Below are 57,671 nucleotides of genomic sequence, written 5' to 3' on the forward strand. Positions count from 1 at the left end.
ATTACCGACAAGGCCTGGGCTGGAACCGTATGAAATTAAATTCGTGGGGATCCCTCAGACTCTGACCCCAATTTTTACGCTGTTTTCTTCGATAAAAGTAGGTAGACGATGCTAGCGATGATTAACCCTACAAACCAAGCATAGGCGTAAATAGTGTCAAATATAGCTGGCACACTATCTACAAGGCCAGCTGCGTGCAGAAAGCCCGGTATATTGGGCAGAATACCCACAATGAGCGCTGTCATACCTGCCATGTTCCACCCGTTGCTAGCTGCATATTCTCCTGAGTGTTGAAATAGAGCATCTACATTCAATGTCGACTTTCTTAAAAGAAAATAGTCGGCTATTAAGATACCAGCAATAGGTCCAAGCAAAGCAGAGTAGCCTGTTAACCACGTAAACAAATATCCACCAGCAGTTTCTAGTAACTTCCAAGGAAAAATAGCCACGCCAATTCCGGCTGTAATATAACCGCCTAGCCTGAAACTAATTCTCGATGGCGCAAGATTCGAGAACCCGTATGCTGGAGCCACCATGTTCGCGGCCAAATTAGTGGTAAGCGTTGCCAATGCTAAGGCTGCAAGTGCGAACACAACACCCACACCTCCCATTCTGCCAGCCAGCGCCACTGGGTCCCATATGGCCTCGCCATAAATGGTTACCGTTGCCGACGTAACGGCCACGCCGATGAAGGCAAACAAAGCCATGGGTAACGGCAAACCAATTGCTTGCCCTATCATCTGATCTTTTTGAGACTTGGCGAAACGTGTGAAGTCGGGGATATTTAACGCCATGGTTGCCCAAAACCCCACCATAGAAGTAAGGCCTGCGAAAAAGGCTGACCAAAACTGGCCTTCTTTTGCGCCGCCTTCAACGAATTGCGATGGCGTGGAGAGCATTTCACCAAAGCCTCCAGCATTTACATACGCCCACACCAAAAGTGCAAGCCCCATAGCAATTAAAAAGGGAGCGGCAAAGGTTTCCAGCCAACGAATCGATTCGGTACCATGCTTGATAAATACTAAATGCAGTGCCCAAAAGGCAAAGAAACACATGGTTTGTGTGACATCAATGCCCAATACTGGTAACGCTTGCCCCACGAACATATCACCACTAACGCTATTTAAGATAACGTAAATAGCACTGCCACCTACCCAAGTATTAATACCGAACCAACCACAAGCTACAAGACCACGGGCCAATGCAGGAATTTTTGCTCCTTTCGTGCCGAACGAACTGCGCAGTAACACAGGAAACGGTAAACCGTATTTTGCCCCCGCGTGCCCTATTAGCATCATAGGCACTAATACAATAACGTTCCCTAACAGTACGGTGATTACAGCCTGATACCAATTCATTCCCTCTGATACCAACCCAGACGACAATAAATACGCAGGTACGCATACCACCATTGCCACCCACAATGCAGCATAGTCTTTCCACACCCAAGTACGTGTTTCTTCGCTCGTTGGCGCTAAGTCTTGATTCCACAAATCGCCGTCATAATGAGCGGGTTTGGTTGCGATTTTATTGTTGGCGTTGTCCACAAGCCTTATCCTTGATGAGTTTACCGATACTGATTTACTGTGTTGCTCCCCCTCATACGACGTATTTTTCAATCGCAGCGGTGAAAGCTTATACTAACACAATGTAGCTACTGTCTATGGCACTCGCTATCATTGACTCACTTTACGGTAAACGTATCGTGATAAACTAGAAACTAACTATTCAAACGCAGTGATATAAGATGAACCAGCAACCAAACAATCCCCTTCACGGCCTTACTTTAGAGAAGATTCTGATTCAGCTTCACGAGCGCTATGGCTGGGACGGGTTGTATTACCGAATCAAAGTGAACTGCTTTAACAATGATCCTTCAATTAAGTCGTCGCTTAAGTTTTTACGAAAAACCCAATGGGCAAGAGACAAAGTAGAGAAGCTTTATATTCAAACGTTCAGTGAATAAGAGAGCGAAGAGAAACATTCGGGTGAAGGGTCAGAGTATTTACACTGACCCCAATTTTTTAGTTGGGAAAAATGTACTCTGACCCCAATTTTTAGTTAGGCATCGTTGTAAAGTGTAGTTATCCATTTTTCTTCGTTGATAAAATTCCAGCTCCAATTTTTCCATTTCTCGTCTAGGCCCATTGCTTTCACTTCCTCAAGGGTCTTGCCATTTTGCTTGTGTGCTTTAACGAAACCGAAAGTCTCGTCAATCATGCCCAGAAACTCAGAATACTTTTGCTTATTACTAATTTCGCCATGACCGGGAATAATTACGGTGTCATCATTAATTTTAGCAAGCAGCTGTTTAACCGACGCCATGTAGCCCTCTACATTTCCGCCAGCGCCTTGGTCGATGTAAGGAAAGCGTCCTTCGAAATATAAATCACCTGTGTGCATTACATTGGGCTGCTCGAACCACACCACGCTATCGCCATCGGTATGCCCCGCGGCTAAATGCATGACATGAAGCGTCTCGCCATTAAAGTAAATTTTGATGCCGTCTTCATAAGTAATAGTGGGTAGCGCTTCTGGTTTTACTTTTTCATCGCTTGCTAAACGTACGCGCACATTTTCATGAGCTAGAATTGTCGCCCCTTTGTGGCTATGAAAAAAGGCATTAGAGCCAGTGTGATCGCCATGATAGTGCGTATTAATAACAAACTTAGGCTTATCACTGCCAAGGTCGCCCAGCTGCGCCGCTATTTTTTCAGCCAGAGGCGCAAACTGATCGTCAATGATTAACACTCCATCATCACCAGCAGACACACCAATGTTCCCGCCAGCACCGGTGAGCATGTGTACCGAACCTTTAATAGCGGTTGCCTTCACTTCCACATCGGCGAATCGATCTTGTGCAGTAGCGGTGCTAATAAATGAGTAGGACAGTGCACTTGCTGTGAAAAGCACGGCCATTATTGCCGCACTGAGACGATGAGCGTTTTTCATTATTCTTCCCTTAGACACAATTAGTTAAACGTCACGGTTTCACTATGACCTAATTTAACCGTTAGATCATTTTTTCTCCATCGGGGATTTCACCTACATAAGCAAAACGCGGAACCGACTCACCATTTTTATCTACCGACTCTAAAAACATATCTAAGGGCCTTACCCATAGTGCCTTCTCGCCATAGCATGGACGGTAAACCACCAGCTGACTTTCATCTTCTGAATGGCGAGCCACTTCGTACACATCATATAAGTTGCCCTTGTAATGCTTATATCGGCCTGGGACCTTTAATTGTTTTGATTCCATAATGTCCTTGAGATTATTTAAGTGAAACACCCAGAGGCAAATTCATACTGGGTTTATTGATTAATAAGCTGGTTTTAAATAGCAGACGCGATAAGCCGGCCTGAGTTAAAGATACTCTATTACAAACTTACTAGTGAAAAGCACTTTCCGCATTTTGTCGGTTATTTGTGCTTGTTAATCGGATTTCTTAGTAACCCAATGTTTTTGTATATAAGGTAAATCAACTCTCGGAGACAGACTGGCACAAGCCAATTCTGATGATAGCCTAACTGGAGTCATTAATGCGCCTTATAACGCTGGCAACGATGTTTATAGCTTTTTTCAAACTGACCATCGTCTATGCCAATGAATCTCATGATATCTATATTCCGGCAAGTCAAAACTCATTCAGTAATGTAGCTAGACATACTATAACTTCGCGATTTCTCTATGGTTCACAGGTTGTAGACGTTTCTTTGCCAGTCAATTATCACGAAACCGGCTATCAAATTAAATATCCTCTTGTCGTCGTTCTAGATGGCGAACTGTTGTTTCACAGTGTTTCGGGGTTTGTTCAATTTCAGGCGATGAATAGTCAAATGCCAGAAGCCATTGTCGTTGGTATTCAAAATTTACCTGAAACTAGAAGAGACATGACACCAAGACCTCTGAATAAAAAAGGTGAACCTTTATGGTTTGGAGGAAAAGAAGACCTCTACCTCTCTTTTATTCGAAACGAGTTGATGCCATTTCTTGATGAGCAATACCGAATAGCCGATTTCAAAGTACTGATTGGTCTTTCTCCTTCTGCAAGCTTAACACTGCATAGTTTCTGGAAGCAGCCTAGTCTTTTCTCAGGCTATATAGTGATCAATCAGGCGGATTTCAGTGCTGTAGCCTACGGAGGAGAAACTATATTCGATAAAGTAATAAATTCAGTAAAACAGCAAGAGAAAGGCAACCGGTTCCTGTACATATCCATGCCCAAAGGTGGCGCAGCTCGTAATCCCAAAATTTTGCAAGATTACAAAAGGTTAGAAAAGGAATTGTCGCCATTTATTGCAAACAAGCTGTCGTTTAAATGGGAACTAATCGACAAACAATCCTATGCAGCCGTCTTACCTGCCGTTATGTCAGGGTTTGAGCTTATTTTTCCTGCACACCTTTGGGATGTAAACTATCATGATTTCGTAAGTCAAGAAGTGGGCATGACGCTTAACAATATTAGGGCACACTTTTCTGAACTTAGTGATGAATACAGTTTTATGGCTCTTCCCAAAGGAGAGCGATATTATAATCGCAACCGATTAAAGCGAATTGTATATATTTTGATACAACAAAAACGCTACTCGGAAGCTGAATCTATTTTGAATTACTGGCTCTCTATTTATCCCTACTCATCAAACGTCCATGATACCTTTGCTGATTTATACCATGTTCAAGGTAACACCAATCTCGAGTTGAAGCATCGCATTAACGCGCTTGACCTCGCAAAGAAACACAATGATTATCGGGCTACGCTTTTTGAAGAGGCGCTGGAAAATCTACGTTCTACTCTGAGCAAAGCCCCTCAACAGTAACCTTTCAGGCTCGCCATCGCTCTGTTTAACGACCTCGCGCAGGTTGAGCTGTTCTTAAAATGTACTTTAACGGTAATAGCCCCCCACCAACAAAAATGACGATACTAAGCACACTATTTTCGACAAACAGTTGTGGATTAAAGAAACACATTATCACCACAATACTCGTCAGGATAGTGAATACAATATCGCCCCAAAAAGAGATTTTCCTCATTGGCATTTTACTTCCTTGTTTTTCGCGTTAATTGAAATACCTTACAAGATGAAAGTGAAAAAGAACTAAATATTTTAAATCGTTAAAGAAATCGAGATTAGCCTATATAAGGCACTCACCCTGCGCAACTCAGCAAATGTGGCGTAGAGACCTTAGTTATCTTCAAGAGGCAAAATAAGCTGCTGAGTAGACTGATTGGCGGCCAAGCCAATATGCACCCCAACCAAACGAATACCTCGCCCCCCAGCCCGCTCAAAAGCTTCTTGCATCAATGTTTGAAAGTAGGCTTCATCAAGAGCAGCGCTGCGATGCTCTACGGTAGTTAATTGGAAATCATTGAATTTGAGTTTTACCCCTTGCGTGCGAATACGCACTGGCTTTCCAGTTCTTTTTTTATGATTTTCCATGCGCTCTTGTAGTTTGTCGAACAAATGAGGAAGAAAGTCGTTGCACTGTTCAAGGGTATGAATGTCTTCACTTAAGGTACGCTCAACACCAATTGACTTGCGTTCTCGTGACACTGACAGGGCCCGTTCGTCAATACCATGCGCACGCTCCCACAATACGCTGCCAAATTTACCCAGCTCTTTTTGAATACGTTCAAAAGGATACTGGCGAACATCGTTACACGTATTAAGGCCCATGCGTTGAAGCTTTTGCATGGTGACTTTACCTACCCCAGGAATTTTCTTAAGCGGCATGTCTTTGACAAACTTATCCAATTTGTCTGGCGTAATTACGCAAATTCCGTCGGGTTTGTTTTCGTCACTTGCTACCTTAGCGACAAACTTACAGGGCGCAACGCCTGCAGATGCAGTAAGCCCCAGCTCGCTTTTAATACGTGCACGTATTTCTTCAGCAATTAAGGTGGCGCTACCGCCGCAAAACTCACTGTTGGTAACATCTAGGTAAGCTTCATCTAGTGACAACGGCTCGATGAGATCGGTGTAGTCTGCAAAAATTTTACGTATTTTTTGCGACTCGGCAGCATACACTTCCATGCGCCCTTTAACTAAGGTGAGATTGGGACAAAGTTTAAGGGCGTAGGCGGTAGCCATGGCTGAGCGTACACCAAATTTACGTGCAGGATAGTTACAGGTAGATATAACACCACGACGATCTGCGCTTCCGCCAATGGCAATAGGAATATCGCGCAACGCTGGGTTGTCGCGCATTTCAACTGCGGCGTAAAAACAATCCATATCTACGTGGATAATTTTTCGCATTGCCTGTACCTAGCCTTATAAAAGAGCACTCGGTGTAATTCAATTACCAAGCTTGCTTGCACTGCATTATTTACTCAAATTAATAAATTAAAACAGAACGTTTAACTATGCATACGATATCGCACCCAACTTGTATCTCTATTTTTGAGGGAAGTAGAATAAGCATTCGATAAGATACGGTGCACACATAAACTGTACAAAAGAACAGTATATTATTAAAAGCTACAGAATGCACTACTGCCTTGTAAAAACACACATAATTAAAAAAGCGTGTGTTCACGTGATATGAACGCACAATAATTTAAGCTTTGACAATACTGCCGTTTTTTAAATTTCTTAGATGTGATCTTGAGGGTTGTTCAGAGCTTCAAATAAGTGAGAGTGATTCGTACGCAGTACTCTTAGTTGTAAGTTTCGTTTGCGTATAAATAACGACTAGTGAGGAGTAACTTTTTGCAGTTTACGTCATGGCTAGAACGGCAACTCATCGACCAACTAAAACGTAGAAATATTTATTAAGAGATAATTAAAAGAAGGGTTTATTTGCAAAAGCACAAAAAGGTGAGGCCCCTAATAGGGGCCTCTAGTGCAGCGTGATGCTGCAACCATGTTGAATCGTTACATCACATGGCGTGATTACATCTTATTATTAAATTCGTTCGCTAAGCTCAGTAGAAATAGGTGAGCTTTGAAGGCCTTGCTCAGCAATCCACGCTTGAAGTGTTTTACCGTCAGCTTCTGGTTGCGCTAAGTCTCTACTTGGCATTTTCTTAACCAGTAGCGTACCAACTTCAACTGCATTGCTAGTAAGCGCTGTACGGATTAGGCTTTGGCCATTGCATGAAATGCCTGAGTAGTAATCGCGAAGCTTCATGTTGTAGTCTGACTGTACGCTACGCATTTTTTTACGTAGTTCACTTTTATCGTCAGCTTGTACAATGGTGCAGATATTTGCTAATGCTTCGTTAATGTCGCTTGCTTGCGCTGTGTTAGAAAAAGCGAAAGTAGATGCTGCAATTACTAAAGAAGTTTTAACGATTTTCAACATGGTTAAATTCCTTCGTGTTAGGTTATTGGATATTGTTTGTTCGTTGGGATGTATTAAACCCAAAAGTTTCTAATTGAAAAACATGCTGTGGAATAATGTGGTATGGCAAATCATACCTTTTAAAGAGATGACGTTTTGATGATGCTTATTTAAAGCAACCACGATAGCCGAACAACGAGATGTCGTTTAATCGCCATAGTTTATAAGTATTTTTGGGAAAATACTCATCGCAATTGGGTGTAACTACTCTCAAAAGATGATCTGCATTAGCGTCTATTGAATGTTTTTACTATTGCTAATTACTGGTCAAGCAACAAGCATATAGGTAGGAAGTGTTTGAAGAGGAGAAACAAAAAAGCGCTGTCGACTCGAATCAATCAGCGCTTTTCTATTTAGAACAAGTTATGAGCTAGAAATTACAAAATTTGGTTTTGCTTCCACTCATTTAGCTTTTTCTGACGGGCTTCTTCTTTTTCCATACGCGACTTTTTGCGGTCACATGGTTCTGGACAGTCGCAGGCTTTCTCTATGCCCAACGCACCTAGGCCACCACAGCTTCCAGAAATTGATTTTTTCTGAACCAGGTAACCAATGGCCATTGCCAAAACCATAGTAAGAAAAAAACCAAAAGCGAGAATAAATGTAGACATCGCTACCCCCTAATTATGAACTGTGACCAGTTTATCAAATTCTGGCGACGCATACTCGTCAAATCCGTCTTCTGTGCGACGAATGAGAAATACTGCAAGCTGTTCTTGCTCAGCAACCGCTATTGCTTGCTCCCAACCCATGACGTTAAACGCCGTAGCGAGCCCATCTGACGTCATTGAAGAAGGGTGAATAACCGTTACTGACACCAAATTGTGTGAAATAGGTTTACCTGTTGTGGGGTCGATAAGATGCGAATAACGCTTACCATCTTCTTCGTAGTAATTGCGGTAGTCACCCGACGTTGCTACAGCATTTGTACCAATCGACACCACTTTCTGCACTGCACGTTCGGTGGTGACAGGCTTTTCGATAGCAATTAACCATTCACTACCGTCGCCACGTTCGCCCTTAACGCGCATTTCACCACCTATTTCTACAAGGTAGTTTTCAATGCTGTGTTTTTCCAATATTTCCGCCACTTCATCAACACCAAAACCTTTGGCAATAGTGGACAAATCTACATATAGCATGGGGTGGCTTTTCTTTAACCCAGTAGGCGTGGTCGATAACTTCTTGTACCCAACGTAATCGCGAATTTCATCAATATCCGACTGGCTAGGCACTTTCTCTGGGCGTTTAGTTGGCCCAAAGCCCCACAAGTTAACCAATGGACCCACAGTGACATCAAGCACGCCGCCGCTTAACTGCGCTAAGCGCAACGCTTCATTCACGACCGTTAAAGTATCAGGTGATACTGCGAAATTATCGATATAGCGATACTGATTGAAACGCGATAATTCAGATGTTGGGTCATAGGTTGACATCATCTTGTTAACTTCAACAAGACGCGCATCTATCTCGGCTTGTAAGCCTTCTACAGGCTTCTCAGCTACAAGGTACTTCACATTGTAGGTTGTGCCCATTGTTTGCCCTTGAAGATGCACTACGGGCGTTTTTTCGTCGCTACAACTTGCCAGTAGTAAAATACCTACCGCAACAAAGGCGAGAAAAATTCGAATAGCAAATCGAATCACGATGTTGTCCTTAGCTAATATGTACAAAACGAAACTGCTTCAACGAAAAAGGGGCTTACGCCCCTTTTAATATGCTTGATTTTTAAGCTGGCAGCTTTAAACCAGAAACTTAGCCACCGAAGTCATCTAGCATGATGTTCTCGTCCTCAACACCTAAATCTTTAAGCATGTTGATTACAGCCGCGTTCATCATAGGTGGTCCACACATGTAGAACTCACAGTCTTCTGGTGCAGGGTGATCTTTCAAGTAGTTCTCAAGAAGTACTTGGTGAATGAACCCTGTGTAACCTTCCCAGTTGTCCTCTGGCTGAGGATCTGAAAGTGCTACGTGCCACTCAAAGTTGTCATTTTCAGCTGCTAGCTCGTCGAAGTCTTCTGTGTAGAACATTTCACGAAGTGAACGTGCACCATACCAGAAGCTCATCTTACGGTTAGACTTAAGGCGACGAAGCTGATCGAAGATGTGTGAACGCATTGGGGCCATACCTGCACCACCACCTACGAATACCATTTCGTTTTCAGTTTCTTTCGCGAAGAATTCACCGAATGGACCAGATATAGTCGCTTTGTCACCTTCTTTCAGGCTCCAAATGTACGATGACATTTTACCAGCAGGTAGGCTTAGGTTATTAGGTGGCGGCGTAGCAATACGCACGTTCAACATAATAATGCCTTCTTCTTCTGGGTAGTTCGCCATTGAGTATGCACGAATAGTCTCTTCGTCTACTTTAGACTCGATGTCAAAGAAGCCAAAACGCTCCCAGTCACCGCGGTATTCTTCAGGAATATCGAACTCTTTGTACTTAACGTGGTGAGCTGGCGCTTCAATCTGAATATAGCCGCCCGCACGGAAAGGTACACTTTCACCGTTTGGAATCTTAAGCTTAAGTTCTTTGATGAAGGTTGCTTTGTTATCGTTAGAGATAACTTCACAATCCCACTTCTTAACACCGAATACCGACTCTTCTAGTTCGATTTCCATGTCTTGCTTAATCGCAACCTGACATGAAAGACGGCAGCCTTCACGGGCTTCACCTTTAGTGATGTGGTCTAGTTCAGTTGGAAGAATTTCACCGCCACCTGAGTGTACATCTACACGACACTGGCCACATGAACCACCGCCACCACATGCTGAAGATACGAAGTAACCTGCATCAGCTAGCGCACCAAGAAGTTTGCCACCCGGTGCAGTTTTGATTGCCTTGTCTGGGTCACCGTTGATAGTGATAGTTACATCACCACTTGGTACCAATTTAGACTTGGCAAACATGATAATAAATACCAGCGCTAGAACGATGGCAATGAACATGCCAACGCCTAGATATATTTCTACATTATTCATTTATATGCTCCCGAGCTCTGTTACAGCTGAATACCAGTGAATGACTGGAAGCCTAGTGCCATCAGACCCGCGATCATGAATACAGAACCCAGACCACGAACACCATCAGGCATATCAGCATACTTCAGCTTTTCACGTACTGCTGCTAGCAACACAATTGCAATTGCCCAGCCAATACCACTTCCTACGCCGTAAACAACACTTTCTGTCAGGTTGTATTCACGTTGAACCGCAAATGCCACACCACCAAAGATTGCACAGTTAACGGTAATTAGCGGTAGGAAGATACCTAGTGCGTTATAAAGCGCGGGGAAGAACTTATCTAAGCTCATCTCTAGGATCTGTACCAATGCCGCGATAACACCGATAAAGGTAAGGAAGTTAAGGAAGCTAAGGTTAGCTTCAGGAAAACCTGCCCAAGCCAAAGCGCCTGGAGCAAGGATGTTTACATAAATGATTTGGTTTACCGGTACTGAAATACCTAGTACTACGATAACGGCTACACCAAGACCCATAGCAGTTTTAACTTTCTTAGATACCGCTAGGAATGTACACATACCTAAGAAAAGTGACAACGCCATGTTCTCAACAAAGATTGAGCGAACAAATAACGACAAATAATGTTCCATGACTTACTCCTTAGGCTCTACTTGCTCAGGACGGATAGTACGGATAACCCAAATCATACCGCCGATTAAGAAGAATGAGCTGAATGGTAGGATTAACAAACCGTTACCCTGATACCAGCCACCGTTTTGAACCAGTGGAAGGATTTCGAAACCTAGAATAGTACCGAAACCAAATAGCTCTTTAATTGTACCAATAACAATTAGAATGAAAGAGTAACCCAGGCCGTTACCAATACCATCAAGGAAGCTCATTAGAGGTGGGCTCTTCATAGCATAGGCTTCAGCACGACCCATAACGATACAGTTAGTAATAATAAGACCAACGAATACCGACAGCTGCTTCGATATTTCATACGAATACGCTTTCAGAATTTGGTCAACAACAATTACCAACGACGCGATAATGGTCATTTGGATAATAATTCGAACGCTTGATGGAATCTGGTTACGAATTAGTGAAATAAACAAGTTTGAGAACGCTACAACGCTTGTAAGCGCTAGCGACATTACCAATGCTGTTTCCAGCTTCGTGGTAATTGCCAGTGCTGAACAGATACCCAATACCTGTAGGGCGATCGGGTTGTTGTCCAGGATTGGCCCAAAGAGGGCCTTTTTCATTTCTTTAGTATCTGCCATGAGACTTCCCTTATGAACGCCATGCTTGGTTCTTCAGGAACTGGCCGAAGCCTTGCTCGCCTACCCAGTAGCGAATTGTGTTTTCAACACCGTTGCTGGTTAGGGTTGCACCTGAAAGCGCATCGATAGTGTGAGGATTGCTAGGGTTAGCATTTTTCACTACGCGAATAGCAACTTCGCCATTCTCGTAAAGCTCTTTGCCGTCCCATTTGTCCTGCCAAGCAGGGTTTTGCACTTCACCACCTAGTCCTGGCGTTTCTTTTTGCTGATAGTAAATAAGCTCACGAACCGTTTGGCCGTCCGCGTCTACCGCTAAGAAACCGTACATAAGATCCCAAAGGCCGCTGCCGTGAACAGGAAGGATGATACGTGATACATCACCTGCGTCGTCGCGAACTAAGTAAACACTTGCCACGTTAGGGCGGCGTTGGAAACCAACATTACTGTTAGTTACCTTCGTGCTGTACTCAGTTTCTTTGGCTGCTTTATACATATCGTAATCTGGCTTAGGCGCTTCTACGAATGTGCCTTCGTCAAGATTTACAAAGCGCTGCTCTACTCGCTCGCTGTACGTGCTTTCAATTGCGCTGTTGCTCATGCCCATTTCATATAGGCCTGCAGCGTTAAGAATGTTGCTCTTTTTATCTAGAGCCGCGTTTGTTTGTTGTAAAGAGCGAAGGCCAACAGCCGCGCCAGAAACAACAATTGAACAAACCAAACATACGGCAACAACAATACCTACCGTTTTGCCTAAAGATTCTTTCTTAGCCGACACGTGCTACCCTCCGCTTGATATTGCTTTGTGCGACAAAATAGTCGAACAGTGGCGCCCACAAGTTAGCAAATAGAATTGCTAGCATTACACCTTCTGGGAAGGCAGGGTTAAGGACGCGGATTAGTACCGTCATGAAACCAATGAAGATACCGTAAGCCCACTTACCTTGGTTTGTGAACGACGCAGAAACTGGGTCTGTCGCCATAAAGAACATACCAAAAGCAAGACCACCAACAACGAAGTGCCAGTGTGCAGGCATTGCAAACATAGGGTTTGTATCGCTGCCGATTAGGTTTAGCAAGGTTGCGAAGAACGCTACACCCACTGCCACACCAGCAACAATGCGCCAGCTTGCTATACGCATATACATGATGAATAGGCCACCAAGCATAATAGCAAGTGTAGACACCTCGCCCGCAGAACCAGCAATAGTACCCATGAAGCTATCCATCCACTGTGTCATGTTTGCATAGTCTAGGTTGCCAGAAGCCGCTTGGCTTAGCGATGTTGCACCAGAGTAACCGTCTGCCGCTACCCATACTTGGTCACCTGAAATTTGTGCAGGGTATGCAAAGTATAAGAATGCACGACCAGATAGCGCTGGGTTAAGGAAGTTACGACCTGTACCACCAAATACTTCTTTGGCGATGACAATACCAAAGGTAATGCCTAGCGCTACTTGCCATAGCGGGATTGTTGCTGGAAGTGTTAGTGCAAACAGTACTGAGGTTACGAAGAAACCTTCGTTAATTTCATGCTTGCGCACAGACGCAAATAATACTTCCCAGAAAGCACCAACTACGAACGTTACCGCATAAATAGGTAACCAGAAACATGCACCGTAGAAGAATAGGCCTAGTGTGCCAGCATTTGCCAAGTCACCGCCAAGGGAAGTAAAAATACCCGCTTGCCATGTATCAGGTAATGCACCTGCACCCATTGCTACTGCGTCTTGCGCCTGTAGACCAATGTTGTACATACCGAAGAACATTGCTGGGAATGTTGCCATCCACACCATGATCATGATGCGTTTAAGGTCAATGCTGTCACGCACGTGCGTGTTAGCTTTGTTTACCTTACCGGGTGTGTAGAAAATGGTCGCCGCAGCTTCGTATAGCGCATACCACTTTTCATGTTTACCACCTGGCTCGAAGTTTGGTTCGATCTTTTCTAAATACGCTTTTAAACCCATGACTTAACCCTCTTTCTCTATCGTGGCCAAACAGTCGCGCAAGATAGGAGCGTAGTTGTATTTGCCTGGGCACACGTAGGTGCACAATGCCAAATCTTCTTCGTCCAACTCTAAGCAACCCAATGTCTGAGCACTGTCAGTATCACCAGAAATCAGGTCTCTAAGCAGAAGCGTAGGAATGATATCTAGGGGCATAACGCGTTCGTAATTACCAATTGGCACCATTGAGCGTTCAGAACCATTGGTAGTTGTTGTCATATCAAATGTCTTGCTGCTACTTAGGTGACCTAAGTAAGCACGAGTCACTGAGTGTTGGTTTGAACCAGGTAGGATCCAACCAAAGAATTTCTTCTCGCGACCTTCTTTTAATAGTGATACTTGCGTGTGGAAACGACCAAGGTAACCGTGAACGCCCATCGCTGTTGTACCGCTAAGTACAGAGCCAGAGATAACACGCACATCAGCGTCTACTTGCTCGTTTTCAGTTAGCTCGGTTAGGTCTGCACCAATTACCGTGCGCACTAGGCGTGGATTGGTTGCTGCAGGACCAGCTAGAGAAATAACACGACGGTTATCTAGCTCACCGGTTGTTAGCAATGCACCAATCGCCATAACGTCTTGGTAGTTAATGTGCCAAACCGTTTTGTTCATGCCGGCCGAATCAAGGAAGTGGATGTGAGTTCCCGGTAGGCCCGCAGGGTGAGGACCGCCAAATTCTTCAACATCAACTGCCGCATCGCCAGTAGCAACAGACGCGCCTGCCGCTTTACAAACGTAAGTCTTGCCACCGCTCAATTGCGTCAGCGCTTTAAGACCATTAACGAAATCGTCTTGGCGCTCAGCAATAATGACAGCAGGATCTGCTGCAAGAGGATTGGTATCCATTGCTGTAACGAAAATTGAACTTGGAACAGAGTCTAGCTTAGGAGACTTGCTGAATGGACGTGTACGTAACGCTGTCCACATGCCTGACTCTACAAGGATTGACTGAAGTTGCTCGCGTGTTGCGCTCGCTATCTTATCAGCTGCAATTTTATCAAACGTCACAGCATCACTGCCGCTTACTTTGATAACTACAGACTGAAGAACACGTTTTGCACCACGGTTAACCTCTACCACCTCACCCGCTGCTGGGGCAGTGAACTTAACGCCAGGGTTCTTTTTGTCTTCAAAAAGAACCTGACCTTTTTTCACTACATCGCCAACTTGGACGTGCATGGTAGGGCGCATACCCACATATTCTTCTCCCAGAATGGCAACGCGCGTTGCAGCAGATGCATCAGCAATCTCCTGCTTTGGCGCTCCCTCAATTGGGAGGTCGAGACCTTTCTTGATTTTTATCATATGTAATCGCACTACTCTAATAGAAATACCCTTTTGCATGACCGCAGAAAACCTGCCTGTCAGCATGCAAAAACGCACTCTTAACAGGTGTAGAACACCTTTTCGTTGTTGATTATTGGAACTTGCTGCTAGTGCCACGGTCAGCCTGTTATGAAGCCGTAGCGCATAATTCCTTTTGCGGACGTTTAAATCGCCCTTAATTTATAGACCACCAGCAGAAATTTACACTTATTATTCTTATTGTGTAGCTGCAATCGCTACTGCTGTTTTGGCAGAGGCAGAAAAGACCCCTACTTAATTTCGGGATTTTAGCATTAACCCATGGGTTTGTGCCACGCTATTTCAAGATAAAGGCAAATTTTTCTACAATTTAATGTAAACCTTTGGTCTTGTTCATTTACATTTTACGTAAACAGCGCCTATTTTAGCTTAATATACGGCATAAAAAAGCCGTCTTAACGACGGCTTCATGGCAATTTTGCATTAGGTTAATTAATGGTAATTATCTATTTTTACCAGTTAACCATTGGGTCAACTTCGCGCTCGTAATCAACATTTTCAATATCGAAACCGAATAGCTTTAAAAACTCATGGTTGTAACCTTTGTAGTCACTTAATTCATGAAAATTTTCTTGCGTCACTTCATCCCAAAGCGCCTTAATTTTCGCCTGAGTGGCATCGTTCGTTTCTTTGCCGTCCATACGATAGCGATTAGCTTCGTCTAACGTTGGCGTGTTGCCAAACAAACATTGGGTAAACAAACCATAAATTTGCTCAATACAGCCCTCGTGCGTGCCTTCCTCTTTCATCACTTTGTAAATAAGCGATATGTAAAGCGGCATAACTGGAATGGCAGAGCTTGCTTGAGTTACCAGCGCTTTTAACGAACTTACGTTTGCTTGCACCAGTAAATCGGTATTTTTACCGATAATGGCGGCAGCAGCGCGGTCAAGGTCTTCTTTCGCTTTGCCTATTGTCGCTTGACCATATATAGGCCACGTAAGTGCTTTACCGATGTAGGTATACGCTGTTGTTTTACACCCTTCAGCGAGTACATCAGCCTCACGAAGGAAGTCCATCCAACGCTCCCAGTCCTCACCGCCCATAACTTTTATGGTGTTAAGGATCTCGTCGTCGTTTGCAGGCTCTAACGACACATCATGTACTTTGTCTTTGTCGGTATCGTAGGTTTTTGTGGTGTACGCCTGCCCTACTGGTTTAAGCGTAGATTTATACGTAACGCCTGTTTCTGGGTCGGTTCTGCGAGGAGAGGCAAGGCTATAAATAACCAGGTCGACCTTGCCCATTTCCGCTTTAATCTTTTCGATGGCTTCATGTTTAATTTCATCAGAAAACGCGTCGCCATTGATAGTTTCGGCAAACAAGCCTTTTGCTTTGGCTTGTTCGTGGAATGCCGCAGTGTTATACCAGCCAGCCGTACCCGTTTTGCGTTCTGTTGGTGCTTTTTCAAAGCAAACGCCAAGCGTTTTTGCACCGTAACCAAACGCAGAAGTAATGCGCGACGCTAGCCCATAACCCGTAGAGCTACCTATTACCAATACATTTTTAGGGCCTTCGCCTAAGTCGCCTTTTGCTTCTACATAAGCAATTTGTTCTTCAACCGCTTTTGCACAGCCGACTGGATGCGCGTTTGTACAAATGAAGCCTCTCACTTTAGGCTTGATAACCATAATAATTTTCCTTATTTAAGCGTGGGGCTATTGTAATGCCGAAGCCACTGATAACAACTCGGAGCAGATGATGACCCGCTGATCTTTAATGTCACAAAGTAGATTGATATAGACGCTTTCTAGCGCGGTGCTGCCCTGCAAGCCCCAGCATAGCGCAAACGCAAAGTTACACCAAAGAAACAATGTCTCAAATCTAATGTTTGCTTTTGTATTTACGAGAAAAAAGAGAGAAATATGAAGCGGAAGTCAGATCGCGCCGCTTTGTTTAAAGACACGGTATGTAATCGTATTAAGAGGCGACAATTTTAGAGAAGACAAACAACAGGTGCGCTGAATAGCGCACCTGTCAAAGCACATTAACCTAGAACGTCTAGTAGTTCTACGTCAAAAATAAGCGTGCTGTAAGGGGCAATAGCTGCGCCTGCGCCTTGCTCACCGTACGCTAGGTCGTGTGGCACGTAAAGGCGGTATTTAGCGCCAACTTTCATAAGCTGAAGTGCTTCAGTCCAACCTTTAATTACGCCACCTACTGGAAATTCAGCTGGCTGACCGCGCTCGTAAGAGCTGTCAAACGTTGTGCCGTCGATAAGCGTACCGTGGTAGTGAACGCGCACTGTGCTTGAAGCAACAGGTGTTTCACCGTCACCTTCAGCAATCACTTCGTACTGCAGACCAGACTCGGTAACTGTTACTTCATCGCGCTTCGCGTTTTCTTCTAGGTACTTTGTGCCTTCTTCAATAACCGCTTTGCTCGCTTCTTCTTTAGCCGCTTGCATACGCTTGTGAATTTCGCCAAATGCATCACGTAGCGTGTCATTGTCAACCTGAGGTGCTTGACCTGCGAACGCGTCTTTTAGGCCAGCTACAACAGCATCTATCGCTAATCCGTCAAACGGATTAGATTGCAATTGTTGACCCATTTGAAAACCAATGCCGTAACTTGCTTGGGTTTCTACTGTATTGAATGTATCAGTCACAAGAACTCCTGAAATTAAATTACAAATGCAGTACAAATTTCAAACAAAACGCCTAGTGCGAGAATGTTTCTGCATTTTCCGGTGCAAGAGTGTATCACACCACAAAATATCTTGCTTTGAGCATTGTTAACTAGGGTGCAAAAGCATACAAATGTTGTAAATTATAACCGAAAGTGGTTAGACAAGTCGCGAAGGACACAGTATGGTTAAGACCATATATTTAGGAGGATAGCATGCAAACACACTACGATGCTGAACTGAAAGATACCGTTCGATACCTAGGTGCAACCTTAGGTGAAACAATCAAAAATCAATTGGGTCAAGAGTGGCTAGACCGCATTGAAAAGATTCGTAAAGGCGGCAGAGCTTCTTATCAGGGAGACGCTACTTGTAGCGAAGAACTGAAAGAAACTTTCAAAACAATGTCTGACAGCGATTTGCTTACTGTTGGCCGTGCATTCGCACAATTCTTAAACTTAGGTAATATTGCCGAACAAGAATATAACGCAGCAATGAACGTTGATGCGTCGATCGATGCACTATTTGAGCACCTAGATAAAGCTGAACTAACAGCCGAAAAAGTACAGGACGCAGTTGCAAAGCTGAATATCGACCTTGTACTTACAGCGCACCCTACTGAGGTAACGCGCCGTACCCTTATTCACAAACACAAAGAGCTAGCGGACTGCCTGCAGGCTATTCACCAAGAATCGCTTAACGATGTAGAGCGTAAGAAAATTGAAACCCGCATTGCTGACCTTATTGCTCAGGCATGGCACACCGAAGAAATTCGTTCAGTACGCCCAACGCCAGTTGATGAGGCACGTTGGGGGTTCTCTGTAATAGAGAACTCACTGTGGGAAGCCGTACCTGATTTCATGCGCGAGCTTGATGGTCGCTTAAACGAAGACTACGACGTGTCGCTACCACTAGACGCATCACCCGTACAGTTTAGCTCTTGGATGGGCGGTGACAGAGACGGCAACCCATTTGTAACGTCAAAAGTGACCGAACAAGTACTATTACTTGCCAGAAAGCGTGCAGCGAAGCTTTTTGCTATCGACCTTGACCGCCTTCAGGTAGAGCTGTCGATGTACGACTGCAACGACGCATTGCGCGAAAAAGTGGGCGACGCCAACGAGCCATATCGCGCCCTACTTCGTCCTCTTGTTGATAAATTCATTGCCACCAGAGATGGCATTAGCGATTATCTGGCAGGCAAAAACCCAGACACGTCTAACTGGATAGAAAGCAATGACGAGCTTATTGAACCACTTATGCTCTGCTACCAGTCGTTACTGGACTGCGGCATGGAAGTGGTGGCGAACGGCCTATTGCTAGACACTATTCGTCGCGCCCGCGTGTTTGGTATTCATCTTCTGCGCCTTGACGTACGTCAGGGCTCAGAGCGCCATGAAGAAGTATTCAGTGAACTGACTCGCTATTTAGGTCTTGGTGACTATGCGCAGTGGAGTGAAGCTGATAAGCAGGCATTCCTATTGCGTGAGCTCGGCTCAAAACGCCCGCTATTTCCTGCTCAGTGGGATGCGTCTGACGATGTTAAAGAGGTACTAGATACCTGTAAGGTTATTGCAAAGCACAGCAAGCACGGTTTTGGTATTTACATTATTTCAATGGCGAGTGAGCCGTCTGACGTGATGGCAGTACAACTACTACTCCAAGAGAGTGGTGTAGATTGGCCAATGCCAGTAGCGCCATTGTTCGAAACATTAGACGATTTGAACAATTCACCTGACGTAATGCGCAAGTTACTGTCTATCGATTGGTATCGCGGTTACGTGAAAGGTCGTCAATTTGTGATGATTGGTTACTCTGACTCAGCGAAAGATGCTGGTGCACTCGCCGCAGGCTGGGCGCAATATCAGTCGCAAGAAGCATTGGTAGCTATTGCTGATGAGTTTGACGTAAGCCTCACTTTATTCCACGGCCGAGGTGGTACAATTGGCCGCGGTGGCTTGCCTGCGCATGCTGCTATCTACTCACAGCCTCCTGGTTCACTTGACGGTGGCTTCCGTGTAACAGAACAAGGCGAAACTATTCGCTATAAATTCGGTATGCCTAAGCTGGCCAAACGCAGCCTAGGTATTTACGCTAGCGCCATTATTGAAGCTATGCTGTTCCCGCCTCCGGCACCAAAAGAAGAATGGCGTGAGCTTATTACTGCAATGGCAGCACAAGGTCGCGATAACTATCGCGCAACCGTGCGTCACGATGAAGAGTTTGTGCCTTACTTCCGTGTTGCAACACCAGAGCAGGAGCTGGGTAAATTGCCGTTAGGCAGTCGCCCCGCTAAACGCAAGCCACAGGGCGGTATTGAAAGCTTACGTGCTATTCCGTGGATTTTCGCATGGGCCCAAACTCGTTTAGTACTACCTAGCTGGCTAGGCGTTATGCGCGCTATCGATAGTGTGAAGACACCGGAAAACGAAAAAGTGGTTAACGAGATGTTCAGCGAATGGCCGTTCTACCGCTCTCGTCTTTCAATGCTAGACATGGTGTTCCACAAAGCAGACCCACGTATTAGCGAAGCTTATGATGAACGTTTAGTACCCAAAGAGCTTAAGCACTTTGGCGAAGCGTTACGCAACGAGCTGAAAGACAGCATTTCATCGCTGCTAGCAATTACGGGCGATGACGACATTATGAAGAACGATCCGCAAGGTAAAGAGTCAATGGAAATTCGCGCTGGATACCTTCAGCCGCTTCATTACCTGCAAATTGAACTTCTAGATCGTATTCGTAAAGCGGGTGACGATGCACAAAACACCAGCCTAGAGCGTGCCATGATGGTGACCATCGCCGGTATCGCAATTGGTATGCGTAATACGGGGTAGAGCCCAAGTGAACGCGTAACTTTATAATGAAAAGCCTGCTCAATGAGCAGGCTTTTTTGTAATGTCTTAAATAAAAAAAGGCTGGATACGTAAGAACGTATCCAGCCTTTTCTAGCGGATGCTAGTGCATCCGCTTTAAGCTGTATTAGCCGTTTACGAAGTCAACGCCTAGCTTGATGTCGCCACGTAGGCCTTCAAGCATGTCGTTTTTCGCTTTTTCTTCGAATGCGCTTAGCTCGCCGTATGGCAAGATTTCTTCAACACCGTTTGCGCCTAGGCGAACTGGGTGTGCAAAGAATGCTGCGTCGTCGCTGTCGTCAGTTTGTACGTAAGTGTACTCAACCACGTTCTCGCCTTGCATTGCTGCAACTAGAGATAGACAGAAACGTGCTGCTGCTTGACCCATTGAAAGAGTTGCAGAGCCGCCGCCCGCTTTCGCTTCAACAACTTCAGTACCCGCGTTCTGGATACGAGTTGTTAGGCTAGCCACTTCTTCGTCTGTGAACTCAACGCCTTCTACTTGTGAAAGAAGAGGAAGGATAGTAGTACCAGAGTGACCGCCGATTACCGGTACGTGCACAGAAGATACGTCTACACCTTTAAGTTCAGCAACAAAGGTTTCTGCGCGGATAACGTCAAGCGTAGTTACACCGAAAAGCTTGTTCTTGTCGTAAACGCCTTTTGCTTTAAGCGTTTCAGCTGCAATAGCAACTGTTGTATTTACAGGGTTAGTGATGATACCAACACACGCGTTCGGGCAGTTATCAGCTACACCTTCGATTAGGTTTTTAACAATGCCGGCGTTGATGTTGAATAGATCAGAACGATCCATACCTGGCTTACGAGGCATACCTGCTGGAATTAGAACTACGTCTGCTCCAGTAAGTGCATCAGCTAGGTCATCTTTACCGTGACCGGTTACTTTTACCGCAGTGGGGATGTGGCTCAAATCAACGGCAACACCAGGAACAACTGGCGCAACGTCGTAAAGCGCTAAATCTGAACCTGCTGGCAATTGTGTTTTCAACAACAAAGACAGCGCCTGACCAATACCACCGGCAGCACCTAACACGGCTACTTTCATACCATTTCTCCTATGGGATTACTTCACGTATTTAAACGGAACGTCACACTAATGCAACGCGGGGGAAAACTCAATCACCGGATCGTCTTATTAACGTTATTTATGGCGATTTTCACTCGATATTCATTATCATGAATGATTATGCAAAGAAATTGCGCAAAGTCTACCTGTACGGCACAATATGGGGACAACTAATAAAATTCACCACAGAAACCCTCAGAATAGAAAAGAGCGCTAATGGCAAACGCAAAACAAGAGCAACTCATCAAAGCTTTCAAAGAAATTCTTAAAGCTGAAAGTTACGGTTCACAAGGCGAGATTGTTGAAGCATTAAAAGCCCAAGGCTTTGACAACATCAGCCAATCTAAAATTTCTAGAATGTTGAGCAAATTCGGTGCTGTGCGCACCCGAAACGCCAGAGGAGACATGGTTTATTGTCTACCTCCCGAGCTCGGCATGCCAACCGCTAAAAGCCCTCTTAAGCAATTGGTGCTAGATATCGTTCATAACAACGTGATGGTCATCATTAGAACGAGCCCAGGTGCTGCACAGCTTATTGCCCGTCTACTTGACTCATTGAGTAAAAAAGACGGCGTATTAGGCACCATAGCCGGCGATGACACTATTTTTATCGCACCGGCAGACGTATCGAGAATAGAAGAGCTAAGACAGCGAGTAGAAGACCTGTTCGAGAACGTTTAAAACAACATAAAAAAAATGCCCCAGAAGTTGGGGGCATTTTTACTATTAACGTTTAAACCTTGTTGCTATGAAAGAAGCTTGATGAGCGCATCTGCCGCTGGACGAGACGAAGGTGGGTTTTGCCCTGTAACCAACAAGCCATCTGTACACACTTTTACTGCAAAATCGTCTGCACTTTCATATTTCCCGCCCTTATTCACAAGCTCATCTTCCACTAAATAAGGCACTACATCGGTCAACTCCATGGCTGCTTCTTCACTATTTGAAAAACCCGTTACCGACTTTCCATCTACCAAATATTTACCATCAGGTGTTTTAACGTCCTTAAGCACAATTGGCGCGTGGCATACTGCACCTACAGGCTTATTAGCAGCAATGGTCTCTTCAATTAACTTTATAGAATGTGCATTGTCTGATAAGTCCCATAGCGGCCCGTGACCACCGGGGTAGAAAACCGCGTCAAACTCTTCGGCGCGTACATCTTCAAGCGGAATTGTTGAAGCAATAGCACTTCGCGCTAATTCGTCTTTTGTATATCGAATAGCGTCATCGGTCATTGCATCGTCGGCTAAACTGTTAGGGTCTATAGGCACCTGACCACCCATAGGTGAAGCCAGGGTAATAGTGTAGCCTTTATCTTTAAACGCGTAATATGGCGCTGCGAACTCTTCCAACCACATGCCGGTTTTTTTACCCGTATCACCCATCATTTCGTGAGACGTCATTACCATTAGCATACGTTTTGACATAAGCCCTCCTTGCGAGCATTTAAATTTGGTTGCTCTTTTGTTTCGAAAAAGGCGCAGACTTAGATCATAAAAAAAGAGGAGCAACATTCATTTGCAGCATCGTAAGATAAATTGTAGGCATAAAAAAGTGCCACTTCCTGTTAAGGAGAGTGGCACCTAACACTACAACTTGTAGTTTGGGAAATTAACTGTCGCTATTAGAAGCGGTAGTTAACACCTACACGCATTTCCCAAAGTGATGCGTCGCGCTGAACGTTTTCAGCTGGCATACCGAAGTTGCTGTACTCGTAGATTCCAGCATCGTTTTGGTCGATATCGATAACGTTAAGACGCGTAGAACCTTGACGGAAGTCACCCCACTCGTCATTAAGAAGGTTAGTTACGTTATTGATAACGAAGAACGCGCTAGCTTTGTGACCGTCCATGAAACCAGGAAGTTCTTGAGAGATACGAATATCAGCTTTGAACCACCACTTAGACGTTTCAGAGTTACGCTCTACAACTTCACCACGAGTTAGGCCGTAAGCTTCAACGAACTCGTTGAATCCTGCGCGCGCTTCTTCCGCAGTTTGTAGTACGTTGCCATCACGGTCTACATTGTCTACGAACGTTACGTTTGCATCGTCAATAGTTGGTACATAAAGCAGCTGTCTGTCATCTGCACTGTCCCAGTCAAATGCGTCGTTTTCACCAAATACAAACGAGTACGGCTGACCTTCGTTAGCTGTCATGAATAAGTTGAAGCTAGTTTCGTAGCCGTCGAAGAACTCATGCGCATAACCTAGGTTAAACGTGAAACGATGCTTAATGGCATAGTCAGATGTCGCAGCACCTGGGTTGTTTACGTCAGTTACCGCAACGTTTTCATAGTTTGAACCCGCTGTAGAGCTAGTCATTGGGTGCGCATCTTCTGCATCTACGTAAGAGTAACCAAGGGTGGCGTCAATGCCGTTATCCCACTCTTTTGAAATAGCACCAGAGATAAGCAATGTACTACCGCTATCGCCACGTACGTTACCTAGAATGTAGTCTTGACCTAAACGGCGGTCTTCGTCAATTTCAGTATAAACAGGGCGGCCGTCGAAAGTAGTCTCGTTAGTTCTTACAATGTTAGCTTCACGAACAATCGGCGCATCGCGGCGGTCAGTGTAGATAACGTCTGCAGTTACAAGGTAATCACCAGGCGCTGTCCAGGTTGCACCCAAGTTGTACTTCCACTCTGAAGGAATTTCAAAGTCTGGGTCAGTCGCATTTACCTGTGCATCACCGTCAGTAAGGCTAGTGTTTGCAACCAAGTCAACCATGGCTTGAGGCGCGTCGAAAATTGGGCGGCCTTCGCCAGAAAGGTCGATATCTAGAATTGAAGTTTCGCCACGCACGAAACCTGGGATATCGTTGCCGAAACGGTTCACAGCAGTACCTACGTTTGTAACACCGTCGTTAGAGTAAGCGTTTGAAATCCAAACGTTCGGGTTACCACCAGAGAATAGACCGAAACCACCGCGAACTTCTAAGTCGTCATTAACTGTGTAGTTAAAGCCAACACGCGGTTGAATTAGGTCTAGACCGTCAACATTCATGGTGTTCGGGAAGTTATAACGGTTTGCGAAGTTTTGGTTTGCTGTTGGCGTGTCGTCAGAACCATATCGCTCATAACGTAGACCAGCCATAATCTTCAGGTCGTCAGTAAGATAGAACTCGTCCTGAATGTAGAATGTCGTAATGTCTTGCTTAAATGATGCCGCCGCGTCATCTGGGTTATTGGTACCCGCAGAGTTGTTGTAATAGATTTGATCTGCAAGACCAGCTTCAAAATCAGCAATACTTAGGAAACGATACTCACCTACAGTGTGCTGCATGAACAAGTTGAATACATCTACTTCTTCGTATTCCACACCGGCTGTAATTGTATGGTCGCCGTAATAGTAAGTACCAGCTAACTTGAAGTTAAATACTGTGTAGTCTAGGTTGTTTGATTGACGAGAGTCATCTGGACCAATGTAGATAGTACCGCCGTCTGCAGTATCGATTTGTGCTTCACCGAAACCTGATGCTGCGTCTAGTGAAGTTTGACGGTTGTCTAGGTCGGTGTGACCAATACGTAGTTCAGTTGCGAAATCGTCTGTCCAGTCAGAGAAAAGTGAACCCACAACAGTAGTTAATTCAGCGCCACGCTCGTAGAAGTGGTTGCCAAGAGATAAGCGAGTTGAACCGCCGTCAGACTGGCTGATGCTGAAACCGTCGTTCCAGTTGTACACTAGGTTTGCACGGTGCGCGTCAGAGATGTTCCAGTCTAATTTAACTAGGATTTTTTCATCTTCCACTGGCGCTGAGCCAGGTAAACCACCAACATTGTAACCGTAAACACGCTGTGCAACTTCAGCTACTTGGTCAATATCGCCTTGAGTAACCGTTCTGCCCAATGCGTTGTAATCGAACAACTGTACACCTTCTAGCTTCTCGTAAGCACCGAAGAAGAAAAGTGTGTCTTCAATTAGAGGGAAGCCAACGTTTACACCGTAACGACGCTCAGTGTAGTTACCGTTGTCACGCTCTACGCCATTTACTTCTTCACCACGGAATGAATCGCTAGTGAAGTCATAAAACGCGCTGCCTTTCACTTCGTTAGTACCAGACTTGGTTACGGCGTTGATGTTACACGCCGTGAAACCACCGTACTCAACGTCAAATGGTGCAAGCTCAACCGCAACTTGGTCGATAGCGTCGTAAGAGAATGGCTGACGTTCAGTTGGGAAACCGTTACGGTTAAGACCAAATGCGTCGTTTAGACGAATACCGTCAAGCGTTAGGCTGTTGAAACGTGGGCTTTGACCACCACAGCTAATCGCATCGTTGCCTGCTTCATTCAGAAACACACGTGGGTCTGCACGAACAATGTCACCGATACTACGGTTGATTGCAGGTGCGTTTTGAAGAGACTCAATGTCGAAAACAGTTTGTGGACCGGTTGCACCAAAAGCTGTTGCAGCGATGCTGCTGCCGCTTACTGAGATAACTTCGATGTCGCTTTGATCATCAAGTGTTAGGTTAAGACCAAATGGGTTACCTAACTCTAAGAATACGCTATCAATTGTTGTATCTTGATAAGCATCTGAGTCGACAACGATTGTGTAAGGACCACCTACGCGAAGACCACGAACATTAAATGTACCGTTTTCGCCTACAACCACCTCACGAGTTGTACCTGATGGTTCGTGAATTACTGTAATTGTAGTACCAGCTGCAGGGGCACCTGTAGGGGTAAGAATTCGCCCTTGCATTGCAGACGCTGTTTCTTGCGCCATTGCAGTGGTAGACAAACCGATTGACAGCGCAACCGCAGCCGCAATGCGACTGAATTTAGCTGATGAGCTCATGTGTGTGTTTCCCTTTTTGTTTAAATTTCTTTTGCCAGGTCCAGTGTAGTGCAAAAAGTACCACATCAAACCTGTATCTAAGTAAGAACTCGACAAATTGTCGTAAAGATTCGTGTCAGATTTATTACAATTTTACATTTTTATTTAACAGCAATCGCCCGAGGCTATTGAGTTTCAAAAAAATTACTTGACCACATGGTCAGGTTAATTTACTTGTTATTATTATTGTCAATCCGCAGCGAATAGCCGAGCCTATTCTTGGCAGATGGGCTACTAATAAACAGCGTTTAATAAAAATCAGGTTTACCTATAAAAAACATATAATTTTCAACAACTAAACGCTTTAAAATAAATTTACCTATTGCAATAAATAACCTTAACTGATGAAATCACTATATAAATCGTTAATTCATTTGGTCGTTTTTTTGACGAATTTTAGAATTGTTGCCTCAGGAAAATGGATATTTTTTATCTTAGCCGCGTTCATCTGCGGCTTGGTAAACTATTTCCATAATACCAACCCCTATACTGACATTGCACCTCAAACTGGTCAATATTTAACCTGCAAAACCGGCCTTTCCGGCAATAATGACGTTTTTTCCGTGTACGTCACCGACGGCAGAATTGCTGAGATGGCAAAAGAACGCCTTTGCGATAATAAAATAATTAAGCGCCAGTATGGCGAAGTTAAAATTACTATCGGCCAGAGCGATTACGACACCTTTCGCTATATAAATCATGGCGTTGTTGATTTGGCATTAGTGAAAAGCAACGTTGTAGAAGCGTTTGGGGCTAATCATATATACGGGCTTACAAAAATCGCCTCTCACCCCGATTATTCAGCGTTTTTTATCGCACTTAGAGAACGGCCGCAGCTGACTAAAGAGTATCTTCTAGGAATGCGTGTGGGGCTGCTTGATTACCCAAGTAGCCGCTCGGGACACATTGTTCCTAAAACCGTTATGCAAAATTTAGGGCTAAGCGATAACAATGTAGATATTGTCTACTACAGCTCTCACCAAGAGATGCGACGGGCCTTGCTGGCAGGAGAGATTGATATAATCTCGTCTTATTGGGCTGAAGAGGATAAAGAACGTTTTTCTAGAAATTACGCCACTCCGCTTCAAGAGAGTGTTAGCGGTATGCAATGGTATCTAAAAATGCAGACGCAAAACACCGACCTTTTCTGTGCAATGCAATCAGTCGTTCACAATATAGCCATGTCTCACCCTCGTCCGTATTACAAAACTATTACACTGGAAGAAGGGTGTAACTAATGAGTAATAAACAGCTCAATTTCAAACGTAAACCCGTTATTGTGATTAGCTTTATTGCACTGTTGCTGGGTTTGCAGTGTATAGCTTTAACTGCGCAATACTTTGCCCATCAACATTCCATTCATCGGGCACTGGATAAAGTAGAGCGAAGAATTAGTTTAGACAGTGCTTTCCTTGATGTCGGAAACAATACGCTCAATACCCCCGTAAACCAATTTGCAATATATCGTTACCTAGGGAAGCTGAACGATACTCTTGAATCTGAAGACTTCCCAATTCGCGTTAAGGGTATTCAAAATATTCAAACCAACGCCAAAAACTTCACTGCATTTCCTATTGTGTTTAACACCGAGTTTAAAAACGCAGAGCAAGTGATTAAGGTAGAAATGCGCAGTAAACCTGTTGAGAGTTCGCTTTCGTTTAGCTGGACCGCTTTAATAGCATCGTTGTTCATCACGCCAATTTTCGCTGTTTCAAACAGATCCAGAAAGAAACGCGCAGTCGTTGAGGAAATTGCCCCTCCGTCGCCTAAGCTGATTATCAACTTAAAGGATAAAACCATTTCCAATGGTATAGATGAAAAAGCAGTAACGCTTCAAAACAAGCCGCTTTGCTTTTATACCGCGTTGGTTAAATACTGTATCGAATACCCTGATAATCCGCTTCCCCCTCACAAAGATGTACCAACTGAATTACTCGTACTTGCAAACAAGAGTTTTGGTCGCTTAATCGAGTTAGGCCATACAAAACGCAAGCGCCCAGACTTCAATGCGAATCTAGACAAAACCTTGAGTGAGATAAGAGCTGCGCTTGATGAGGTTTTTACTGCGTTCCAAGAAGAAAAAGAAAAATATTATCCTCCGCGAGCACAAGGGGAAGGTTCACGCTCTAAGCAGCATTCGTATGCCCTGCCAGAAATTAAAGAAGAGGACATAGAAGTTATTGGAAACTAATTAAAAACTGACCACTTGGAGAACTTTTTGATATTTTTTGCGCGTTGAGATAACGCCTTGCTGTGCCTTGAAAATTCAGTGAAGTTCTAGCAAAGACCGATCCAAAAACCGATAACTTGTGAATATAACATTGATTCGCGAGTCCTAAACGCGTATCTTTGCACCAACAAAACCAGCTTTATAGTACTATGCAATCGCCACTAATTATTGCCATTTCTGGAGCTTCTGGCTCTGGGAAGTCTCTTTTTACAAAAAATTTGTTCAACGGCTTCTGTGCTCAAGGCCGTCCCGTTCAGGTTCTTCGCGAAGATCACTACTATCGTGCGCAAGATCATCTTCCCATGGAACAACGTGAGAAGAACAACTACGATCACCCCAATGCGTTTGAACACGAACTGTTGAAAGCGCATTTGCAAGCATTGCGAGACGGTCAGCCTATTGACTACCCTCACTACTGCTATAAAACGCACACCCGTTTACCAGAAACTGAAAGGCTAAACCCTGCCCCAGTTATTATTCTGGAAGGTATCATGTTGTTGGCACGTACCGATCTACTGCCTTTGTACGACGTGAAAATCTTTATCGATACCCCTCTCGATATTTGTTTAATGAGACGAATGATGCGCGATTTAAAAGAGCGCGGTCGTAGTATCGAGTCTGTGGCCAAGCAGTACGAAGAAACTGTAAAGCCTATGTATCATCAATTCATAGAACCAAGCCGTTTCACTGCCGACGTAGTAGTGACGCAAGGTGGCAAAAACCAAATTGCATTAGATGTGATTAAATCACACATTCAGCAAGCGCTTCTTTAAGGGAACATTACTATGGTGAGTTTACTGGGCATTGCGCTCCTACTGGCTATTGCGTTCGCGTTATCATCAGCGAAACGCAGTATAAATTGGCGCACCGTGGGTGGCGCATTTGCTATTCAAGCATCGGTCGGCGCATTTGTCCTGTATTCAGAACCTGGCAAAGAAGTACTGTTAAAAGCAACCCAGTTCGTTGCCAATATTATTGCTTACAGCCAAGAGGGCATAAACTTCTTGTTCGGCCCTATTGGCGACAAGTCTATTGCCTTCATTTTTGCCTTTAACGTTCTTCCTGTCATCGTATTTTTCTCAGCCCTTATTGCTGTTTTGTATCACTTGAAAGTGATGGGTGTAATTATCAAAGTGATAGGTGGCTTTTTACAAAAGGCACTTGGAACAAGCCGACCAGAGTCGATGTCTTCAGCAGCCAATATTTTCGTAGGCCAAACTGAAGCACCGCTTGTTGTACGCCCATTTATTCCTCATATGACTAGCTCTGAGCTATTTGCCATCATGGTAGGTGGCTTGGCCTCTATTGCTGGGTCTGTAATGGCTGGCTATGCAGGCATGGGTGTAGAGCTCAAATATTTATTGGCGGCGAGCTTTATGGCCGCACCAGGTGGCTTGTTAATGGCTAAAATTATTTTGCCCGAAACAAGTAAGCCTAATGAAGATTTACATGACGTAGACGCTGAAGACACCGGCTACGCCAATGTATTTGATGCTGCTGCCAGTGGCGCTGCATCAGGCATGCAACTTGCGTTAAACGTAGGTGCAATGCTACTCGCTTTCATAGCACTTATTGCCATGTTCAACGGCCTTATTGGCTGGACAGCAGCGCTATTTGGCTATGAAAACGTAACGTTTGAAGGGATCCTGGGTTATGTGCTTCAACCTCTCGCATGGGCAATCGGCGTACCATGGGAGGAAGCGCAACTTGCAGGCAGCTTTATTGGTCAGAAAATGGTGGTTAACGAATTTGTGGCTTACCTTAATTTCTTAGAGACCAAAGCACAGCTGTCTGAAGCATCTCAGGCCATTATCACCTTTGCACTTTGTGGTTTTGCAAACTTCTCTTCTATCGCTATTTTGATGGGTGGAATTGGTGCTATGGCACCAACACGCAGAAAAGAAATTGCGAGACTGGGGTTAAAAGCTGTTATTGCTGCAACGTTATCTAACTTAATGAGTGCCGCGCTAGCGGGCTTTTACCTCTCTCTTGGTTAAATTTCATTAATTTGGACCAGTTGGTCAAGATTTTACTAGACTAACTGGTCAGGTTTATGTAAATTACGCGCAAATTCCTCGCGGGATTGATTTATGTCAATTTCTGCGACTTTTTTCTGTAGCCCGTCTACCTTTATAATGCCGCAGTCAAAATATACGGGATAAAGTTATGCAATTAGTTGCTGTTGATTACCAAGCGGAAAACGCACAAGAAGAATTCGTTAAATCTCTTCGCGAGACAGGATTTGGTGTTTTGAAAAATCACCCTATCCAACAGTCATTGGTTCAAGGTATTTACGACAATTGGCAGGGCTTCTTCGATAGTGAAGAGAAGAACGATTACCTGTACAACAAAGGTAAACAAGACGGATTTTTTCCTCAGAGTGTTTCTGAAGTAGCCAAAGGCTTTACGAAAAAAGATATTAAAGAATATTACCATTTCTATCCTTGGGGTCAGTGCCCAGAAGCATTACACCCACAAATTTCTCAGTATTATGAGGAAGCGAACACACTGGCGAAAGAGCTATTGGGTTGGATAGAAAAGCATTCTCCTTCACAGGTGAGTGATAAGTACAGTCAGCCACTAGGTGACATGATCAAAGACTCAGATCAAACCTTGTTGCGTATACTGCACTACCCACCACTGAAAGGTGATGAAGAAGTAGACGCAATTCGCGCAGCTGCTCACGAAGATATTAACTTAATTACTATCTTACCAGCAGCCAACGAGCCTGGATTGCAAGTACAAGCTAAAGACGGCAGTTGGATTGAAGTTCCATGTGATTTCGGGAACTTAATTGTGAATATTGGCGACATGCTTCAAGAAGCATCGGGCGGATATTTCCCTTCAACTACGCACAGGGTTGTAAACCCAGATGGCGCAGATATGACGAAGTCTCGTATCTCTTTGCCACTGTTCTTACACCCTAGACCAGATGTTGTTCTTTCAGAACGTCATACTGCAGGGTCATACCTGCAAGAGCGCCTTCGTGAGCTGGGCGTTATATAAATTAAGTTCCTTTTGTAGTGTTATTCTTTTGCCGCAGCTAGTCTGCGGCTTTTTTTTAGCTGCTTGCCAAGGTCGCAAGTTTAGATGAATAACGTCGTTTCTCTTGGTCATTTGGCGAGTGCCTAACCGCGCGCTCCAAATATCGCTGCGTTTCACTCACGTCGCCTAGCTCATGAAATGCTTTTGCTAATCCAAATAAAATTTCATGGCGCGCGCTATCAAGCCTTAAACCTCTCTCATAATGAAGAATAGCCAAATGAACATTTCCTGCCTCAAGCTCTTGTTCCCCTAAAATGTAGTGATAGAAAGGATTGTTCTTACGTCTAGACTCAACCATTTGCGTAATTTTTCGCGCTTCCTCTTCTCTATCTTGATAAGAGTAAAGTATGGATAAATTCTCCCACGCAGTTAAGTTTTCTCCATCAAGAGAAAGTGCGTGTTTGTACGCCATCTCAGATTGCTCATACGCATCAACCATTCGATAAAGCACACCTAAGTTTACCCAGCTTTGTTGCAACTCAGGTGACAGCGTTGCGGCAGCTCTAAAGTAGCTGTAGGCTCTGGTATAACGGTTTGCAACCAGAGCATCAGCCCCCTTGTTGTTGTAGTACATCGAAATAATGACGTTTCTACTTACGGAGTTGCGAGGAAAGTAATTGCGTAACATTTGTGGGTCAAAATCAACGTCTGCCCATGTTCCACCCACCGCAGCCACAGTGCTTTCTTTTGGAAGCGAAATGCGAAGGTTAATATGCCCGTTTAATAAACTGTATCCATCACGACGAGTCCAATACTCGGGGATGTCTACTTCGTAAAATGTTGCGTCCAAACCAACGTGTTCAGCCAACGCATAGGTCATAATGGAAAGAGATAAGCAATTCGCAGCTCGATTATTAAACGTTGTATTTGCTGTCGTGTTAGCGCTATTACGATAAAGCATTCCGCGGTCAGAATGATTAAAAATGGCCTTTACCAAACCCTTGATGTTTTTTTGTAAAACGTTTTTTTCATGAACCGCTTTTTCGGCAAAGCGCTGCGCATCTTCTTCAAGAAAGAATATTTCTTCGGGTGATTCAACTGAAAATAAAGTATAGGTGGGAAAAAGGCTGTCATTTAACAGTGCAGGCGAGGCTTGCACCTGCTTATCGTCAGAAGACTTGCAAGCGCTAAGAACAAAACAAAAAATGATTATTGCAACTAGTCGAGCATTCATTACCTGCACCTTTTCATTCACTCGATACTAAAAAGTATAACAGAAAAACTATATTTTACATTTTATTTACAACTTGATAACTCGTCTATTGGCCGCAAAATGGCGGAATAGTCATGCTTTTTTACTACGCTTTATTTGACTGTTCAGGCATTACACAAAGTTAATCATCAGTTTCTTCAACAATGGCGTAACAATTCTCAATTCAGTAGCTTTCGGTGGAAATCACATGCAGTAGGCGTTGCGAAGGGTGTTGAATTGCAGATATAGCAATCACTTAAAAGGAAAGAGTATGAAAAAGTTAATTAGTGCGTTCATTTTTGTAGTGTTAAGCGCCTCAGCCATGGCTGGGCACCATGGAAAGTCTGGTCACAAAGATATTGTTGATACAGCGGCAAGCAAAGAGATGTTTTCAACACTTGTAGCTGCAGTGAAGGCGGCAGATTTAGTGACAACGCTAAAAGGTGCGGGTCCGTTCACAGTGTTTGCACCTACAGACGAAGCATTCGCCGACTTACCTGAAGGTACACTTGAGATGCTGTTAAAACCAGAGAATAAGCAAACGCTGGTTAAAATTCTCACTTATCACGTGGTAGCAGGAAAGGTTACGGCAAAAGATGTTTCAGCAATGTCTGATGCAACTACTGTTGAAGGCAGTCAAGTATCTATCGCAACAGATATGGGCGCTGTCATGATCAATGATGCCGAAGTGATAAAGGCCGATGTTATGACCAGTAATGGTGTAATTCATGTAATTGATACCGTGTTGTTGCCCGACGATGTGAAAGCTGCGCTGTAGGCATACGTTTTACAAACGAAGCGCAACAGCATAGCGCTTCGTTTTATTTCCGCTAACCGATCCCACCTCAACTTCAACGCGTAAACACAGGTTAACTACGCCAAATTCAAATTGACCTTCTCTTTATGCATAGCGCGTTGGCATTCGGTCGAAAAGGAGTTTCTATGTTTACAGTCTACTCATACAGTATTGCTGGTTTATTGCTAATTAGTTTCACTGTTTTTGTACAAAACATTGTTGCAGCAGTGGCGCACCGCAAGCAATCTCGTTATATACCAGGAAAAGTAAGTGATGAATTAAGCCACGACAGCTTCGTCTTCAGAAGCCATAGAACCTTCCACAACTCTTTAGAAAACGTACACCAATTTACTCTCCCTGCCCTTTTTTGCATTTTCTTAGGTGCATCAACTACAGTATTAGCCGCACTCATTTGGGTATATGCGATGTGCAGAATTATCCATATGGCGCTTTACTATGCTGTAGCCACTGAAAAGAACCCAAGCCCAAGAAGTTACTTTTATATGATTGGCGTGCTTTGTACCGTCGGCGTTTTTGGCTTGGCAGTGTTTAATTTGTTTGTCTAACGTAAGCAACCCTCAGTAGCTTTAGCGTGTTTCAACTCGTGATGAGAGGCAAAAATTTTGGTCAAATATTAAACTTTTGGATAATGCACTTTTTCGTGTTTCGTGCGTATTCTTTAAATCTACCACCCTAACTTATGTTTGGAAGTACGTGTGTATATCGAGAAAGTTGGCGAGCGAACTTTAGCAGACTGCAAAGTATTAATCGTCGACGACCAAGCCAGCAGTAGACTTGTTCTAGAAACGTTACTTGAAGATACGGTAGCTTGTAATTCTGTATGTTCTGGCATGGAAGCTATCGAGTATTGCAAACATCAAACACCTGACCTCATTCTGATGGATGTGTCTATGCCAGAATTAGATGGCCATCAAACCACTGCCCTGTTGAGGAAAAAAACTTCCTGCGCGCACATCCCCGTCATTTTTGTAACCTCATCGTCTACTGACGAGGAAGAGTCAAAATGTTGGGAATCGGGTTGTGTTGACTTTGTCGAGAAGCCGGTCAATGCGTGTACATTACGAAACCGTGTTAAATCACACATAAATCACAAGCTTAGAAACGACCTACTGGAAAAACTGATTTATATAGATAAGTTGACCGGTGCTTATAATCGTCACTACTTAGACGACTACCTGCCGCGATTAATAAAAGATGGCCTTCGCAACGTTGCTCCCTTGTCGTTAGTTATCTTTGATGTCGACCATTTCAAGCTATTTAATGACATGTACGGCCATTTAGATGGCGATAGCTGCTTGTGGAAAGTAAGCAAAACAATTAATGACGCCTTGCTTCGTCCTATGGATAAGCTGGTTAGAATTGGTGGCGAGGAATTCTTAGTTATATTACCAAGTACAGATATAGAGGGTGCAAAATCGGTAACAAAAAGGCTGCTAGAAACAGTCTTTGATCTCAACATACCTCACGCAGATTCTGAATACGAGCGCGTTACGTTAAGCGCAGGGTTGGCAGTTAAAAACGCGAATGACAACAAAACCATCGACTACTTAATGCTAGAAGCCGATAAGAACCTTTACACGGCGAAAACGTCGGGACGAAATCGATTTACCGCACCTACGTCAACGCCTTCAAGCAAAGTTGAAACTCAAGGCGCCCCTATTAAACTAACGGGTTTGGGCTAGGCTAACTTAACCAAGCCGGTATCGGCCTACAGCATGGGTATGCATGAGCACTTCCAACGAATCTTCTTGAGTAACACCAAACTCATTTAACTGCGCGTAAAACAGCTGAAGTGTTGCAAGCGCATCATCTAGTGCGTTATGTTCAGGAAATACAGGTAAACCTAACCGCTGTCGACAAACGGTAAGCGTAGCACTTTGACTAGGTAACACCTGATGTTGTTTTTTCAACTGGTGCAACGCAAGTTGCAATGTATCAATGTATATCACTTCTATTTCGGGCAATGCACACTGTTTAAACGCGTTATCTAGCGCCAGTAAGTCTAACTTTGCGTTGTGAAAAACTAAAATTTGCTTATCCAACTGCGGCATCAATAGTTGAAGCGCTTCTGCCAACCCTTCGCCTTGTTGTAAAAGATCTAGCGTTAACCCATGGATCACAGGGCTTTGCCCTAAATCAGCTGAAGTATTGATGACATGATAACCACAGGAGGAAAGATTAATTCTTCCGCCTAAACCGTTCACATAACCAATGGAGGTTATTTGCGTAGCTGCTGGGTCTAACGATGTTAGTTCTAAATCAACAGCCGTAAAACTCGTGCTGCACAGCTTATTTTCACGTAAAGACTTTCTGAAATTACGCATACTAAACAACACTTTTGAACAGGCGTTTATAATTCGTTTTATCATAACGACTAACTTACGCCGCCAGAAAACTTCATGACCATTGCTTGGTTCGTGCGCTCAATTGCCTGAAATGCCGCTTTGAGCTGATGTTTTTCGATTGACGACAAACTAGACACCGACACGCGGTTGTCCGTTACTTTATTTTCCAGTTGATGACGCCAACGTAATCGATTTAAGAAAAGCCAGATATCGCGAAGATTTGTCGCGTCCCGTGGTGACAACTGAGAGTTGGAGGAAAGTGCAGCTAAACGGGCAAGCGTGTTGGGAAGTGTAACTTCATCAGCTAATGCGTATATACGGGCAATGTTATTGATCATCGCGACGGCCCGTGTTTTTAAATCAATGACATCTTTTTCTTTTCGGCCTTTCTCATAAACAAACTTTTGAAACATAGATAGCGGAACTGAAATGTCGTTGCTACTTCTAGAGAGAGCCGCTAGAAACAAGTCCTGCTGCATTAAAGGCGCTCTTTTGCGCTGTAGCTGCTTGAATAAGCTGATGTCTCCTGCCGCACAACGAACATCAAGAAAAATATTAAAATGCAAAATAGCGTCTTTTGTCGGCGCCTGAACCCACCGCTTTGCTTCCTCAATCGCCTCATCTAGCGATAAGCGAAGCTTAGGGTTGCTGGCCATAATGTTGCCATCACAAAGCTTGATGCCGCACTTAGCTAATCCGTTACAAACATACTCAGCCATTTTCGCAAAATATTCAGATTGAGCTTTGTTAGGACGCGTGGCAAGAAGAAGCCCATTATCCTGATCTGAACCCATGGTTTGATCTTCTCTGGCCTGCGAACCATAAACTAACCACGCAAACATCATTGGCGCTTTACCATTGGCCTGCTGAAAAAAGCCAATTAGCTTTCTTGTCATGATATCTGTGGCCTGAGACAAAATTTTACCTGCAATGTCATAGTCTCCCGCTCTCTTGGCATGTGCAGCAAAGTAATGTGGTAGCTGCCAAGATAATCGCGTGAGCTCATACAAGTTTTCGGCTTTACTGAGCTCTCCAATGATAAAAAGTACATTTCCTCTTTGATGACGAATAACATCGCTAGCTGTCACCATGCCTAAAGGCGTCAGTGTCTGATGGTCGATGACAGGCAGATGATGAATGTTTCTTTCTGTCATAAGCGCGAGTGCATCGAAAAGCGTACTGTTCCCCATTATTTGGGCTGGATTTGACGTCATTATTTGGCTTACTGGAAGATGAGTATCAAGCGAAGCCGCAACAACTCTAGACCGCAAATCTCGGTCAGTAATAATTCCGATAAGTTTGCCATCACGAGTAACTAGCAGTGACGACACCTTTTGGCTTGTCATAAGCTGTGCCGCTCCTGTTATCGATGTTTCTGCATCAACCGACACTGGTGCTTTACTGATGACTTCAGTAAGCCCTTTATAAAGCCACATAGAGTTACTATCAGAAATAGCGTGGTTTTGAAGCGCATTATTATTTAGCCCTTCAAAGAAATTTCGAAAAGCAGGCAACTCGAACAGTGATGTTATTGCAGACGTTTCGAAGCAATAAACTAACCCAGGCCTATCAACACTGATATTCAAAGGAAAAATGCGTTTTTCAATAATACTGGCATAACCAAAATAATCACCTTCACTTAAGTGACGCAAAGGCGCCTCTGAATCTTGAACAGAGAACTGCCCACTTTGAATCAAAAAAAGTGAAGCTTTGCCTTCTTTCAAGTCGCCAACATTATCTGCGGTCAAATACACCAATTGAGTATGTTTAATTAGCTGTAACTTCTGTTCCCTATCCAGCACGTCGAAAGGCGCAGAAGTATCAAGAAAATCTTCTACTTGTTTAGCCATCGCAGTCATAAGAGCCGTCCAGTGTTATAAAACAAAAAACCAACCTACTCACCTTCGCCAGTAGATTGGTTTTATCTTGCTAAAGCCTATCTTAAGGCAACATTAGTTTAGTGTACTGATGCTTCACCCGCTCCCTTAGGATAACGAATGCTTTCAACTAACTCTTGAATTTCTTCAGGCGCTTCATCGGTTGCTTTAAACACTATGAATGCCACAATGAAATTCACCATCATACCCAAAGTACCGATACCTTCAGGTGAAATACCGAACCACCAGTTATCAGGCGTATTGGCTGCTGGGTTTACGAATTTGAAGTAAATGATGTAAGCCGCCGTAAACGCAATGCCTGAAATCATCCCTGCTATGGCTCCTTTATCATTCATACGCTTGCTAAAGATGCCCATGATAATGGCCGGGAAGAAACTCGATGCTGCTAAGCCGAAGGCAAATGCCACCACCTGTGCCACAAAGCCTGGCGGATTAATGCCAAAGTAACCTGCGATAACAATAGCCACGCCTGCTGCTAATCGGGCATACATCAGCTCAGCCTTATCAGTAATATTTGGCATAAAGTTTCGTTTCAACAAGTCGTGGGAAACACTGGTTGAAATTACCAACAGCAAGCCCGCTGACGTTGAGAGCGCTGCCGCCACACCACCAGCTGCGACCAGAGCAATAACCCATGCTGGTAGGTTCGCAATTTCTGGGTTCGCCAGAACCATAATATCGCGGTCTACTTTCATTTCATTACGCTCATCACCTGAGTAAAACATCTTGCCATCGCCATTTTTGTCTTCAAATGCGATAAGGCCCGTCTGCTCCCAATTCTTTATCCATGATGGCGCTTCTTCGTAGCTTGTTCCCGTCATTTCAGGGCCATTGATAGTTTCAATCATATTCACGCGAGCAAATGCGGCTAGTGATGGTGCGGTGGTATACAAAATTGCAATAAACGCCAGTGCGTAACCTGCTGATTTACGCGCATCGTGAACCTTTGGCACAGTAAAGAAGCGCACAATTACGTGTGGAAGACCGGCAGTACCTACCATCAGTGCGAAGGTAATAAAGAATACGTCAATGGTACTTTTTGTCCCAGATGTGTATTCATTAAACCCGAGTTCGACTGACAAATTATCGAGTTTCTGCAGCATATGTACCCCCGAACCATCAGCCAGTGTGGCACCAAAGCCCGTTTGAGGAAGGATATGCCCTGTTACCATCATAGAGATAAACACGGCAGGAACGATATACGCAAAAATCATTACGCAGTACTGAGCTACCTGTGTATAGGTAATGCCTTTCATACCGCCAAGTACCGTGTAGAAGAACACAATAACCATACCGATGACTACGCCCGATACAATGTCAACTTCTAAGAATCGACTAAATACAACACCTACGCCACGCATTTGGCCTGCTACGTAAGTGAAACACACAAAGATTGCGCAGAAAACGGCCACGGTACGTGCGGTTTGTGAGTAATAACGATCGCCAATGAAATCAGGCACCGTAAATTTGCCGAACTTACGTAAGTACGGCGCTAAACAAAGTGCAAGCAGAACATAACCGCCGGTCCATCCCATAAGGTAAACGGCGCCGTCGTAGCCCATAAATGAAATAAGGCCAGCCATAGAGATGAACGATGCTGCCGACATCCAATCTGCCGCTGTTGCCATGCCGTTCATAACCGGAGGCACTCCGCCACCAGCTACATAAAAATCGTTTGTAGACCCAGCGCGGGCCCAAATTGCGATTGCGATATAAAGCGCAAATGAAGCGCCAACAATAATAAATGTTAAAGTTTGAACGTCCATGATTTACTCCTCATCTACGCCGTAGCGTTTATCCATGGCGTTCATCTTTGCCATATACACAAAGATCAATGCGACGAACACATAAATTGCACCTTGTTGCGCAAACCAGAAGCCTAATTTAAAGCCAAAAAATTGGATTTCATTTAAGATATCGACAAAAATGATGCCGGCACCAAATGATACGGCAAACCAAATGACTAAAAGCTTGGCAAGGAGAGCGAGGTTCTCCTTCCAATAGGCTTTTTTGTCCTCTTCGTTTCTAAATGCCATTGTTCTACCCTCATGTCAGGTTAATTGATTGTTATGATTTTACATTTTCCTAACGCCCGGCTTAGTAAACGTTATTGCTACAACATTGATGATTAAAGAACGGCAACCACAAGCAGCAAAGTCAAGCATTTAGGAGCTTGCCTATTACTCTAGACCTGCCTTTTGAAATTCAAAATGCGACCATGGTCGTAGGTAGACCATGGTCGAAATGGTTATAATAGCCTTCACATTGTTAAAACTTAGTTAAAAGGATTGTTATGGTTTTTGGTTGGGTAACATTGGCAGTACTTTACCTCTTCTTGCTGTTTTCACTGGCAAGTTGGGGGGAAAAGAACTCACCCACCGCTCGCGCCCTAACATCACACCCCGCCATTTATTCTTTGGCGTTAGCGATTTATTGTACCGCTTGGACATTTTTCGGCATGGTGGGCCAAGCAAGCAGAGACACATGGATTTATCTGCCGATTATGCTTGGGCCTATTATTGTTTACGTACTCGGATATAGGTTTATTTATAAGTTAACGCTGGTGAGTAAGAAGCAACATATCACCACGATTTCCGACTTCATCGCTTCCCGTTATGGAAAACGCCAAACTGTCGCACTAGTAGTAACGCTTATCGCTCTTTTGGCTACCATCCCTTATATTGCGCTGCAGTTAAAAGCAGTTGGCACTACGTTTCAGATACTTACGCAACAACCCAACAGTAACGGTATAGTTATCGCGGCGACGGGCTTTATTGCTGCTTTTGCCATGTATTTCGGCACACGCCAAACAGATGTTACCGAATATAGACGGGGCTTGATGTTGGCAATCGCCTTCGAATCGACCATCAAACTACTGGCACTCGTGCTTGTGGCGATCGTTGGTTACAGTGTCTGGAAACACTCTCACTCTGGTCCATTTTTTGAAAGTTTTACTAACGAAGTGGCCCTGGCCCAGTTCGGTTCGTTTACCTTTATCGCCCAAACTATCATGGCGGCAGCAGCCATTGTGTGCCTACCTAGACAATTCCACGTGGCCATTATTGATAACCTTAGTCTTGGCCACCTGCGCACTGCGCGCTGGCTATTCCCTTTGTACCTTACGATTATCTCTGCCGTTATTCCCGTTATCGCCATTGCGGGTAAAGCTATTTTTGAAGGAGCAAACGTAGAGCCAGATTCTTACGTTCTTTCATTGGCTGTATTTTCAGAGTCGGTTCTTCTTCAGGTTATTGTGTTTGTAGGAGGCCTTTCCGCTGCTACCGCGATGATCATTGTAGCAACGCTTACACTGAGTACTATGCTTACTAACGACGTTATCTTGCCCCGCATACTTGCCTTTACGGGTAACACCGATGACAAACAAGACGTATCAAGCAAAATCAGGCTCATTCGACGCCTGGTTATAGCATTTATTTTACTGATGGCATTTTTATATCATCAGCAAATGACCAGCAGCCGCTCCCTTCACTCCATTGGTCTTATTGCTTTTTCACTTGTTATTCAGCTAATGCCCGCGATTGTTGGTGGGCTTTACTGGAAACGCGCACACGCACACGGTGTTTACGCTGGGCTTATGGTGGGCTTAGTTATATGGGTACTTTGGCTCGTACTTCCTATTGTCAGCGAGCAAGTGTCGCAAATGGAGCAAAACGAGTTAATCAGCCAAGGAGCAATGATAAGTCTAGCTGTGAATAGTTTTGTGTACGTTCTCTTTTCACATTTTGCGCCACAGCGTCTTATAGACCGTATTCAGGCTGAAGCTTTTGTTTCACCTGCCGTATCAAGCAATAACACCGTTAAGGCCCAGGCAACCAATGTTACCGTTTCAGACCTTACCACTCTGCTTTCTACTTTCATGGGTTCGGGTCGCTGCGACCAATTACTTGACCAATATCAACAGCTGAATAACTGCCAATTGGGTCAGGATGAAACGCCTACCGAGTCGTTTTTATCGTTTTGCGAGCGAGCATTAGGTGGGGTTATAGGCGCTTCAAGCGCCAAAGTGCTGTTAGATAGTGCATTGCGCGGCAAAAAGATGGACTTCACCGAAGTGATCAATTTTTTTGACGACACAACGCAAGCTATGCAATTCAATATGACTGCGCTACTCACATCGCTTGAGAATATGGACCAAGGTATTAGCGTAGTAGACAAACACTTGAATTTAGTTGCGTGGAATAAGCGCTACGCAAATTTGTACCCCTATCCAGATAACCTGCTGGCTGTGGGTACGCCTATTGAGAAGCTCATTCGCTACAATGCTTCTCAGGGAGAGTTTGGTACCGACAATGTCAATGCAGAGGTGGAAAAGCGACTGGCTCATTTGCGCTCAGGTATGCCGCATCGTTTTACTCGTCAGCGCAAAGACGGACGAGTTATTGAAATGGTAGGTAATCCGTTGCCAGGTGGCGGTTTCGTAACAAGCTTCAACGACATCACAGGCCACGTAGAAATACAACAAGCATTAGAAGAGTCAAACATAGACCTTGAGGCACGCATTAAGAAGCGCACAGAGGAAGTGCATTCCATTAATGCAGAGCTTCGACTTGAAATAGAAAGACGGTCTGAAGCGGAAAAGGAACTAATAAGGGCAAGAAAAGCTGCCGAAGACGCCAACGCGAGTAAAACCCGATTTTTAGCACTAGCAAGTCACGATGTTTTGCAGCCATTGAACGCCGCTAAACTTTACGTGAGCGCGCTTGAAGAGCAAGACATCTCAGAGTCAGCTTTGGCTATCATTCAAAAGCTTAGCCATAGCGTATCATCAAGCGAAACACTAATTGGCACCTTGCTGGATATCGCCCGGCTAGATCAAGGGGAAATGAAGCCAGATCTTGAAGCCATTGATGTAAGAGCGCTGCTTTCCCCTTTGGTTGACGAGATGGCCATGCGCGCACGCGAAAAAGGCCTTGGATTTAAAGCCATTATTCGCCCATGCTGGGTAAAAGCTGACAAAACCTACCTGTACAGAATAACCCAAAACCTGCTTTCAAATGCCGTTAAATATACAGAAAGCGGACGTGTTCTTTTCGTAGTAAAAACAATTAAAGACACGGTTTATTTTAAAGTTATCGACACAGGCATTGGCATATCGACCGATAAAAAAGACAGTATTTTTGGCGACTTTTTCCGTGCAAACGAAAGTAAAGAGCATGGATTAGGGCTAGGCCTGGGCGTTGTGCGTCGCTTAAGCCTACAGCTAAATAGCGACATTAAGGTGACGTCTAAAATAGGAGAAGGGAGCTGCTTTGCATTTTCATTGGCAAAGGCCGAGCCGAAACTAGTATCTAGCGTGGCACCCAAACCTCGCAGCACCACGTTTACAGGAATGGATGTGCTGTGTGTTGACGATCAACGTGAAAATTTAGATGCCATGCAAACCCTGCTACAGAAGTGGGGCGTTAACGTTGTGTTGGCGAATAACTGGGATGACGCACTCAAAGTGTGTGAAACCATTCAGCCTCAAATATTATTGATGGATTATCAGCTTAGTCACGACAGCGAAAAAAATGGGTTAGCGCTTATTGAAGAGATAAGGCACAGATTAAACATTGTTGTACCGGCGGCGCTAATAACTGCAACCCCAGACGAGAGTTTAGTTACACAGTGCAAAGCCCAAGGCGTGAACTTTTTAGCAAAACCGCTGAAACCGGCGAAATTACGCGCGCTATTACAAAGTATGACTCGTTACATAAGAGAAGCGAAAAACGTGTAGTGTCTACACGCTTCTCGCATCGTTTCCGTTCATAACAAGCTTAAATCAGCTCGTCGTGGGGTTTGCTTTCTTCAGTTTTTACCACTGGCTTTTCAACACTCGACTTCGCCACAACTTTACCCATGGCTCCCCACTTTTCTTTAGGGTTAAGTAGAACCGGACGGGTTAAGATTAAGTTATTCGGATACATCAGCGTCTCTCTCTCATCCGTAAGTAAACGCGTGCTAAAGGGCCCTACGTCGGCAATGACCCCTTCAATGTAGTTATCGCCGTCAAGTATACGAATATAATTCCCCCTACGATATGCCACGTTAGTCAGCAATATAAAGTAGGCGGTAATATTACTAATAAGCGACCAACTTGCGAAAAGTGCGACCCCCGTTACCGTGATAATGGAGGTGGAAAGTACCAACAGCCCTGAAAAGTCGATGCCCCATGCAAGTAACAATAAAGCTAACGACACCGTAGCAACAATAACGCGCGCAGCGAAAATCCCTTTAAGGGCACTATTTGATTTTAGCTTTGACTTTACGATGTTGGTTTCTAGTTTTGGCAGCAACTTGCGAGACATCGCCAAATAAATAAGTAAAACCAAACCACTGAACACGACATTTGACTGGTACTGAGTTAACCACGCCAAAACCCCATGCCACCACTCATTCATTTACCCTAATCCTTACATTCTTTTTGTTAAGCATTCCGACCCTTTACTCTATTTTTAGTTAAAAAAAGCCGACGCGCTCTAATGCTAACCTTAATAGAAAACAAGTTCATGCATTAAAAGCAATCGACACAACAAGAATTATTCGTAAGACACCCTATACCACTTCAATTAGTATGCGCGCAAAAATGACTTGTCTAATTTATATTCACGTTCTACGGTGGTGATAGACAAGTCGAAAACGACAAAACGATTCACAAACTACAGGTTTTTATAATGCGCATTGCAATTCTTTCCAGAAATCCTCGTCTTTACTCTACTTCACGCTTAGTCGAAGCTGGGCAGGCTCGCGGGCATCAGGTCGACGTTATCGATACCATGCACTGCTACATGGATATCACCAGTGCGCGACCGTCGGTTCGCTATAAAGGAAAGCGACTGCCCTACTACGATGCAGTTATTCCTCGCATTGGTGCGTCGGTTAGTTTTTACGGTACGTCGGTGGTTCGCCAATTTGAGATGATGGGTACTTACAGCCTTAATGAGTCGGTTGCTATTAGCCGATCTAGAGATAAGTTGCGCTCATTACAGCTTTTATCGCGCAAGGGCATTGGTATGCCTAGAACAGGTTTTGCACACCACCCAGACAAAATTGACGACGTGATTAAAACCGTTGGCGGCGCCCCAGTGGTTATTAAGCTACTTGAAGGCACGCAAGGCATTGGTGTAGTGCTTGCAGACACGCAAAAGGCTGCAGAGTCGATTATCGAAGCCTTTATGGGCCTTAACGCCAGTATTTTGGTGCAGGAATTTATTAAAGAAGCGGGCGGTGCAGATATTCGATGCTTCGTGGTTGGCGGAAAAGTGGTAGCAGCGATGAAACGTCAGGCTGCAGCTGGCGAATTTCGCTCTAACCTGCATCGAGGCGGTCAAGCAAGCTTAGTACGCTTGAGCCCAGCTGAACGTAAAACAGCGGTAGATGCAGCAAAAACTATGGGTCTAAACTGCTGTGGCGTAGACATTCTTCGCTCAAACAACGGCCCAGTTGTTATGGAAGTAAACTCATCACCTGGCCTAGAGGGCATTGAGAAAGCAACGAATAAAGATGTCGCCAGTATGATAATTGAATTCATTGAAAAAAGCGCGGAGCCGCACAAAACAAAAACCCGTGGAAAGGGCTAGCGGCCTAAGCACCGTTTAGGCATGGTGAATGTTTGAAGAGCAATTGGCTCTGGCAATAACGTGAATATAGGAAAACGTTAGTGGTAAATGATGTTTTAACAATTGGGGGGGAAGATATTGCCCCTGGCGAAACAAAAAAAATAGAGCTAGAAATGCCGCCGCTTTACACGGCTACCAACATGAGTATTCCCGTTTATGTTAAACGTGGAAAACGGCCAGGGCCAACCATGTTTGTTAGCGCTGCAATTCACGGCGATGAACTAAACGGAATCGAAATTGTTGGCCGCCTTATACGTTCAAAAGCAATTGAACGCATAAGGGGAACCCTTATCGCTGTGCCTATGGTAAATGTATATGGAGTACTAAACCAGTCTCGATATTTACCCGACAGACGCGATTTAAATCGCAGTTTTCCAGGAAGTAAGAAAGGCTCGCTTGCAGGTCGGTTGGCTAACTTGTTTTTCAAAGAAATAGTGAGCAAGTGCGACGTGGGTATTGATCTTCACACTGGCGCCATTCATCGTAGCAATTTGCCGCAAATTCGCGCAGACTTAGACGACCCACAAGTGTTAGAAATGGCAAAAGCGTTTGGAGTACCTGTATTGCTCAATGCCGATTTACGTGACGGCTCACTGCGCGAGTCAGCCAGTGAAAGCGGCGTTAGAATCTTGCTTTACGAAGCAGGCCAAGCATTGCGCTACGACGAATTTTCTATCCGCGCTGGTGTTCGAGGCATTATTAACACAATGCGTCATTTAGGTATGCTGAATAAAAGTCGTAGCAAAGGACATAGCATTGAGCGTTTCATTGCACGGCAAAGTGGCTGGGTTCGTGCGCCAGAAAGTGGGTTTGTTACTCACTTAGCGCAGCTGGGCGATCATGTTGAAAAGGGTGATACTTTGGCGATAATTGCAGATCCATTTGGCAATTATTTAGACAGTCTAGAAAGCCCTGCTGAAGGGGTGATAATTGGTAAACAGAACATTCCGTTAACGCAAGAAGGTGAAGCGGTTTATCACATTGCATACTTTTCAAAGCCTGATACTGTTGCAGAGCATGTTGAATTATTACAAGACAATTTATTGCCACCAGAACAGGGCCCTGTTCTATAAAATTGGTAGAAAAACTGATGAACAATAAAAAAATTGTTGGTGCGGTAGAACTGTGTGACTTACCTAAGCTTGCGATTACTGATTTAAACGTACGTGTGGATACCGGTGCCGCAACGTCTTCACTTCATGTTGATAATATTGAAGAGTTTGAGCAAGACGGAGAATTGTGGATTAAGTTTGATATTCACCCCGATATTCACAACGTTGAGCGAGTAGTGCGCAGAGAAGCCCGTGTCGAAGGGCAAAAACGGGTTAAAAGCTCCACCGCTACACGCGAGAAGCGCTATGTGATAATTACGCCTATAATTATGGACGGATACCAATGGGATATTCAACTAACCCTTACGGACCGATCTGAAATGACCTATCTCATGTTGCTTGGCAGAGAAGCGATGAGTGGTCAGTTTATTGTAGACCCCGAACATGATTTCTTGCTTACGGGAAAGGATTAGCATTTCAAGTTCGCCTTTGTGGTTAATAACTATTAAAGCCAAGGGCGACTTGCAGTAAGGCATGCGCCACATGCATGAAATGAAAAATATGGACGTTAAGAAAAAAGCCTTTAGCGTTGCTATTTTACTGTTTTGCTCTTTTACAATGAACAGTGCGTTTGGTCAGAAAGAGTATGAAAAAAAAGTAAGCGCTGACTTACCCCACACTGTTTTACGGTTGCCTAACATTCATCCTGGAAGAGATGCGGTCTACGCTTATGCTAAGCGCCTTCTTACAGAATCTTTACAGGTGACCGAAGCACAATACGGTACGTTTGAACTGATTGTCAGTGAACAAGAAACCGCTCAAGAGCGACAATTACGAAGCTTAGAACACAATATGTTGGACGTAACCTGGAGTGTTACGTCAACTGAACGTGAACGTCAGTTTTTCCCCATTAGAATTCCTATTATGGCTGGGCTTTTTGGTAAACGAGCGCTGCTAGTTAGAGAAGGAGATACGCGCCTTAAAGATGTTGCTTCATTGCAAGACTTACGAGCATTTAGAGCCGTGTTAGGTTACGACTGGCCTGATACCAAGATTTTTCGCGCCAACGACATTCCCGTACTAGAGACTACATATCGCGCTTCTTTTCGCATCGTATCTGAAGGTTTCGCTGATATGTTTCCACGAAGTGTCATGGAAATTAATGAGGAATTTTCTGACAAAATGCTATCACGTGGGTTAGCTATCGATAACAACCTTATCATTTCTTACCCAAGTCCCATCTTCTTTTTCGTAGGATCCGACAACCAAACGCTTGCCCATCGCATTTCAGAGGGTTTATTGATTTTATTTGAAACTGGGAAATTTCAAGAGCTACTGCTATCGAACAAAAATTTCACAGAAGGTTTAGCGCTTATAGATGGCAGAACAGTGATTGAAATTGAGAACCCACTTTTAAGTGAGCAAAGTCGCTTAGCATTAGAAAAGTTTCTGCCACAATTCGCCGCATCGATAGGGGCGCCGCCACAGCTGGTTACTGAACAGGTGGCTCCAACTCAAGTTGTGAAGCAATAAGTACTGCTTGAGTTCGATTATTGATTCCCAGCTTTTTAAATATAGCGGTAACGTGAGCTTTAACTGTTGCTTCTGCAATATCCAAGTTGAAACCAATCTGTTTATTGAGCAATCCGTCGCGCATGTAGCACAGCACTTTATATTGCGAGGGCGTAAGCGAAGCCACTTTATCAGCCAACTCAGAAAATGCTTCGTTAACCTCTTCGACATTCTCGCTAAGGTTTTCAGGTAGCCAAACATCCCCATCCAAAATGGCTTCGACGGCGTTTGCAATATCGTGAGCGCTGGCAGTTTTAGGAATGAACCCTAGTGCGCCTACACTGATAATTTTTGAGATAAGCGTTGTGTCTTCTGTACCGGAAACCACAGCAACGGGAAGTTCGGGAAAGAGCTTTCGAATATGCAATAGACCAAACAAGTCATTGCTGCCGGGCATGTGTAAGTCTAACAACAACAAGTCGATATCTTCATTATTGAGAATATCGACTGTCGAATTAAGATCGCCCGCTTCTTTCAGTGTTAAAGCTGGCAAAGACAACGACAACGCGCCTCTTAGCGCATCGCGATACAACGGATGATCATCTGCGATCAAAAGGGTTATCATTGTCTTTATCCTTAAGCGTTTTGCATACTATTTGTTGAGTCGCTCCGCTATCAGTGTATCAACAACAGAAGGATCAGCCAACGTGGATGTGTCTCCTAATTGTTCATGCTCATTGGCAGCAATTTTACGCAAAATTCGACGCATGATTTTACCCGATCGTGTTTTAGGTAAACCGTGTGACCACTGGATCATATCGGGTGTTGCAATGGGGCTTAGTTCTTGACGAACCCAAGCTTTGAGCTCTTTAGTTAGCGTCTCATCGGCATTAACGCCTTCGTTAGGTGTTACGTAAACGTAGATGCCCTGCCCTTTAATATCGTGTGGGAAGCCAACAACGGCTGCCTCAGCCACTTTAGGATGAGCTACTAATGCACTTTCAATTTCAGCAGTACCCAAGCGATGACCTGATACGTTTAATACGTCATCTACACGGCCTGTAATCCAGTAAAAGCCATCTTCATCACAACGTGCGCCATCACCTGTAAAGTAAACTCCTTTATAGGCGCTGAAGTAGGTGTTGATAAAACGCTGGTGGTCGCCATACACCGTTCGCGCTTGGCTTGGCCAGCTGTCTTTAATTACTAAGTTACCTTCAGCGACACCCTGTAGCTCTTTTCCATCTGCATCAAACAATGCAGGCTGAATACCAAAGAAGGGGCGCGTGGCAGACCCAGGTTTTAATTCTGTTGCACCTGGCAATGGCAGGATCATGTGTCCGCCTGTCTCGGTTTGCCACCACGTATCTATTATGGGGCAACGGCCTTTACCAATAACGCGGTGGTACCACTCCCACGCTTCAGGGTTAATGGGCTCACCCACCGTTCCTAACAAGCGAAGCGACGATACATCACAACCTTCTGCAGGTACGTCACCATGAGCCATAAGCGCGCGAATTGCAGTAGGCGCTGTGTACAAGCTATTCACTTTATATTTTTCGACCACCTGCGCAATACGCTTAACATCTGGATAAGTAGGTACGCCTTCAAAGAACACTTGTGACGCGGCATTCACCATTGGGCCGTAGACCATGTAGCTATGGCCTGTAATCCAGCCCACGTCAGCGGTACACCAATAAATATCGTCTTCTTTATAATCGAAGGCGTACTTGAAGGTCATAGCTGAATATAAAAGATACCCGCCTGTGGTGTGTACCACCCCTTTTGGCGTGCCCGTAGAACCTGACGTATACAGAATAAACAAAGGGTCTTCCGCATTCATGACTTCCGGTTCACATTGTGCCGATACCCCCTCAACAGCGTCATGCCACCACACGTCGTGCTGATCGTTCCAATCCACATCACCTCCGGTAAGCTTGTGAACTAAAACGTGAGTAATTGATGGGCATGCATCGTTAGCCAGTGCTTTATCTACATTTGCTTTTAATGGAATGCTTCTGCCTGCACGGCGTCCTTCATCTGCAGTAATCACAACTTTTGCGTTGCTGTCGTTAATGCGATCGGCAATAGCATTTGGTGAGAATCCACCAAAAATCACTGAATGCACTGCTCCAATACGGGCACACGCTAGCATGGCATAGGCCGCTTCTGGGACCATAGGCATATAAATAGCTATGCGATCTCCCTTTGCTACTCCCATCTCTTTAAGCGCATTTGCTAATTTACACACCTCGTAATGCACTTCTTGATAGGTGATATCTTGACTGTCTTGTGGAGAATCGCCTTCCCAATGAAAGGCAACCTTGGTTGCGTTGTCGGCAAGATGACGGTCAATACAGTTATAGCTGGCGTTTAACTCGCCATCTTCAAACCACTTTATAGACACGTCGTTTTCACCGAACATGGTGTTTTTAATTTTGGTAGGCTTTTGATACCACTCAAGCATAGATGCATGCTCAGCCCAAAATGCATCAGGCTGTTCAACTGATTGCTTGTACATTGCGTCATACTGCGAGGCAGTAAGATGCGTAGATTGAAGAATGTTTTCGGGTACAGGATAGGTTTTGCTGGTGGTCATATACTTGCCTCCACTTTTAAAAGTGTAAATATTTTGTTGTATGTTTTAACACTCTAATCATCTACTCACAAAGCAAAATGAGACTTTGGTCTTAGCTTGTGTGCCTTGCGCCAATGGGGGAATAACGGAAACGATAAAAACAGACAAAAAAAGCGCACCTATCTTTTCTCACTAGGCACGCGCTTTTTTCCTATTTTCCGTTCGACCTAGAACTTAAAGACAACCCCTGCTCTACCTACTGACGCAGTGAAGCTTTCAAAGTCGACGCCATACTCAGTATCAAAGTGAGTGAACTGTGCGAAGGCCGTAAGACTACTCGTTATTTTGTAACCGTAGTTAATGTAGGCTGTAGTATTCTCATTTAGCTCAGTTAGCGAGAGTCGGCTGCGCTCGTCAGAGTCTACAGACGCATTCGCATAACCTACTTTAACATTGTGTTCAGGGCTTATGTTCCAACTAACAAATGTAAAGAAGCCGCTCTCACTGAAGCTTTCTCTGATCACACCGTCACTACTTAATCTTGCAGCAGGTGCCACACCTAACGCATTTTGATTGTTCAGTGCTTCGCCGGAATAATATTCAGCGCTAAAGCTTACATCACCAAAATTAAGTGTGGTGTAAACCTTCATTAGGTTGGCATCTTGATCTTCACCGCCGTTAAAGTTTGGCTCATCTTCAAAATTAAGTGTGGCAAAATGCCCTGCGAAACCCACAGTGTGCCCAGAGAATTTGTAATTTACGTCTAACGCAAAACCTGGCGTGCGACCCAGCTCGTTAGCGTTAATACCTCCGGCAGTGGCATTTCTTCCTTTACCTGTCAGTGCGCCAGTAATGGTAAATGCATCCACTTTGTAGGTTGCGCCCACTTCCATCGCTAAGAAGCCCGTGTTACCAGCTCGAAAGGCGTTGCCTATCCAGTTATAGCTTCCACTTGACTTAATACCCGCTGCGGTGCTCCACTTTTGCCCACCAAAAATCGTTAACTCGTCAGAGTAATCATAGTACAAGGTTGCTAAGCGTAATCTTGGCTCCTGCGCCTGAATCGCAGTTTGGTTAGTAAAGCCATCTTCACCATCGATAAAGTCGAACTCTAAAATACCGCGAATTTTTTCGTGTTTCATATTTAGTGAAAATCGCGATTGTGCGGCTTGAAAGGAAGTTGATTCAGATTCTAAAAAGTTGGTTTCCTGCGGCGTAGCTGGTGCACCGTTAAAAATATCGGTTCTAAGCGCATGTGTAGGTGCAACCTGACTATAAGCGCTGCCATAACTAGCCACTGCTTCATTTGATGTAATGACTTCTGGTTTGATCATGCCCTTAAAACTAAATTCAAAAGCATCTACAGGTGTGTTTACCAATACCAATGCGCACGACGCCGCTACTCGTTTTAACATGTGTTTCTCCCAATTATCTCAACAAAACAGCTTAAACTGTTTGAATTATTATTCAGTGGAACCCTAGAGGCACGAACGACTTCGTTTCACCTCAACCGCCAACCAAAATTTAACAATTTTTAAACATTATCAATTGTGGGTTAAAAATGAAAAAAATACTCGTGATATATCAGTTGGTGCGACCAAAGTCTTATGATCTAACGGAATACTTAACCGACTTATTACACTTTAGCAGTATTGATTTCTTTAAGGTGTCATGTTGAACGCGTTCATTAAGCGAAAGAAATGACTAAAAGTGGAGCTGCGAAAAAAAGCCCGCCGATGTACGCAAGTCCATATACTTTGTGTTCACTTACTTTAACGGAGAGCTTATAGGAATACGTTAAGGGAATGTTCCTTAACAATGGAATACCGTAGATGACTGACACGCCCAACACGTTGTACAGCAGGTGAACCAACGCAATTTGCAACGCAACGTCACTATTCACACCTACTACACCAAAGGCAGCGATGAGTGCAGTAATGCACGTGCCTATATTGGCACCTAGTGTGAAAGGATACACGTCGCGTGCATTTAAAACCCCACTTCCTACAAGTGGCACCATTAATGATGTTGTAGTAGAAGAGGATTGCACGAGTACCGTCATTATCGCCCCTGACGTTATGCCTGAAAGAGGCCCTTTCCCAATACTTTTGTGAAGCAACGCCTTCGCATTTCCTACCATCAACGTCTTCATAATTTTACCCATGTAAGTAATCGACACGATGATTAGTGCAATACCTATAATTACTTTCGCTATACCAGGGTAAATAGATGGAAGAAACTGAAGCGACTGTGTAGCAAAGTCTGTTACTGGTTGAGTTACCGCTTTGATTGGATTAACGCCATTTAGACCAATGGCGTCGCCAGTATGCAGTAAAGCAACCATATGCCCACTCAGGTGTTCCAAAATGCCAAACGCAATTTCCAGTGGAAGAAAAATAAGAACCGATAAAACGTTGAAAAAGTCGTGTATCGTAGCTGCATTAAATGCCCGTTGAAACTCATCTTTTTGGGTTACATGACCTAAGCTTACCAAGGTGTTTGTAATGCTAGTGCCAATATTTGCACCCATCATCATAGGAATCGCAATTGTGATTGGCAATCCACCTGCGACCATGCCTACAATAATTGACGTTACAGTACTCGATGATTGAATTAATGCGGTGCAAACCATACCGATGATGAGCCCCATGATAGGGTTTGAGGCAAAACTAAAGAGGGTTTTGGCATGCTCGCCAGTTGCAAATTTGAAGCCGCTGCCAATCAGACTGACAGCAAGTAACATCACATAAACTAACAACGCCAAAAGTAGCCATCTGCGCCAGTTATGAGGTTTTTCAAAGACGCTATTTTGAGCCAGTTGAGGGTCGATTATTGACATAATACGCACAGCTTCATACTTGAAAAATTTATCATATGACGTGCGTATTACACTAAAATGACGAGAAGTGCGTTAACACGCCCCGTCATATTATTAAGAACATAAGGCTTAAAAGCCCAACGGGTACTGCCTCAGCACTTCATGAATGTCGTTTAAAACCTCACTTGAAAGCGAGATATCAAACGCCTCAATGTTTTCTTTGAGTTGCGGCATAGTTGTAGCACCAATGATAGTTGATGTAACGCCAGGCACCTGCTTACACCATGCTAAAGCAAGCTGTGAAGGAGTAATTCCTGCTTTTTCAGCTATTTTCACATATTCGGCCGTTGCTGCCTGCGCGGGCGCTTTATCTCTAAACAGCCCCATTCGCTGTGCTAAGGTCCAACGACTGCCCTCTGGTCGAGCACCATTTTGATACTTACCGCTTAGCATGCCTGTGGCTAATGGCGACCAAGGTAAATAAGCAATGTTCTCTAACTGGCACATCTCTATTAAATAGGGCCAATCTTTCGCGTGAAGTAAACTAAATTCATTTTGAATAGAAACAGGTTGCGGCATGCCGAGTTCTTCACAAAGCATAAGAAATGTATGAATTCCCCAAGGGGTATCATCAGACAGCCCCCAGTGCCTTATTTTACCTTCATCTAACGCACGCTTTATTCCCGCCAGAATATCGCGCATGCCGTCTATTTCTTTTTCGCGGTTAGTTTTAGTTGGGTCAGCACCGTCAGGCCAATGTTTACCAAAATGTGGCGTTACCCTGTTCGGCCAATGAAGCTGATAAACGTCGATATAATCTGTTTTTAGACGCTCAAGAGAGTACGTAAGGGCGTTGTCGATTGCACCAGAGGTAATAGGTCCTGCGTTGCGGATGTACTTTAAGCCGCTTCCTGCGATTTTAGTCATTAAGATGATGTCAGAGCGCTTTGACTCATTGCGAGATATCCAATTGCCAATGATGCGCTCTGTATCGCCATATGTATCGACATTCGGAGGTACGGGGTACATTTCTGCCGTATCAACAAAGTTTACTCCTTGGTCGAGAGCATACGTCATCTGTTCATCTGCATCTTGCTGGGTATTTTGAATACCCCATGTCATTGTGCCTAAACACACGTCAGACACGTGTAAATCGCTATTTCCTAAGCGGTTAAACTTCATGTTTGCTTCTACCTTGTTAATGCAATAAATGCAGTATGAGTGACCTCTTAAGAAAAGAAAGTGCTTCTCGATAGTTGTAAGGCTTTCTTTTTGATCAACTCTTTTTCTGCACTGGCCAGCCACGCTTTTCTATCTGAATTCGACTCAACCATTTTAATCGCTAGTTTTACGAGTGATTTAAGCTCTGCCTCACATCATAGCGCATCCATCGTTTTATGCTGAAATTTACTGCGAATACAGAAAGCGCGAAGTTGCCAAATGCTTGTTGAATTGTCGCAACACTCTTGTTCAAGCTCATCATTAATGCGACTGATGCGAGTGCAGCAAAAGATAAATTAACAGTACGTTGTGAATGCGCCAATTGGATTATTGATACTTTTCTCACCCAATCAATGACCCAACAACGCCTCTCTGTGACACGGCTTTTTAGCCATAGCGAGAAGCCGTTTATTCATGGCATCTAGTAGGAACCTTCAACAACGGAAGTTTTCGTTACTTCTTGTTCATCGAAAAGACGGAGAAATTAATGCGGTTCGCCTTTTTACTACTAAAAACATTAATAGCCTGGCACATAAAAGCGCTGAGCGACAGGCTAAGGTTTGTTCTTACAATTGAACTCCTACATGCAAATTAATACGAGGTTTAGGGAGCTTTACTTCAACGCAAATCTGATCGCCATAGTAGTTGTCTGCGTAGTTGCATCGCGTTTGTGTATAGTCTTTGCTTGATGCGGATGTATATTGGCTTTTCGCTAGTGTTAGCCTTTTTAGTAGTGCGCTCATTTAGCTCTCCTTTTACGTTGAAAGCATTATCAATGATTACTAAAAGCTATTAAAACGAGATATAACGATTCAAATGATTGGCTAATTAGATTATGAGAAGTTAACGCAAAGGCGCCGTTTACGGTAGAACTGAATAAACAGCGCCATCACATACATTGTTGACTATCCCTTTACTTAAGCCAAGGCCCCGTTATTGCCAAGGTTTTTGTGGGAGAGTAAATATTAACGAACAGTGTATTGCCGTCGGGAGAGAAACACGCGCCAGCAAGTTCGGTTTGAGCGTGTAACTTAGCAAAGTTATATACTTCGCCAGCAGGCGTTATGCCTCGCAGATGGTTATCGACAATGTCGGTATACTGGTCTTCACATATCAATAAGTGTCCGTTTGGACACACTGTTAAATTGTCACCAAAGTTATATAGATTTTTGTCTTCGCTTTCCAGAAACAGCTGAAGTTTATCATGCTTACCATCACTAGACGGCACAAGCTTCATTATCTGGCCTAGCTGCCTTTGACCGCCATTGGTACAGCAAAAGTAGAGCTCTTTCGCGCCCCAATGAATACCCTCACCGCGTGCAAATACAGCTGCGCCTTTTTCATAGCCTTGAACACGCAGATCATCGCTAGGGCTTTCTGGATTTTCTAAAGCAATCCATTCAACATCGAACCACGTTGACAGCGGCATGGCTTGAGAATTCCAATTTCTCGTATCAAATTTAGGCTGCCCTTTTATCACTAAAGCCTCTAATTGACCGCCGGCAGCAAGATTTCCGAACTCTTTGGGTACAAAGCGATAGAGTAAGCTGTCGCCTCTATCTTCGGTTAAATAAACAATACCAGTTTTAGGGTCGACACACGCAGCTTCATGGTTAAAGCGCCCCATAGCTTTTAATGGTTTAGCCTGTATTAAGGTGTTGGCATTTGCAGGTACTTCAAAAATATAGCCATGCTCTTTATTTACCACATCACCATTTGGGCCATCAGGACGGTCTACTGACTCTTCACAGGTAAGCCATGTTCCCCATGGCGTAACACCGCCTGAGCAGTTCCTTACAGTGCCTGATAAGCTAACAAACTCACGCTCTACTTCTTGTGTAGTCAGGTTATACACCAAACTCGTGGTGCCTCCAGGTAACGCTACGCCGTTATTGTAAGTGTCGTAGGCAAGATCGCTTTTGTGGTTTTGAATAGAGTGAGGCTGCGCGCCGATGTGTGTAGTATGTAGTTCATGATTGCGAACAAGGGCAACTTTGTTACTGCTGTCTTCTATGGGCAGACAACCCATGCCGTCTGCTCTGTCAGGTACATGCAGCCCATCAGACATTGCATTGCCTAGGCCTGATATAATCTTATAGCTAAAGCCTTGTGGTAAGTCGAGTAGCTTCGCGGGGTCTGACACTAGACCGCCGTACCCTTGCGATATTGGCATAGACGCCGTATTCAACTTCTTTCCGAAAGCACTGGTAGCCAGACCACCAAATGCCAGAGAACCCACTATAAACTGACGACGTGTAATCATGAAAATCTCGTAGTGCGCGATATTAAAGGTTAGCCTTGTAGTATTGTTATAATATAACAGCATGGGCTAAGCATACAGGCAAAATGTGCAATGCTTAAAAAATGTAACAAACTAGAAAGCATTAAAAGCGTAGCTTTCTTAATCGCAGACTTTTAAACAGTGCTTTTACTGCCTAACGGAAGTTTGCAATTTTGCTGGGCACCCACCCAATGCTCCTCTGGTTGGGGCTTTGCAAAATAGTAACCTTGGAATTTGTTACACCCTCTACTCACAAGATAATCTAGCTGTGCCCCATTTTCTACACCTTCAGCGATGCACGAAACCTTCAGTGCTTTAGCCATCTCAATTATGGCATCAACAATTTGCCCTGCCTTTCTGTCAAAATTCTTGCCTATATCGTCAACGAAGTACTTGTCTATCTTTAGCTCGCTAATGGGAAGAACCTTGAGATACGCCAGGCTTGAATATCCCGTCCCAAAATCATCGATAGAAAAGCGAAACCCGTATTCTGCAAGCTCTAACATGGTTTGCTTAACCAACTCAATATCGACAACCAGCGCGGTTTCTGTCAGCTCTAGCATCAGCATGCGAGGTGGGACATTGAATTGCTGAACACGGGTAAGTAACAGTTTGACGAATTCAGGCATCATTATTTGTCGCGCGCTGATATTGATTGCTATCGTGGTATCCACGCC

At 44.3% G+C, this 57,671-nt stretch carries 50 protein-coding genes (1 of these 50 running past the window's edge); 17 read left to right on the forward strand and 33 right to left on the reverse strand.

Annotated features, from left to right (window positions below):
* Positions 1-74 precede the first annotated feature (74 nt).
* The gene (locus tag ACHUFN_RS19285; RefSeq protein WP_394224365.1) at positions 75-1,547 is read right to left on the reverse strand and encodes an NCS1 family nucleobase:cation symporter-1; all 1,473 of its coding nucleotides are present in this window, start codon (positions 1,545-1,547) and stop codon (positions 75-77) included.
* A gap of 200 nt (positions 1,548-1,747) precedes the next feature.
* On the opposite strand from ACHUFN_RS19285, the gene ACHUFN_RS19290 reads away from it, so the two are divergent.
* Positions 1,748-1,966, forward strand: coding sequence for a VF530 family protein (locus tag ACHUFN_RS19290; RefSeq protein ID WP_394224366.1), 219 nt, complete (start codon positions 1,748-1,750; stop codon positions 1,964-1,966).
* Between the two features lie 95 nt (positions 1,967-2,061).
* Here ACHUFN_RS19290 and ACHUFN_RS19295 read toward each other — a convergent pair whose 3' ends face one another.
* Together ACHUFN_RS19295 and ACHUFN_RS19300 are read right to left on the reverse strand one after the other, a co-directional pair.
* Positions 2,062-2,952: an MBL fold metallo-hydrolase gene (locus ACHUFN_RS19295; RefSeq protein ID WP_394224367.1), complete on the reverse strand. Its 891-nt coding sequence runs from the start codon at positions 2,950-2,952 to the stop codon at positions 2,062-2,064.
* A 61-nt stretch (positions 2,953-3,013) separates the two neighbouring features.
* Complete coding sequence (locus ACHUFN_RS19300; RefSeq protein WP_394224368.1) at positions 3,014-3,262, reverse strand: DUF1653 domain-containing protein; 249 nt, start codon at positions 3,260-3,262, stop codon at positions 3,014-3,016.
* 281 nt (positions 3,263-3,543) lie between these two features.
* Here ACHUFN_RS19300 and ACHUFN_RS19305 point away from each other — a divergent pair, with 281 nt between their 5' ends.
* A complete protein-coding gene (locus ACHUFN_RS19305; protein WP_394224369.1) occupies positions 3,544-4,821 on the forward strand; it encodes an alpha/beta hydrolase-fold protein in 1,278 nt (425 codons plus the stop codon).
* A gap of 25 nt (positions 4,822-4,846) precedes the next feature.
* On the opposite strand, the gene ACHUFN_RS19310 is transcribed toward ACHUFN_RS19305, so the two are convergent.
* From ACHUFN_RS19310 to ACHUFN_RS19370, 13 genes are all read right to left on the reverse strand, one after another.
* Entirely contained in the window at positions 4,847-5,041 is a 195-nt protein-coding gene (locus ACHUFN_RS19310) for a hypothetical protein (protein WP_394224370.1), read from the reverse strand.
* Between the two features lie 146 nt (positions 5,042-5,187).
* The gene (dinB, locus tag ACHUFN_RS19315) at positions 5,188-6,261 is read right to left on the reverse strand and encodes a DNA polymerase IV (RefSeq protein WP_394224371.1); all 1,074 of its coding nucleotides are present in this window, start codon (positions 6,259-6,261) and stop codon (positions 5,188-5,190) included.
* Positions 6,262-6,910: 649 nt separating this feature from the next.
* A complete protein-coding gene (locus ACHUFN_RS19320) occupies positions 6,911-7,309 on the reverse strand; it encodes a DUF3718 domain-containing protein (protein WP_394224372.1) in 399 nt (132 codons plus the stop codon).
* Between the two features lie 416 nt (positions 7,310-7,725).
* Positions 7,726-7,959, reverse strand: coding sequence for a (Na+)-NQR maturation NqrM (nqrM, locus tag ACHUFN_RS19325; RefSeq protein WP_394224373.1), 234 nt, complete (start codon positions 7,957-7,959; stop codon positions 7,726-7,728).
* A gap of 9 nt (positions 7,960-7,968) precedes the next feature.
* On the reverse strand, positions 7,969-8,994 hold the full coding sequence (locus tag ACHUFN_RS19330) for an FAD:protein FMN transferase (RefSeq protein WP_394224374.1): 1,026 nt from the start codon (positions 8,992-8,994) through the stop codon (positions 7,969-7,971).
* Between the two features lie 109 nt (positions 8,995-9,103).
* Positions 9,104-10,336: an NADH:ubiquinone reductase (Na(+)-transporting) subunit F gene (nqrF, locus tag ACHUFN_RS19335; protein ID WP_334060282.1), complete on the reverse strand. Its 1,233-nt coding sequence runs from the start codon at positions 10,334-10,336 to the stop codon at positions 9,104-9,106.
* A gap of 20 nt (positions 10,337-10,356) precedes the next feature.
* Entirely contained in the window at positions 10,357-10,965 is a 609-nt protein-coding gene (nqrE, locus tag ACHUFN_RS19340; protein WP_394224375.1) for an NADH:ubiquinone reductase (Na(+)-transporting) subunit E, read from the reverse strand.
* Between the two features lie 3 nt (positions 10,966-10,968).
* Positions 10,969-11,601: an NADH:ubiquinone reductase (Na(+)-transporting) subunit D gene (locus ACHUFN_RS19345; RefSeq protein WP_015068139.1), complete on the reverse strand. Its 633-nt coding sequence runs from the start codon at positions 11,599-11,601 to the stop codon at positions 10,969-10,971.
* A gap of 10 nt (positions 11,602-11,611) precedes the next feature.
* Positions 11,612-12,376, reverse strand: coding sequence for a Na(+)-translocating NADH-quinone reductase subunit C (locus ACHUFN_RS19350; protein WP_014950796.1), 765 nt, complete (start codon positions 12,374-12,376; stop codon positions 11,612-11,614).
* The gene (locus ACHUFN_RS19355; RefSeq protein ID WP_394224376.1) at positions 12,366-13,568 is read right to left on the reverse strand and encodes an NADH:ubiquinone reductase (Na(+)-transporting) subunit B; all 1,203 of its coding nucleotides are present in this window, start codon (positions 13,566-13,568) and stop codon (positions 12,366-12,368) included. Before ACHUFN_RS19355 ends, ACHUFN_RS19350 begins: the two co-directional genes overlap by 11 nt.
* A gap of 3 nt (positions 13,569-13,571) precedes the next feature.
* Positions 13,572-14,912: a Na(+)-translocating NADH-quinone reductase subunit A gene (locus ACHUFN_RS19360; protein WP_394224377.1), complete on the reverse strand. Its 1,341-nt coding sequence runs from the start codon at positions 14,910-14,912 to the stop codon at positions 13,572-13,574.
* 512 nt (positions 14,913-15,424) lie between these two features.
* The gene (gene fabV / locus ACHUFN_RS19365; RefSeq protein WP_394224378.1) at positions 15,425-16,603 is read right to left on the reverse strand and encodes an enoyl-ACP reductase FabV; all 1,179 of its coding nucleotides are present in this window, start codon (positions 16,601-16,603) and stop codon (positions 15,425-15,427) included.
* 356 nt (positions 16,604-16,959) lie between these two features.
* Positions 16,960-17,580, reverse strand: a complete 621-nt coding sequence (locus tag ACHUFN_RS19370) for an FKBP-type peptidyl-prolyl cis-trans isomerase (protein ID WP_394224379.1) — start codon at positions 17,578-17,580, stop codon at positions 16,960-16,962.
* Positions 17,581-17,813: 233 nt separating this feature from the next.
* Here ACHUFN_RS19370 and ppc point away from each other — a divergent pair, with 233 nt between their 5' ends.
* On the forward strand, positions 17,814-20,435 hold the full coding sequence (gene ppc, locus ACHUFN_RS19375) for a phosphoenolpyruvate carboxylase (RefSeq protein WP_394224380.1): 2,622 nt from the start codon (positions 17,814-17,816) through the stop codon (positions 20,433-20,435).
* A gap of 145 nt (positions 20,436-20,580) precedes the next feature.
* Here the strand turns inward: ppc and mdh are convergent, their stop codons facing one another.
* A complete protein-coding gene (gene mdh / locus ACHUFN_RS19380; protein WP_014950802.1) occupies positions 20,581-21,519 on the reverse strand; it encodes a malate dehydrogenase in 939 nt (312 codons plus the stop codon).
* Between the two features lie 237 nt (positions 21,520-21,756).
* Here mdh and argR point away from each other — a divergent pair, with 237 nt between their 5' ends.
* A complete protein-coding gene (argR, locus tag ACHUFN_RS19385; RefSeq protein ID WP_394224381.1) occupies positions 21,757-22,221 on the forward strand; it encodes a transcriptional regulator ArgR in 465 nt (154 codons plus the stop codon).
* Positions 22,222-22,286: 65 nt separating this feature from the next.
* Here argR and ACHUFN_RS19390 read toward each other — a convergent pair whose 3' ends face one another.
* Both ACHUFN_RS19390 and ACHUFN_RS19395 read right to left on the reverse strand, forming a co-directional pair.
* Positions 22,287-22,970: a type 1 glutamine amidotransferase domain-containing protein gene (locus tag ACHUFN_RS19390; protein WP_394224382.1), complete on the reverse strand. Its 684-nt coding sequence runs from the start codon at positions 22,968-22,970 to the stop codon at positions 22,287-22,289.
* Between the two features lie 197 nt (positions 22,971-23,167).
* Positions 23,168-26,347 carry a TonB-dependent receptor gene (locus ACHUFN_RS19395; protein ID WP_394224383.1) on the reverse strand — a complete coding sequence of 1,060 codons (3,180 nt, stop codon included), beginning with the start codon at positions 26,345-26,347 and terminating at the stop codon, positions 23,168-23,170.
* Between the two features lie 383 nt (positions 26,348-26,730).
* Here ACHUFN_RS19395 and ACHUFN_RS19400 point away from each other — a divergent pair, with 383 nt between their 5' ends.
* From ACHUFN_RS19400 to ACHUFN_RS19420, 5 genes are all read left to right on the forward strand, one after another.
* Positions 26,731-27,624, forward strand: coding sequence for a substrate-binding domain-containing protein (locus ACHUFN_RS19400; RefSeq protein ID WP_394224384.1), 894 nt, complete (start codon positions 26,731-26,733; stop codon positions 27,622-27,624).
* Positions 27,624-28,577, forward strand: coding sequence for a hypothetical protein (locus tag ACHUFN_RS19405; RefSeq protein WP_394224385.1), 954 nt, complete (start codon positions 27,624-27,626; stop codon positions 28,575-28,577). Before ACHUFN_RS19400 ends, ACHUFN_RS19405 begins: the two co-directional genes overlap by 1 nt.
* 188 nt (positions 28,578-28,765) lie before the next feature.
* A complete protein-coding gene (udk, locus tag ACHUFN_RS19410; protein ID WP_394224386.1) occupies positions 28,766-29,389 on the forward strand; it encodes a uridine kinase in 624 nt (207 codons plus the stop codon).
* A gap of 12 nt (positions 29,390-29,401) precedes the next feature.
* Positions 29,402-30,613: a NupC/NupG family nucleoside CNT transporter gene (locus ACHUFN_RS19415; protein ID WP_394224387.1), complete on the forward strand. Its 1,212-nt coding sequence runs from the start codon at positions 29,402-29,404 to the stop codon at positions 30,611-30,613.
* A gap of 169 nt (positions 30,614-30,782) precedes the next feature.
* Positions 30,783-31,622, forward strand: a complete 840-nt coding sequence (locus ACHUFN_RS19420; protein ID WP_394224388.1) for an isopenicillin N synthase family dioxygenase — start codon at positions 30,783-30,785, stop codon at positions 31,620-31,622.
* 55 nt (positions 31,623-31,677) lie between these two features.
* Here ACHUFN_RS19420 and ACHUFN_RS19425 read toward each other — a convergent pair whose 3' ends face one another.
* On the reverse strand, positions 31,678-32,835 hold the full coding sequence (locus ACHUFN_RS19425) for a tetratricopeptide repeat protein (protein ID WP_394224389.1): 1,158 nt from the start codon (positions 32,833-32,835) through the stop codon (positions 31,678-31,680).
* Between the two features lie 289 nt (positions 32,836-33,124).
* Between ACHUFN_RS19425 and ACHUFN_RS19430 the strand changes: the two genes are divergently transcribed.
* The 3 genes from ACHUFN_RS19430 (at position 33,125) to ACHUFN_RS19440 (ending at position 35,352) form a co-directional block, all read left to right on the forward strand.
* The gene (locus tag ACHUFN_RS19430) at positions 33,125-33,631 is read left to right on the forward strand and encodes a fasciclin domain-containing protein (RefSeq protein ID WP_394224390.1); all 507 of its coding nucleotides are present in this window, start codon (positions 33,125-33,127) and stop codon (positions 33,629-33,631) included.
* A 164-nt stretch (positions 33,632-33,795) separates the two neighbouring features.
* Positions 33,796-34,215 (forward strand): MAPEG family protein, encoded by a 420-nt coding sequence (locus ACHUFN_RS19435; protein ID WP_394224391.1) that lies wholly within the window; start codon positions 33,796-33,798, stop codon positions 34,213-34,215.
* A 150-nt stretch (positions 34,216-34,365) separates the two neighbouring features.
* Positions 34,366-35,352, forward strand: a complete 987-nt coding sequence (locus ACHUFN_RS19440; RefSeq protein WP_394224392.1) for a GGDEF domain-containing response regulator — start codon at positions 34,366-34,368, stop codon at positions 35,350-35,352.
* A 6-nt stretch (positions 35,353-35,358) separates the two neighbouring features.
* On the opposite strand, the gene ACHUFN_RS19445 is transcribed toward ACHUFN_RS19440, so the two are convergent.
* From ACHUFN_RS19445 to ACHUFN_RS19460, 4 genes are all read right to left on the reverse strand, one after another.
* The gene (locus tag ACHUFN_RS19445) at positions 35,359-35,994 is read right to left on the reverse strand and encodes a 3'-5' exonuclease (RefSeq protein ID WP_394224393.1); all 636 of its coding nucleotides are present in this window, start codon (positions 35,992-35,994) and stop codon (positions 35,359-35,361) included.
* A 50-nt stretch (positions 35,995-36,044) separates the two neighbouring features.
* Complete coding sequence (locus ACHUFN_RS19450; RefSeq protein ID WP_394224394.1) at positions 36,045-37,874, reverse strand: DUF294 nucleotidyltransferase-like domain-containing protein; 1,830 nt, start codon at positions 37,872-37,874, stop codon at positions 36,045-36,047.
* Positions 37,875-37,972: 98 nt separating this feature from the next.
* A complete protein-coding gene (locus tag ACHUFN_RS19455) occupies positions 37,973-39,679 on the reverse strand; it encodes a sodium:solute symporter family protein (protein ID WP_394224395.1) in 1,707 nt (568 codons plus the stop codon).
* A 3-nt stretch (positions 39,680-39,682) separates the two neighbouring features.
* Positions 39,683-39,949 (reverse strand): DUF4212 domain-containing protein, encoded by a 267-nt coding sequence (locus ACHUFN_RS19460; RefSeq protein ID WP_394224396.1) that lies wholly within the window; start codon positions 39,947-39,949, stop codon positions 39,683-39,685.
* A 257-nt stretch (positions 39,950-40,206) separates the two neighbouring features.
* On the opposite strand from ACHUFN_RS19460, the gene ACHUFN_RS19465 reads away from it, so the two are divergent.
* A complete protein-coding gene (locus tag ACHUFN_RS19465; RefSeq protein ID WP_394224397.1) occupies positions 40,207-43,650 on the forward strand; it encodes a PAS domain-containing hybrid sensor histidine kinase/response regulator in 3,444 nt (1,147 codons plus the stop codon).
* 40 nt (positions 43,651-43,690) lie between these two features.
* Here the strand turns inward: ACHUFN_RS19465 and ACHUFN_RS19470 are convergent, their stop codons facing one another.
* Positions 43,691-44,314, reverse strand: a complete 624-nt coding sequence (locus ACHUFN_RS19470) for a mechanosensitive ion channel domain-containing protein (protein WP_394224398.1) — start codon at positions 44,312-44,314, stop codon at positions 43,691-43,693.
* Between the two features lie 273 nt (positions 44,315-44,587).
* Here ACHUFN_RS19470 and rimK point away from each other — a divergent pair, with 273 nt between their 5' ends.
* The 4 genes from rimK to ACHUFN_RS19490 all read left to right on the forward strand — a co-directional run bounded on the left by rimK (position 44,588) and on the right by ACHUFN_RS19490 (position 48,117).
* A complete protein-coding gene (rimK, locus tag ACHUFN_RS19475) occupies positions 44,588-45,493 on the forward strand; it encodes a 30S ribosomal protein S6--L-glutamate ligase (protein WP_394224399.1) in 906 nt (301 codons plus the stop codon).
* 80 nt (positions 45,494-45,573) lie between these two features.
* Positions 45,574-46,605: a succinylglutamate desuccinylase/aspartoacylase family protein gene (locus ACHUFN_RS19480; RefSeq protein WP_394224400.1), complete on the forward strand. Its 1,032-nt coding sequence runs from the start codon at positions 45,574-45,576 to the stop codon at positions 46,603-46,605.
* 17 nt (positions 46,606-46,622) lie between these two features.
* Entirely contained in the window at positions 46,623-47,057 is a 435-nt protein-coding gene (locus tag ACHUFN_RS19485; protein WP_394224401.1) for an ATP-dependent zinc protease family protein, read from the forward strand.
* 70 nt (positions 47,058-47,127) lie between these two features.
* Positions 47,128-48,117 carry a type 2 periplasmic-binding domain-containing protein gene (locus ACHUFN_RS19490; RefSeq protein ID WP_394224402.1) on the forward strand — a complete coding sequence of 330 codons (990 nt, stop codon included), beginning with the start codon at positions 47,128-47,130 and terminating at the stop codon, positions 48,115-48,117.
* On the opposite strand, the gene ACHUFN_RS19495 is transcribed toward ACHUFN_RS19490, so the two are convergent.
* The 8 genes from ACHUFN_RS19495 to ACHUFN_RS19530 form a co-directional block, all read right to left on the reverse strand.
* Complete coding sequence (locus ACHUFN_RS19495; RefSeq protein WP_394224403.1) at positions 48,077-48,721, reverse strand: response regulator transcription factor; 645 nt, start codon at positions 48,719-48,721, stop codon at positions 48,077-48,079. The two genes, ACHUFN_RS19490 and ACHUFN_RS19495, sit on opposite strands and share 41 nt — an antisense overlap.
* Before the next feature lie 27 nt (positions 48,722-48,748).
* The gene (gene acs / locus ACHUFN_RS19500) at positions 48,749-50,695 is read right to left on the reverse strand and encodes an acetate--CoA ligase (RefSeq protein WP_394224404.1); all 1,947 of its coding nucleotides are present in this window, start codon (positions 50,693-50,695) and stop codon (positions 48,749-48,751) included.
* Positions 50,696-50,901: 206 nt separating this feature from the next.
* Positions 50,902-52,089 (reverse strand): hypothetical protein, encoded by a 1,188-nt coding sequence (locus ACHUFN_RS19505; protein ID WP_394224405.1) that lies wholly within the window; start codon positions 52,087-52,089, stop codon positions 50,902-50,904.
* A gap of 272 nt (positions 52,090-52,361) precedes the next feature.
* A complete protein-coding gene (locus ACHUFN_RS19510; protein WP_394224406.1) occupies positions 52,362-53,513 on the reverse strand; it encodes a Na/Pi symporter in 1,152 nt (383 codons plus the stop codon).
* Between the two features lie 108 nt (positions 53,514-53,621).
* Positions 53,622-54,674 (reverse strand): aldo/keto reductase, encoded by a 1,053-nt coding sequence (locus ACHUFN_RS19515; RefSeq protein WP_394224407.1) that lies wholly within the window; start codon positions 54,672-54,674, stop codon positions 53,622-53,624.
* A gap of 605 nt (positions 54,675-55,279) precedes the next feature.
* Positions 55,280-55,456, reverse strand: a complete 177-nt coding sequence (locus tag ACHUFN_RS19520) for a hypothetical protein (RefSeq protein WP_394224408.1) — start codon at positions 55,454-55,456, stop codon at positions 55,280-55,282.
* 170 nt (positions 55,457-55,626) lie between these two features.
* Positions 55,627-56,976 (reverse strand): alkaline phosphatase PhoX, encoded by a 1,350-nt coding sequence (locus ACHUFN_RS19525; protein ID WP_394224409.1) that lies wholly within the window; start codon positions 56,974-56,976, stop codon positions 55,627-55,629.
* A gap of 152 nt (positions 56,977-57,128) precedes the next feature.
* On the reverse strand, positions 57,129-57,671 hold the end of the coding sequence (locus ACHUFN_RS19530) for a bifunctional diguanylate cyclase/phosphodiesterase (RefSeq protein WP_394224410.1). The gene runs 2,037 nt beyond the window's last position; the window shows 543 of its 2,580 coding nt (coding positions 2,038-2,580); the start codon falls outside the window, past its right edge; the stop codon is at positions 57,129-57,131.

The sequence above is a fragment of the Alteromonas gracilis genome, assembly GCF_043642145.1.
In the GTDB taxonomy this organism is placed as follows: Bacteria; Pseudomonadota; Gammaproteobacteria; order Enterobacterales; family Alteromonadaceae; genus Alteromonas; species Alteromonas gracilis_B.

Coding starts and splice junctions, on each gene's coding strand:
- ACHUFN_RS19290 (WP_394224366.1), top strand. CDS start 1,748: ATGAACCAGCAACCAAACAATCCCCTTCACGGCCTTACTTTAGAGAAG.
- ACHUFN_RS19295 (WP_394224367.1), bottom strand. CDS start 2,952: ATGAAAAACGCTCATCGTCTCAGTGCGGCAATAATGGCCGTGCTTTTC.
- ACHUFN_RS19300 (WP_394224368.1), bottom strand. CDS start 3,262: ATGGAATCAAAACAATTAAAGGTCCCAGGCCGATATAAGCATTACAAG.
- ACHUFN_RS19305 (WP_394224369.1), top strand. CDS start 3,544: ATGCGCCTTATAACGCTGGCAACGATGTTTATAGCTTTTTTCAAACTG.
- ACHUFN_RS19310 (WP_394224370.1), bottom strand. CDS start 5,041: ATGCCAATGAGGAAAATCTCTTTTTGGGGCGATATTGTATTCACTATC.
- dinB (WP_394224371.1), bottom strand. CDS start 6,261: ATGCGAAAAATTATCCACGTAGATATGGATTGTTTTTACGCCGCAGTT.
- ACHUFN_RS19320 (WP_394224372.1), bottom strand. CDS start 7,309: ATGTTGAAAATCGTTAAAACTTCTTTAGTAATTGCAGCATCTACTTTC.
- nqrM (WP_394224373.1), bottom strand. CDS start 7,959: ATGTCTACATTTATTCTCGCTTTTGGTTTTTTTCTTACTATGGTTTTG.
- nqrF (WP_334060282.1), bottom strand. CDS start 10,336: ATGAATAATGTAGAAATATATCTAGGCGTTGGCATGTTCATTGCCATC.
- nqrE (WP_394224375.1), bottom strand. CDS start 10,965: ATGGAACATTATTTGTCGTTATTTGTTCGCTCAATCTTTGTTGAGAAC.
- ACHUFN_RS19345 (WP_015068139.1), bottom strand. CDS start 11,601: ATGGCAGATACTAAAGAAATGAAAAAGGCCCTCTTTGGGCCAATCCTG.
- ACHUFN_RS19355 (WP_394224376.1), bottom strand. CDS start 13,568: ATGGGTTTAAAAGCGTATTTAGAAAAGATCGAACCAAACTTCGAGCCA.
- ACHUFN_RS19360 (WP_394224377.1), bottom strand. CDS start 14,912: ATGATAAAAATCAAGAAAGGTCTCGACCTCCCAATTGAGGGAGCGCCA.
- fabV (WP_394224378.1), bottom strand. CDS start 16,603: ATGGTTATCAAGCCTAAAGTGAGAGGCTTCATTTGTACAAACGCGCAT.
- ppc (WP_394224380.1), top strand. CDS start 17,814: ATGCAAACACACTACGATGCTGAACTGAAAGATACCGTTCGATACCTA.
- mdh (WP_014950802.1), bottom strand. CDS start 21,519: ATGAAAGTAGCCGTGTTAGGTGCTGCCGGTGGTATTGGTCAGGCGCTG.
- argR (WP_394224381.1), top strand. CDS start 21,757: ATGGCAAACGCAAAACAAGAGCAACTCATCAAAGCTTTCAAAGAAATT.
- ACHUFN_RS19390 (WP_394224382.1), bottom strand. CDS start 22,970: ATGTCAAAACGTATGCTAATGGTAATGACGTCTCACGAAATGATGGGT.
- ACHUFN_RS19395 (WP_394224383.1), bottom strand. CDS start 26,347: ATGAGCTCATCAGCTAAATTCAGTCGCATTGCGGCTGCGGTTGCGCTG.
- ACHUFN_RS19400 (WP_394224384.1), top strand. CDS start 26,731: ATGAAATCACTATATAAATCGTTAATTCATTTGGTCGTTTTTTTGACG.
- ACHUFN_RS19405 (WP_394224385.1), top strand. CDS start 27,624: ATGAGTAATAAACAGCTCAATTTCAAACGTAAACCCGTTATTGTGATT.
- udk (WP_394224386.1), top strand. CDS start 28,766: ATGCAATCGCCACTAATTATTGCCATTTCTGGAGCTTCTGGCTCTGGG.
- ACHUFN_RS19415 (WP_394224387.1), top strand. CDS start 29,402: ATGGTGAGTTTACTGGGCATTGCGCTCCTACTGGCTATTGCGTTCGCG.
- ACHUFN_RS19420 (WP_394224388.1), top strand. CDS start 30,783: ATGCAATTAGTTGCTGTTGATTACCAAGCGGAAAACGCACAAGAAGAA.
- ACHUFN_RS19425 (WP_394224389.1), bottom strand. CDS start 32,835: ATGAATGCTCGACTAGTTGCAATAATCATTTTTTGTTTTGTTCTTAGC.
- ACHUFN_RS19430 (WP_394224390.1), top strand. CDS start 33,125: ATGAAAAAGTTAATTAGTGCGTTCATTTTTGTAGTGTTAAGCGCCTCA.
- ACHUFN_RS19435 (WP_394224391.1), top strand. CDS start 33,796: ATGTTTACAGTCTACTCATACAGTATTGCTGGTTTATTGCTAATTAGT.
- ACHUFN_RS19445 (WP_394224393.1), bottom strand. CDS start 35,994: ATGCGTAATTTCAGAAAGTCTTTACGTGAAAATAAGCTGTGCAGCACG.
- ACHUFN_RS19450 (WP_394224394.1), bottom strand. CDS start 37,874: ATGACTGCGATGGCTAAACAAGTAGAAGATTTTCTTGATACTTCTGCG.
- ACHUFN_RS19455 (WP_394224395.1), bottom strand. CDS start 39,679: ATGGACGTTCAAACTTTAACATTTATTATTGTTGGCGCTTCATTTGCG.
- ACHUFN_RS19460 (WP_394224396.1), bottom strand. CDS start 39,949: ATGGCATTTAGAAACGAAGAGGACAAAAAAGCCTATTGGAAGGAGAAC.
- ACHUFN_RS19465 (WP_394224397.1), top strand. CDS start 40,207: ATGGTTTTTGGTTGGGTAACATTGGCAGTACTTTACCTCTTCTTGCTG.
- ACHUFN_RS19470 (WP_394224398.1), bottom strand. CDS start 44,314: ATGAATGAGTGGTGGCATGGGGTTTTGGCGTGGTTAACTCAGTACCAG.
- rimK (WP_394224399.1), top strand. CDS start 44,588: ATGCGCATTGCAATTCTTTCCAGAAATCCTCGTCTTTACTCTACTTCA.
- ACHUFN_RS19485 (WP_394224401.1), top strand. CDS start 46,623: ATGAACAATAAAAAAATTGTTGGTGCGGTAGAACTGTGTGACTTACCT.
- ACHUFN_RS19490 (WP_394224402.1), top strand. CDS start 47,128: ATGCATGAAATGAAAAATATGGACGTTAAGAAAAAAGCCTTTAGCGTT.
- ACHUFN_RS19495 (WP_394224403.1), bottom strand. CDS start 48,721: ATGATAACCCTTTTGATCGCAGATGATCATCCGTTGTATCGCGATGCG.
- acs (WP_394224404.1), bottom strand. CDS start 50,695: ATGACCACCAGCAAAACCTATCCTGTACCCGAAAACATTCTTCAATCT.
- ACHUFN_RS19505 (WP_394224405.1), bottom strand. CDS start 52,089: ATGTTAAAACGAGTAGCGGCGTCGTGCGCATTGGTATTGGTAAACACA.
- ACHUFN_RS19510 (WP_394224406.1), bottom strand. CDS start 53,513: ATGTCAATAATCGACCCTCAACTGGCTCAAAATAGCGTCTTTGAAAAA.
- ACHUFN_RS19515 (WP_394224407.1), bottom strand. CDS start 54,674: ATGAAGTTTAACCGCTTAGGAAATAGCGATTTACACGTGTCTGACGTG.
- ACHUFN_RS19520 (WP_394224408.1), bottom strand. CDS start 55,456: ATGAGCGCACTACTAAAAAGGCTAACACTAGCGAAAAGCCAATATACA.
- ACHUFN_RS19525 (WP_394224409.1), bottom strand. CDS start 56,976: ATGATTACACGTCGTCAGTTTATAGTGGGTTCTCTGGCATTTGGTGGT.